The sequence below is a fragment of the Zhihengliuella halotolerans genome (assembly GCF_004217565.1).
GTDB lineage: Bacteria > Actinomycetota > Actinomycetes > Actinomycetales > Micrococcaceae > Zhihengliuella > Zhihengliuella halotolerans.
This window is the reverse complement of the sequence record NZ_SHLA01000001.1, coordinates 1,034,190-1,090,979: the sequence shown is the minus strand read 5'-3', so window position 1 is coordinate 1,090,979 and position 56,790 is coordinate 1,034,190. Positions and strand designations below refer to the sequence as shown.

Below are 56,790 nucleotides of genomic sequence, written 5' to 3'. Positions count from 1 at the left end.
AGCCAGCGTCAGGAGGGATGTGCGATGCAGAACGATTCACCAGCAGACGCGGACGATAACGCCCGCGCCGCGATCGCGAAGGCCGAACGCGAGGTGAACGTCCAGCGTGAAAAGGCCCGGTCCCTCGACCGGCAGCTCGCTACCGCGGCAGCCAACAACCGTAAGCTCGTCGATCTACTCGAACGTACCCGCGAGGAGATCACCACGCTGCGCGCCGGCCTCGACCGCGACGGCGAAACACCGTTCAACTTCGCGACGATCGTCGCGGTGCACCCGCGTTCCACTTTCTCATCCTCCACGGGCGCGGCTGGGGAGGGGCAGCCGCGCACGGCGATCTCGACCACACACGTGGCCAGCGTCGACATCCTGCACGGCGGGCGCAAGATGCGCGTCTCCGTCAGCCCGCTCATCGACATCGAGGCCCTGTGCGTCGGGCAGGAGGTGCTGCTCAACGAGGCCCTCGTGGTTGTGGCAGCACTCGGTTTCGAGGCGACAGGCGAGGTCGTCACGGTCAAGGAGATCCTCGACGTCGACCGCGTCGTCGCAATCGGCCGCGGCGACGATCAGCGCGTCGTCCGTATCGGCGCGCCCCTTCGCTCCGAGCACCTGCGCGTGGGCGATTCGCTGGTCCTCGACCCGCGCACCTCGTTCGCGATGGAACGCGTGCAGCTGACGGAAATGCAGTCGCTCGTGCTGGAGGAAGTCCCCGAGATCTCCTACGGCGACATCGGTGGGCTCGGGCCGCAGATCGAGCAGATCCGCGACGCCGTCGAGCTCCCGTTCCTGCATCAGGAGCTCTACGCGGAACACGGGTTGAGCGCACCCAAAGGCATCCTGCTCTACGGACCGCCCGGCTGCGGCAAGACCCTCATCGCCAAGGCCGTGGCGCGCTCGCTGGCCGACCGTGCAGTCGAGCTGACGGGCACCCCGTCCTCGCGCAGCTACTTCCTGAACATCAAGGGCCCCGAGCTGCTGGACAAGTATGTCGGCGAGACCGAGCGCCACATCCGACTCATCTTCGCCCGGGCCCGCGAAAAGGCGGCGACCGGGGACCCCGTCGTCGTCTTCTTCGACGAGATGGACGCGCTCTTCCGCACCCGCGGCTCCGGCGTCTCCTCCGACGTCGAGACCACGATCGTCCCGCAGTTGCTGACCGAGATCGACGGCGTCGAGAAGCTCGACAACGTGATCGTCATCGGCGCATCCAACCGCGAGGACATGATCGACCCGGCCATCCTGCGGCCGGGCCGGCTCGACGTGAAGATCAAGGTTCAGCGCCCGAACCGCACCGGGGCCGCCGAGATCTTCGCCAAGTACCTCACGACGGAGGTGCCGCTGCACGCGAGCGAAGTCGAGCTCGACGGCGGCGACGCAGCCGCGTGCGTGCGCCGGCTCATCGAGTCCACCGTCGAGCAGATGTACTCGTCCGAACCCGAGAACGAGTTCCTGGAGATCACCTTCGCCAACGGCGTGCAGCGGATGCTCTACTTCCGCGACTTCGCCTCCGGTGCGGTGATCCGCAACATCGTGGATCGCGCCAAGAAGTCGGCCATCAAGGACCTGCTCTCGAGCGGAGAGCGCGGCATCCGCGCGTCCCACCTGGCCGGCGCGGTGGTCGAGGAGTTCCACGAGCACGAGGACCTGCCGAACACCTCCAATCCCGACGACTGGGCCCGGATCACCGGCCAGCGCGGGGAGCGCGTGACCCACATCCGTCCCGTCGTGCACGAGCGGGCGGGGGAGCGGGCGTGAGCGTGCACCGGGTCATGGGGCTCGAGACGGAGTACGGCGTCCTCGCCCCGAACGCGCCCCGCGCCAACTCGACAGTGCTCTCCGCGCGCATCGTGAACGCGTACGCCGACGTCGTCCGCGCCGAAGGCGGCGAGCTCGCCGGCACGCCGTGGGACTACTCTGACGAAACGCCGCTCATCGATGCGCGCGGCTGGAAGGTGCGCCGCAGCGAGGCCGACCCGACCCAGCTCACCGACGCCCCGCGCGAGCTCACCGCCGAGGAGATCGCCCTCATCGACGCGGTCCCGCAGAACGCCCTGTACGACGTCGACGCGCGTTCGGCGCGCTCCTCCTCGCGAGCCGCGGACCATCTGGGCGACGCCATGTACCGCGAGGAGCCGGAGTCGACGAACGACGCCGGCGGCCGGCTCGGCAGCGACCACGTCGTCATGAACATGGTGCTCGGCAATGGCGCCCGGCTCTACGTCGACCACGCCCATCCCGAATACTCGTCGCCCGAGGTCTCCAACCCGCTCGACGCGGTCATCTGGGACCAGGCGGGGGACCGCGTGGTGCTGGCCGCGATGCAGCGTATCGCGGCCGAGAACGACGGCGAGGTGCTGCTCTACAAGAACAACACCGACAACAAGGGTGTCAGCTACGGCGCACACGAGAACTACCTCATGCCGCGCGCGACCGACTTCAACGCCATCGCGGCCGGGCTGCTCCCGTTCTTCGCGACCCGCCAGGTCGTCTGCGGCGCCGGCCGTGTCGGGCTCGGCATGACCGGGAACGAGACCGGCTTCCAGATCAGCCAGCGCGCGGACTTCTTCGAGGCCGAGGTCGGCCTCGAAACGACCATCCGCCGCCCCCTGGTCAACACCCGCGACGAGCCGCACGCCGTGTGGGAGAAGTACCGCCGCCTGCACGTCATCGCCGGCGACGCGAATCTTGGTCAAGTCTCCACCTACCTACGTGTCGGCACGACGGCCCTCGTGCTCTCGCTCATCGAAGCCGGCCGGGCACCGGCCATCGCCCTCGCCGACCCCGTTTCCGCCGTCGCCCGGATCAGCCACGACCCGGGGCTGCGCACCGTCGTCGAACTTGCCGATGGCCGCCGTCTGACCGCCCTCGAGGTTCAGGAGATCTATCTCGACGCGGCGACCGCCTGGTGCGCGGAGACCGGCAGCGGGAGCGCCGACCCGCAGACGCGCGACGTCCTGCACCGCTGGCGGGCGACCCTCGACGGGCTGCGCAGCGACGTCTCCTCGATGGCTTCGACCGTCGACTGGGTCGCCAAGCACCAGCTGATGAACCAGTACCGCGACCGGCACGGCATCGGCTGGTCCGACCCGCGGATCGCCGCGATGGACCTGCAGTGGGCCGACCTGCGCCCCGAGAAGGGTCTCTTCCGGCGGCTGGAGGCGCGCGGACGCGTGGAACGGTTGGTGAGCGAGGAGCGGATCGCGAGCGCCGTCGTCGTACCCCCCGAGGATACCCGCGCCTACGTGCGGGGGAGATCGCTCGAGCGCTACCGGCAGCACGTCGTGGGGGCCAACTGGGATTCAGTGGTCTTCGCCGTGCCCGGTCGGCGCGGGGTCAAACGGATCCCGCTGCTCGAGCCGGCCAGGGGCACCCGGCGGGACATCGGCGCGCTCTTCGACGCCCAGTTGGACATCGCCGAGTTCGTCGACCAGCTCGCGGCGCAGGACCGCCCGTCGGCGTAGAGTCGACTCCGAATCAGCAAGACTTTCAGCAGTCGCGAAGGAAAGCGAGGCGCCACCGATGGCACAGGAACAGCGACAGACGCAGCAGCAGCACGGCAAGCACCAGCAGGACGCCGGACAGGAAGAGCTGCAGGCCCAGGCGACCACCAGCGCCCAGCAGCAGGCGCAACTGAACGAGGTCGATGACCTGCTCGACGAGATCGACGGCGTGCTGGAGACCAATGCCGAGGAGTTCGTGCGCGGCTTCGTGCAAAAGGGCGGCCAGTAGCAGTGGATCGGCGCGTCTTCGGCATCGAAACGGAATACGGGCTGTCTTTCTCACCCGCCGGACACGGCCGGCTCACGCCGGAGGAGGTGGCCAAGTACCTCTTCCGCTACGTCATCGAGTTCGGGCGCAGCTCCAACATCTTTCTGACGAACGGATCCCGGCTCTATCTGGATGTCGGGTCGCACCCGGAGTACGCCACCGCCGAATGCGACGACGTCGCTCAGCTCATCGCGCACGATCGCGCCGGCGAGGTCATCATGCAGGACCTCGCCGAACGGGCTGAGCTCGCCCTGGCTGCAGACGGATACGAGGGCAGCGTCTACCTCTTCAAGAACAACTCGGACTCGGCCGGCAATTCCTACGGCTGCCACGAGAACTTCATGATCCCGCGCCGGGTGGAGTTCGCCCGCCTCGCCGAGATCCTCATCCCGTTCCTCGTCACCCGCCAGCTGTTCACTGGTGCCGGCCAGGTGCGGGAGGTCGACGGCGAAGCGCGCTACGTCTTCTCCCAGCGGGCCGCCCACATGTGGGAGGGCGTTTCCAGCGCGACGACGCGTTCGCGCCCCATCATCAATACCCGCGACGAGCCGCACGCTGACGCCCAGCACTACCGGCGCCTGCACGTGATCGTCGGGGATTCGTCGATGTCGGAGACCACGCAGCTCGCGAAGATCGGGTCCACCGACCTGTTGCTGCGCATGATCGAGGCCGGGATGCCGATGCGCGACTTCAGCATCGCCAATCCGACCGCGGCCATCCGCGACGTCTCTCACGATCTGACTGGACGCGCTCCGATCACGCTGGCCGACGGCCGGCGCATGACCGCGCTCGAGTTGCAGCAGGTCTTCTGGGAGAAGGCCAGCGCCTTCGTCGAACGGGAAGGCGCCCACCATCAGCACCTGCCGCGTGTGCTCGACCTCTGGAAGCGAAGCCTCGAAGCGATCGAGTCTCAGGACCACTCCGGCATCGACACCGAAGTCGACTGGGCGATCAAGCATCGATTGATCACCGGCTACGCCGAACGCGCGAATCTGACACTCGATCATCCTCGGATCGCCCAACTCGACCTGACCTACCATGACATCGCTCCAGGTCGCGGGCTCTTCGACCTGCTCAAGCGGCGGGGGCGCGCGGCCACCGTGGTCGACGACGCGGAAGTTGAAAAGGCGCGCACGATCGCGCCGCAGACAACACGGGCCAAGCTGCGCGGCGACTTCGTCCGGGCCGCCCGCGAGGCCAACCGGGACTTCAGCGTCGACTGGGTTCACATGAAACTCAACGACGACTCCGGACGAACCGTCTCGTGCAAAGACCCCTTCGCGACCCAGGACGACCAGGTCGAACAGATGCTTGCGACCATCGCGTCCTCCTGACACACACGAAGAAATCGGGCCAGCCTGCAGACAATTCACAGGCAGCCCCCATACGCTGGTCGGTGGCTTTTCGCTGCTCATCGGCGGTGAAGAGAACTATCACGCCGAAGAAAGTTGTATCTGTGCGCAAGCTTCTATCCACCGTGCTGGTGGCGTCCGTCGTGGCGCTGGCCGGTTGCGGCAGTACCGCCTCACACACTGCGGGCAACGCCGAACCACTCGCTTCCGTCACCGCGAAGGCAAGTTCTGAAGATCTGGCTCCTCCGGAGGTCAGCTTCGATACTCCGCTGACCGCGACCGAAGCGGGTGGCCGCGTCGTGGCGTCCGGCAAAGGTGAAGAGATCACCAAGGACCAGAACGTCTTCATCAACTTCGCCAGCTACAACACCGAGGACGGTGAACTGCTCGGGGACAACTTCGACCAGGATCCGCGCCCTTTCCAGACCACTGACGCAGCCGCAGAGGATCTAGAGGTCCTCTACGACGTCATGGTGGGAGCCCACGTAGGCGACCTGATCGCCTACGTGGAACCGGCCCAGCCGGCGACTCCGGAGTCCGAATCGGACTCCACCGAGCCCGCAGAGATCCAAGAGCTCTTCATCTTCGAGATCGTCAAGGCCGAAGACATCGCAGAGCCGTCGCCGACGCTCAGCGAAGACGAAGTCCAGAAGCTCGAGGACGATGGGAAGCTGCCGACTGTCGAGTTCGATGACAAGGGCGTCCCTGAAATCACGATCCCTCAGGACACCGAGGCCCCCGAGGGGCTGGCCGTCCAGGTGCTGGAGGAGGGCGACGGGCCCGAGGCGACCACCGCGGATACCGTCACCGTCCAGTACTTGGGCGTGCGCTGGGAAGACGGGGAAGCGTTCGATGGCTCCTACGAACGGGGTGAACCCGCCACCTTCGGTCTCACCCAGGTGATCCCAGGCTGGACCAAGGGACTCGAAGGCCAGAAGGCCGGCTCCACCCTCGTCTTGTCCATCCCCTCGGATTTGGCCTACGGCGATACGCCAGACGGCGGGAGGCCAGCGGGCCCGCTGGTCTTCGTGGTCGAGATCGAGGACCTCAAGAAGGCCGACGCCGCCGAGTAGGCCCTCCACAACTCACGGGCGGTAGGCTTGAGTCGAACGGCGCGCGGCGCCTGCGACGCCAGTCTGCCGCCCGTCTTCGTCTCCCACCAGCCGCATGAAAGATGAGGAAACGCATGTCTTTTGGTCAGCGTGACTACGACCGCACCAAGCCCGAAATCGACTTCCCGGGCGACACCCCTCCCGAGGAGCTCGTCATCGACGATCTGATCGAGGGCACCGGCACCGAGGTCGTTCCGGGCACCACCGTCTCGGCGCACTACGTCGGTGTCTCCTGGTCGACCGGCGAAGAATTCGACGCGTCGTGGAACCGCGGCACGCCGCTGGACTTCACCGTCGGGGTCGGACAGGTCATCAAGGGATGGGATCAGGGCCTGCTCGGCATGAAGGTCGGTGGCCGTCGTCGCCTCGAGATCCCCTCGGCCATGGCGTACGGCGAGCGTGGCGCCGGATCCGCGATCGCCCCGAACGAGTCCTTGATCTTCGTGATCGACTTGATGGGCGCCCGCTAGGAACTTCCTAGGTCAGATTCCCGTTCTGAACGGCCGCCCCGCGCGCTTCGGCGTATGGGGCGGCCGCTTTCGTCTCTCCGGCTTTCGCTGCCACCACGCGCGTGAAGACTGCCGAACGGCCGCGCGCCCGCACGCGACAGCGGACCGAGCGGGCCTTCTTCGTAGTACCGTGTGAAACGTGACCGCCCAAACCAAGGTTGATCAAACCGAACGCTTCGTCAGCCTCTTCGTGACGCTTCTTCAGGCGCCACGCAGAGGACTCACCAAGGCTCAGCTGCGTCATGCCATCGACGGATACCGGGGCCTCAACGACAAGAACTTCGACTCCAAGTTCGAACGAGACAAGGCGCACCTGCGTGAACTCGGCATCGAGATCACGACCGAGGAGAACGCCGGTGCCTCCAGCGACTCCTTCTTCGAATCGGGCGTGCTGTACCGCCTCGACCCCACGCGCTCCCAGATCCCAGCGATCCAGTTCACCTCTCAAGAGGCCATGGCCCTCGCTCTGGCCTCGAGCATCTGGTCGGACCCGAATTTCGGCGGCGCAGCCGGGCGCGCGCTAGCCCGCCTGACGAGCACCGGATCATTCGACGTCGACTCGAGCCGCTTCACCGCCCGCCTCACCGTGGGGGAGGCCGTCCTGACCCCGCTGACCCAGGCGGCGCTGCGCGGGGAGCCGGTCTCCTTCGCGTATCGCAACGTCACGGGCGAGGAGTCCCTGCGTCGCGTCGCCCCGTGGGGCCTCGGGTCCCGGTTCGGCCTCTGGTACCTGATCGCCTTCGATCTCGAGCGCCGCGAGGTCCGCATGTTCCGGCTCTCGAGGATCGTCAGCGCTATCGAAGCGACAGCAGCCGTCGGCGTCCCCCCGCGGCCGGAAGGGTTTTCCGCCCGCGAATACCTCTCGCGCCTCTCAGCAGACGAAGCGACGACGACGGCCCGGGTACGCCTCGCACATGGGCGTGGCCAAGACCTCCGCGCGACGGCCACGCGCGTGGGCGCCTCCGAGATTCCCGGATTCGACGACGCCGAGTTCGCGTTCCATGATGCAGAAGCGACCGCGGGCCGCTTGGCCGGTCTCGGGCCAGACGCCGAAGTGATCGGACCACCAGAGCTGCGCGACGCCGTCGTCCGCCGCCTGCATGGCGCCTTGGCTGCACAATCGGCCCCACTCCCTGACTACGCACTGAAGAAGACTGTTGCGACCGGCCGCAGTTCGGGTGTCGCCATGGCCGCGCGCGCACTGAGCATTGTCGCGTTCGTGCAGCATCGCGGATCGGCGTCGAGGGCGGAGATCCGCGAACATTTCGGCATCAGCGAATCGACGTTGACCACCGATTTGCAGCGGATCAGCATGCTCGGCCCTGACGACATCAGCCTCGGCACGCGCATCGATCTCGACTTCGAGGCGGACCCCGTGCAGATCAGCACGCCGCCCGAACTCGAGGCCCCGCTGGTGCTCAGCCTGACGGAGGCCTTCGTGATGGTCGTCGGGCTGCGAATGCTGGCCCAAGTCGAGGGGACCGTGACGAAAGCCGCCGTCGCCGCACTCACGAAGCTCGAAGAGGCAACCAAACACCTGCCGGTACTCGACGCCATCGACCTGCAGAGCCGCGCCGAGGACGACCTCGAACTCAGCGGGGCGATCAAGCGCGCCGTGGCGGAGCAGCGAACGCTGACCATCGACTACTTCAGCCCGGCCCGCGACGAGATCACCGGCCGCACCATCGAACCCATCCGATTCCTCGAGTCCGGGCCCGCAGCATACGTTCAGGCCTACTGCCGTGAGCGGCAGGGCATACGACTGTTCCGGCTCGACCGCATCTTCGGCCACGCGCTGACGGAGGAGACCTTCGAGCTCGGCGATCGACACAGCGTCGACACGCACGACCTGACGCGAAACCTCTACACACCGCAGGACGACGACGGCGCCGTCGTGTTGGCATTCGCGGCCCGCCTCGACGGGCTGTTGCGAGACTATGCACCCACGCGCGTGGCCGCCGGCCACGGCGAGCACCAGGACTTTAGGATGGGGGAGGTGCGCATCGCCGGCTCCGCCCACGCACACAGGCTGGTCGCCGAGCACGGCGGAGACGTCTTCGTCGCCGGACCGCAAACACTGGCCGCGGAGACCGCGGCATGGTTGCGGCGCGCGCTGTCGATATATTCGATCGATTCGGAAAGTGGGAATGCCCCGTGAGCGTTGGGTCCTGGATTCTGCTCTGGACCGTCTTGGTTCTCGCCGCACTGATCTTCCACGCGGTGGTCCTCTTCCGCGTCGGGTTGAAAGGCAAGCGAGTCTACGACGCCGCACTCGAAACCGGCGGAGAGTTCGCTCTCCTGCTCGACGAGAAGAATGCGGCCGTCGGCGAGCAAGCGAGCCAAGCCGGCGTCGCAACGCTGTTCGTTGACCCCCAGACGGCCCGCCAGATCTACACGCAAGCCAAAGACGAACGTCGAGACGCACGAAGGCGTCGCCGAATCGACAACAAACGTTTACGTGGCCGGCCCCAGCGTTACGGGGATCTCTACCGCCCGTGACGTAGACTTGTAAGCCGACGAAAGGAAATAACCACATGGGTATTCAGGGCTGGCAGTGGCTCATCATCATCGCGCTCGTGCTGTTGCTCTTCGGCGCACCGAAGCTCCCGGCTCTGGCACGCTCGATGGGGCAGTCGCTGCGCATCTTCAAGAGCGAGGTCCGCCACATGAAGGATGAGGGCGACGACAAGAACACCTCCGAATCAGCGGCCGAGGAGCCCGTCGAGGGCAAGGTCATCGACCCCAAGGACGAAGACCCGCAGAGCCGCGGCAACGCGTAACCGAGAAGAGACACCGTACTCAACGTGGCGCCGAAAGCAGGACGCAAAAATTCCGAAGGGCGGATGTCCCTCAAAGAACACCTGATCGAGCTTCGAAACAGGCTGTTCATCTCCCTCATCGCCCTCTTCGTGACGACAGTCGCCGGGTTCTTCCTTTACAACCCGGTCATGGAGATCATCATGGAACCGCTGGCGGATGCCGGCGGCCAGGCGAACTTCGCCTCCGCGGTCTCGCCGCTGGACATGCTGATCAAGGTCTCGGTCTTCCTGGGCCTGATCATGTCGGCACCGGTCTGGCTGTACCAGCTGTGGGCCTTCATCGTGCCCGGATTGCACAAGAAGGAGAAGTGGACCACCGTCGGGTTCATCAGCGCCGCGCTCCCGCTCTTCCTTGGCGGGATCGTCCTCGGTTTCTGGGCGCTGCCCTACGCCCTGATCTTCTTCGTCGGGCTAACCCCGGGCGGGGCGGTGAACTATGTCACCGCCCCCGAATACCTCGACTTCGTCCTGCGTCTGTTCCTGGCCTTCGGCATCGCGTTCCTCCTTCCAGTGCTAGTGGTCGGGCTGAACATGATCGGCATCCTGCCCGGCAAGCTGATCCTGAAGAACTGGCGCATCACCGTTTTCCTCATCTGCTTGGTCGCCGCGATGGCGGCCCCCGGAGGCGACGCCCTGACGATGTTCGTCCTCGCGGGCCCGCTGTTGCTTCTGTTCGTGGCTGCCACCGGCTTCTGCCTCTACAACGACAAGCGGCGAGCCAAGCGCGCCGCCGAGCGTGACAAGGAGAACGAGGAGAACGCCAACAACGCCAGTCCGCTCCCGGACTGACGAACCAACGTATAAGGAGACGGGCAGCAACTGATGTCTTCGCCCGCTGAACAGTACGCGGCCGCGAAAAAGCGCGCCGCAGACTCCAAGACGGAACTACACGGCTTCCGCCAGTCGCTCGAATTCGAACTGGACCCTTTCCAGATCGAAGCCTGCGAGGCCGTCGAAGCCGAGCGCGGCGTCCTGGTCGCTGCACCGACCGGAGCCGGTAAGACCGTGGTCGGCGAGTTCGCCGTCCACCTCGCGCTTTCGCGTCAGCAGAAGGCGTTCTACACGACGCCGATCAAAGCTCTGAGCAATCAGAAGTACGCGGAACTGGCCAAGCGCTACGGTCACGACCGTGTCGGCCTGCTGACCGGGGACACCAGCATCAACGGCGAGGCCGACGTCATCGTCATGACCACCGAAGTGCTGCGCAACATGCTCTACGCCGAGTCGGACACTCTGGTCGGCTTGGGCTTCGTGATCATGGACGAGGTCCACTACCTCGCCGACAAATTCCGCGGCGCCGTGTGGGAGGAGGTCATCATCCACCTTCCCCAGGCCGTCCAGGTCATCTCACTCAGCGCGACGGTCTCCAACGCGGAGGAGTTCGGCGGCTGGCTGGACACCGTCCGCGGCGACACCGCGATCGTCGTCTCCGAACACCGGCCGATCCCGCTCTGGCAACACGTGATGGCCAACGGCCGAATCGTGGATCTTTTCGCCGGGGATGTCTCCTTCGACGAAGCCGCCGCCGATGGGCCGGCGGACGAGGAAGACGTCAAGGTCAACCCCGAGCTCGTCAAATTCGCGCAACGCGACATGCGGTCCGGCTTCCGCTCCGGGGGACCGCGTCGCGGGCGAGGCAGGGGCGGCCACGGGCATGGCCACGAGCGCGGGCAGCGACCGCAGGTCAGCCACAAGGTCACCCGACCCGACATGATCCTCTCCCTGGACCGCGCCGCGCTTCTGCCGGCCATCGTCTTCATTTTTTCGCGCAAGGGCTGCGACGCCGCCGTCGATCAATGCGTGCGCAGCGGCCTGGCACTAACCACGCGTGAGGAATCGAAGGAGATCGGCGAGGCGGTCGAGCGCGTAGCGCACCAGATGCCCCAGGAAGATCTCGAAGTCCTCGGCTACTGGGGTTGGCGCGAGGGCCTCATGCGCGGCTTCGCCGCGCACCACGCCGGCATGCTGCCGATCTTCAAAGAAGTGGTCGAGCAGCTGTTCGCCCGCGGTCTCGTCAAGGCCGTGTTCGCGACGGAGACGCTGGCGCTCGGCGTCAATATGCCCGCCCGAAGCGTGGTGCTCGAGAAGCTCGAAAAGTTCAACGGCGAACAGCACGTCACGGTGACCGCGGGGGAGTACACCCAGCTGACGGGCCGCGCAGGGCGACGTGGGATCGACGTGGAGGGCCACGCCGTCGTGCAGTGGCAACCCGGCACTGACCCGGCCGCCGTCGCCGGCCTAGCCTCGCGGCGCACCTACCCCTTGAACTCGAGCTTCCGGCCGACCTACAACATGAGCCTGAACCTCTTCGCCCAGTTCGGTCGGGACCGGTCGCGTTCGATCCTCGAATCCTCATTCGCGCAGTTCCAGGCCGACCGCTCTGTCGTCGGCATGGCCCGGCAAGTACGTAGCCGCGAGGAGTCCCTGGCCGGGTATGAGAAGGCCATGCAGTGTCATCTGGGCGACTTCGCGGAGTACGCGCGACTGCGGCGAGACCTGACAAATGCGGAGAAGGAGGTTTCCCGGACCGCGACACGTGCACGCCGCAGCGCCGCCGAGGAATCCCTCCACCAGCTCGCCGTCGGTGACGTGCTCGACGTCGTCGGTCCGCGACGGTTGGGCCGCTGCGTGGTGATCGAACTCTCCGATTCGCACCGCGACCCCCGTCCGACGATCCTGACCGAGGATAAACAGGTCCGCCGACTGGGCAGCAACGACCTCGACGGACCCGTGCAGATCATCTCCCGCATCCGCGTTCCCAAGCACTTCACGGGCAAGTCCCCGAAGGAACGACGAGACTTGGCCTCCAGCGTCCGCAACGCCGTCCACGACGGCCGCCCTCCGCGACGTAACGCGGCCGGGTTCGAGTTCGGCGGCAACGCCAAGCAGGAACAGCGCATCGCCGACCTGCGTCGTCAACTCAAGCGGCACCCCTGCCACGGCTGCTCCGATCGGGAGGATCACGCCCGCTGGGGCGAGCGCTGGACCAAGCTGCGGGCCGAAACGGATCAGCTCAAGAGCCAGATCCGGGGCCGCACCAACACCATCGCCAAGACCTTCGACCGGGTCTGCACGGTCCTCGAGTCTTACGACTACCTGCACACCGAACCGGAGACCGGGCAGATCTACACGACGCCGGCGGGGGACCGCCTGCGCCGCATCTACGGGGAACGCGACCTGCTCTCCTCGCTCGTGCTCGAGTCCGGAGCCCTCTACGGTCTGGACGCCGCGGAACTCGCAGGGATCGTGACCGCACTCGTGTACCAGGCCAAACGGGAAGACAACACCGTCCACCCGCAACTGCCGACCAAAGCGATGTCCGAGGCTTGGGACGTCGCCGTGCGCCGGTGGAGCGAGCTGACCGACGCCGAGAACGAGCACCGGCTGCCCGAGACCGCCGAACCCGAGTCTGGCCTGATCTGGCCGATGTTCAAGTGGGCCCAAGGCCGCGACCTCAAGGACTGCCTGCGCGGGGCGGACTTCGCAGCCGGTGACTTCGTGCGGTGGGCCAAGCAGGTCATCGACTCGCTCGACCAACTGGCCAAGGTGCCGGACGTCCCAGCAAGTTTCACTTCGACTTGCCGCGACGCCGTCGAACTCGTCCGCCGCGGCGTCGTCGCCTACTCCAGCGTCTCCGACTAAGCGTCGCGCTCCCACCCGTCACGAAAGAGGATTTCTGTGTCTTCGCTGGTCATGTACCGCAACGGTTCCGTCTACTCGCCGGCGGATCCGCTCGCAACCGCCATGCTGATCGACGGCGACACCGTCGCCTGGATCGGCCAGGAGGCCGCTGCCGCGGCCCTGATCGACGAGCGGATGACCGTAGTGAATCTCGACGGCGCCCTGGTTGCCCCGGCTTTCTTCGACTCCCACGTGCACCTGACCGAGCTGGGCGCCTCGCTCGAGCAGGTGGATCTCCGGGATGCCCGTTCCATGTCGGAGCTGCTCAGTGCCGTCCGTGCGGCCGGCGTGCGCGCCCCGGGGCAACCGATCGTGGGCTTCGGGTGGGACGAGACCGAATGGGACACCCCCGTCTTGCCATCCGTTGACGAGCTCGCCGACGCCGCGGCGGGCGCGGACGTCTACCTGGCCCGCGTGGACGTGCACTCCGCCCTCGTGGCCGGGACCTCGGCCCCCGTCCGCCCGGGAAATTCGTCCGCACACGTCACCGGAGACCTTCACCGCGCAATCCGCCAACGCGCGACCGACTACGACGACACCACGCGGCGGCGATACCTCCGGGCGGCGCTCGAGCACTACGCCCAGCACGGCTACGCCGGTGTCGCCGAGATGGCCGCGCCGCAGATCAGCGGTCGTCGTGACGCCGAGCTGCTCGAGGAACTCGTCGCCACCGACCCCGCATCGTATCCGTTGGTCCGCCTCTACTGGGCCGAGCTGGCCACCAGCGTCGCCGAGGCCGAGGCGCTGGCTCGCAGTTTCGGGCCCACCTTCGCCGGTCTCGGCGGAGACCTGAATATCGACGGTTCACTCGGTTCGCGGACAGCCGCGCTGCGGGCGGAATACTCGGACGCGCCGGGGAACACCGGCACCCTGACGCTCACGGCCGAACAGATCTCAGCGCACGTCGTCGCCTGCACCAAGGCCGGTGTGCAGGCCGGTTTCCACGTCATCGGCGACGCCGGCGCCGACGCTGCGGCCGCGGGCTTCCGGCGCGCAGCCGACGAGGTCGGAGCCGAGGCGCTGCAGCGGCTCGGCCACCGCCTCGAACACGTGGAGATGGTCGACGACGATGTCATCGCCACCCTGCTAGAGGCCGGAGTCACCGTCTCACTGCAGCCGGCCTTCGACGCGAAGTGGGGCGGCCCCGAAGGGTTGTACGCGTCCCGCCTCGGCCCCGAGCGGACCCAGCGCATGAACGAGGTCGGACGTTTCCTCGCCGCTGGCATTCCGGTGTGTCTCGGCTCGGACGCACCGGTGACCGAGGTCGACCCGTGGGGGAGCGTCAAGGCCTGCCTGAACCTGTCTACGGAGTCTGCCCGTATTTCAGCGCGCGCGGCCTTCCTGGCGCACACCCGCTCCGGGTACCGCGCCGCCGGCGTCGATATCCCCTTCGGCGGGCAGCTCGTGCCCGGCGGAGAAGCAACGTTCGCCGTGTGGAGTGCCTCGGAACTGATGGTGCAGACGCCCGACTCCCGCGTGGCCTCGTGGAGTACGGATGCGCGCGCCGGAACCCCGCTGCTGCCGGTTATGGAGAATGAGTTTCCCCGTTGCCTCCGCACGGTACGCGCCGGGCGCGTACTTTTCGCGGAGGACGCCTCAGTCGTTGCATGATGCCTTTTGAGCCTCACCGGGTCGTTTCGGTACTGACTAGGTTCGATCCTGAACGGCACTGGTCACGCAGCGGTTGACAGTGTGGGATGAACCACTAGGCTGGTGAATCACCGGCAGCTTCCGACGGGTTTCCCGCTCCACACGATCCCTCGTCTGCCGTGCCGGGAGATCCGGCAAGCACGACAGGGGAAAACCCCGATGGCATTAGAAAACAATGGGGGACACGCGCGCCGCCATTGGTCCGAAGCCATCGGGGTTTTCCCTCGTTCACGCCTACGGCGTCCGCGATTCTCGCCGGATGCACCCCGCGTTTCCAGCGACCTGACAGGAACGCGGCCGTATACTGGGGCACTGGCATCCACCCCCGTTCAGAAGGGCACCACTGCTCCGTGCGCGTACTGACCATCATTCCCACATTCAACGAGCTCGAGGCGCTTCCCGTTACCGTGGACCGCCTGCGTGCGGCCGTCCCTGACAGCGATGTTCTCATCGCCGACGACAACAGTCCTGACGGCACCGGGGAACTGGCCGACCGTATGGCCGCCGAGGACTCGAACATCCACGTCATGCACCGTCGCGGCAAGGAGGGGCTCGGAGCGGCCTACATCGCCGGTTTCCGCTGGGCCCTCGAGCGCGACTACGACGTGATCGTCGAGCTCGACGCGGACGGCTCGCACCGCCCCGAGGACCTGCCCAGCCTGCTCGCGAAGGTTCCCGACGCGCATCTGGTCATCGGCTCACGCTGGGTCCCGGGCGGCAGCGTTGTGAACTGGCCGCTGCACCGCAAACTCATCTCCCGTGCCGGGTCGCTGTACTCCCGGACGATGCTGGGGCTGCCCGTGCGAGACATCACCGCCGGCTTCCGCGCCTTCCGGCGCGAGACCCTCGAGGCCATCGACTTCGACGCCATCGAGTCGGTCGGCTACGGCTTCCAGGTCGACATGACCTTCCGCGTGGCCCAGCTGGGGTTCACGATCACCGAGGTCCCGATCACCTTCGTCGAACGCGAGCTCGGCGTTTCGAAGATGAGCGGGAACATCGTCGTCGAGGCCATGCTCAACGTCACCCGCTGGGGCCTTTCGGCCCGGTGGAAGAAGCTGACCTCGGCAACCCGATAGGCGCCTCGGCACCCGCCACCCGGACATGACAAAGGCCGGACCACCCCTCGGGGTGGTCCGGCCTTTTCGTCAGTTGCCGAGGCGTCCGGTCAGGCCTTGTCGCCGCGTGCCGAACGGATCTTCTTCAGGCGATCCTCCAGGATTTCCTCGAGCTCCTCCTCGGAGCGACGCTCGAGCAGCATGTCCCAGTGGGTGCGCACCGGCTTGGAGTTGTCCTCCTCCGGCTTGTGGCCGTTGACGAGGAGTGCTTCCTTGCCACTCTTGGAAACCCACGTCGCCGGGATCTCGGCCTCGGAGGCGAACGTCACGAACACCTGTTCGCCGTCCTCCGTCCGGTACTCGACGCGCTGACGCGGCGCCGGCTCGACACCGGCTTCGGACTCCATGCTCTGTGCGCCCAGGCGCATTCCGCGCAGACTGCGATCGCTCATTACTCTCCCTACTGCGTCAGTAACGCTTCACGACATTCGGCTTAACGCCAGAGCGGCCGGAACCATTCCCGACCGCCACTGACTACGACCCGACTAACCAGTATACGCAGAACCTACTGATTCGCGGGTTTCTCGCCCGCTGCGGCCTCGTCGTCGGCCGCGTTGATGTTGCCGAGCGCGCCGCCGATCCCCTTGAGCGCCTCGCCGACCTCGCTCGGAATGATCCACAGCTTGTTGGAGTCGCCCTGCGCGAGCTTGGGCAGCGTCTGCAGGTACTGGTAGGCCAGCAGCTTCTGATCCGGGTTTCCCGCGTGGATCGCGTCGAAGACCTTCTGGATAGCCTGTGCCTCGCCGTCGGCGCGGAGGATCGACGCTTTGGCGTCGCCTTCAGCGGCGAGGATGGAGGCCTGGCGCTGACCTTCGGCGGTCAGGATTGCGGACTGCTTGGTTCCTTCCGCCGTGAGGATGGCGGCACGCCGATCGCGCTCGGCACGCATCTGCTTCTCCATGGAGTCCTGGATGGACAGGGGCGGATCGATGGCCTTGAGCTCGACGCGCGAGACGCGGATGCCCCACTTGCCGGTCGCCTCGTCGAGCACGCCGCGAAGCTGACCGTTGATCTGGTCGCGGCTCGTCAGTGCCTCTTCGAGGTTCAGTCCGCCGACGACGTTACGCAGCGTCGTCGTCGTGAGCTGCTCGACCGCCTGGATGTAGTTCGCGATCTCGTACGTCGCCGCGCGCGGCTCGGTGATCTGGAAGTAGACGACCGTATCGATCGAAACGACGAGGTTGTCCTCGGTGATGACCGGCTGGGGCGGGAAGCTGACAACCTGTTCACGCAGATCCAGCAGCGGCAGCAGTCGGTCGATGAACGGGATCAGCAGCGTCAGACCGGGACCGAGGGTCCGCTGGTACTTGCCGAGGCGCTCGACGATGCCGGCCCGCGCCTGCGGGACGATCCGTATCGAGCGCAACAGCACGACGATGACAAAGACCGCCAGAACTATCAGAACGATTGCCGCACCGATATTCGATGAATCGGACATGAGTTTCCCCTCTGGGGTGAGTTGGGGTTATGAACTTGTTGGGTCGGATTTCCCTGGGTCCTACGCCTCGGTAGCCGCGCGCTCCGTGATGTACGCGATCGCTCCGTCGATCCGCGTGACCCGACCGTAGCTGCCGGGTTCTAGCGTCGTGTCGCCGTCGATACGCGCCGACCAGGTCTCGCCGCCGATCTTCGCGCGTCCGCTGAGCCGCGTGGTCGGCTCGAGAACCAGCGCGTCGAGCCCCACGAGGCGGTCCACGTTGGTCAACCGGTCGGCCGGACTCCGCCTGAGATGCCGCAGCGCGATCGGTCTCAGGAAGAGAATCATCGCCAGCGCGATGACGCAGAATACGAGCGTCTGCAGCCAGAACGGACCACCGGCCAGTGCCGTGAACACCGCAGCCAGAGCGCCGGTCGCGAGCATGATGAAGTAGAGGTCCAGGGACATCACTTCGATGATCGCCAGGACGAGGAACAGGGCCAGCCAGAACACCCAGCCGTTGGCGACGATCCATTCGATCATTCGCAAGTCACCACACGTTCGCTCGGGAGGGCTCTCGCCGCCCTCGGTACCTTCCTATCCTGCCTGATCGCACGCCGGATCGGCGTCCCCCTGAAGGAGGATCTTCAACCGCGGCGCAGCACCTGGACGCGGAAGGCCGCCGTCGTACGCAGGACGTCGGGGCCCTCAGCAAGCCGGGAACGCAGCGCCTCCGCGTCGAGGTGGTGCCCTGCCGGGCCCATGACCGCGAGTGCGAGGGCATCGGCCCGGGTCAGCTCGAGCGCGCTGCGCACCTCCTCGCTGGCGACGGGCACGAAGGCCTGTCCGAGGCGCTCGGCGACGGCGGCCTCCTTGCCGTCCGCGATGCCGAGCAGGCCGAGAGTTTCGGCGACCTCCCTCAGGTGGTCCGGCTGCGGCGTGACGACGACGGAGATGCCGCCCGGGCGCACCACTCGCGCGAACTCGGTCCCGTTGCGCGGGGCGAAGACGTTGAGCACGACGTCGATGCTCGCTTCGGCGAGGGGCAGTGGTTTCCAGACGTCCCAGACGAGCGCAATCGTGTGCTCGATCTTCGCGGCACGCCGCATGGCGTAGCGCGAGATGTCGGTGGCGACGGCCTCAGCCGGTGAATGCGTCACCGCTGTGAGCACTCGCCGCAGGTAGTAGCCGGTGCCGGCGCCGACGTCGACCAGGCGCAAGGGAGCGGGGCCAGGCCGGTCGGGCAGGTGCGCGCGAACGGCGGCGGCGATCGCGGCGGCGAGCGGCTCGTAGTGACCAGCGGTCTGGAATTCGGCGCGGGCGGCGACCATCTCGGCCGTGTCTTCGCGGAAGGCGGTACCGTGGCCGGTGAGGAGATTGAAGTACCCCTGCTTCGCCGCGTCGAATCGGTGCCCGTCGGGGCAGACCAGCAGCCTGCGCTGGGCCCATTGGAGCCGCTGCGAGCATATCGGGCAGCGCAAGTGGTCCCAGCCGAGTTGCGACGCAGACGCGCCGCTCGCCGGCCTCGGTGCAGCAGGCACGGGCTCACCCCTCGTGGTTGTCCAACGGTGGCCGCGTACTCGTCACGCCGCGGCCGTACTCGACAACTTTACCGGCGGGATCAGAAGCCGAGTGCCGCCCGTGCCTCGCCGACGCTCTGCTGCGCGTAGCGGGCGGCATACTCGTCCGCGCATGTCAGGCTTCGGATCTCGGCCTTGTCGATATAGACAGTGCCGGCCAGGTGATCGGTCTCGTGCTGGTAGATCCGCGCCGGCCAACCCCTGAATTCTCGACTGACTTGTTCGCCGTCAATGGTGAAGTACGTGGCGGCGATCTCTCGCGGACGTTCGACGACGCCCTGATAGCCGGCCATCGAGAGACACCCCTCGAAGAAGGCCGTCGTCGTCTCACCCATGGGGGAGTAGCTGGGGTTCACTATGGGGAAGTAGGGCATCGGCGTCCGTTCGCGCTCGGCCGCAACCTGCTCGGGCACGTCCGCGGCATCTTCGAGCACGGCCAGCTGCCAGCCGAGGCCGATCTGCGGGGCGGCGAGCCCCACACCGGGCGCCGCCTGCAGCGTCCGGCGCATGATCCCGAGCAAGGCGAGCAGTTCGTGGTCGGTGAGTTCGCCGTCGTAAGGAAGCGCCGGCGTGCGCAGCACCGGGTGGCCCAGCTGCACGATTGCCGGCGGTGGCGCATCGGGTCCGGCGTCGAGCAGACTGCGGGCGGTATCGATCGGACGCTGCATGGCGGGACTCCTAGTTGTAGTACGTGTGACCGGGCGGTGCGACGGGTCCTGGGGACTCCTAAGCGCTTCCCACGTAGTCGAAGATCTGTTTCTGCACCCCGTTGCCGTAACTCTCGTGTTCGATGAGCCGCAGCCGCTGCGCCGCCTTGTCCGCGTCGCTGAAGAGACGAGCGCCCCTGCCGAGAAGCACTGGGAACACGAGCAGGTGGAACCGGTCCACCATTCCTGCGTCAGTCAACGACCGCACGAGCTCGCCGCTGCCATGGATTGAAATCGGTCCGCCTTCGCCCTTCTTGAGTTCGGCGATGTCGTCGACACCTCGCAGGATCCGGGTCTCACCCCAGCCCGTCACGAGATCGTCTTCGCTCAGCGTCGTCGAGACGACGAACTTGGGCATGGAGTTGTACTGCGGGAACTCGTCGGTCATGGACGGCCAGACCGCGGAGAACGCCTCGTAGCTGCGCCGGCCCAGCATCATCGCGGCAGCTTCATCCTGTTCGCGACCCTTGAGCTCGTAGGCCGCGGGATCGAAATCGACACTGGTCTGCGTCCATCCGGAGTTGCGGTAGCCGGGTTCGCCGCCGGGGCCCTCCATGACGCCGTCGAGGGAGACGAACGCCGTCGCGATAAGTTGACGCATCGCAGATCCTTTCCTGTTGCCCTGCGGCCGAGTCTAGAGGGCCACGCCCACCTTGACGAGGGGTGGGCCCAAGGGCCCGGCTTCATGGGGGAGCAGCCACCAACAACAATTTCATCCCCGAGGGAACGAACCTTTTTAAGTCCTTGATACCAACTGCTCAGGGCTTCCGCCGACGCATGACCTCCTGAACGACTTGGAGAGGCTCCGTCCAGCCGCAACCCAGGAGGAACGCCGAGAATCTCCGACGGCGATCCGTCTCGACCCCGAAACCTCGCCGCGTCCGTTCAACTGGATGCGCCTCAAAGGGTGCCAGCCACTACATTGCATAGGCGACGTCGCTGACCCGGTCGCCGGTTCGCGCGGCGTCCCCGCCGAATATGCCGACAGCTTCAGCATCGTATCCAAGGGCTACGCAACAGGCAGACCCGAACAGTGCAGGTGCGTGAGCAACGGCTGCAATCCCCGTCGTATCCATAACGCCGATAATGTACATTATGTCAACTTAGCTTCTGGTGACCCCTTCTCGCGCTTAGAGAGCACCCCCCTCCGGAACAGCGACCGCGATGAGTCTTGCCGGCCTAAGCGCCGCGGAGGAACATGAATTCCATGGCTACCGCTGAAAGCAAGCCGACAACGCGCACGAGTGTCGTTTTCGCCACGTTCGCAGCATGCCTGCTGGCCGGATGCGCGAACGGCGCCGAGGGTCTGCCACCGGCGATGTGGCGCATCGACGACGCATCGCCGCCGCGCGCTGATTCGACGAGCGTCGATGTCCTCGTCACGCGCCTCGAATGCAGCAGCGGCGTCACCGGCGAGGTCAACGAACCCGACGTGATGGAGACTCCGGACGAGATCGTCGTGACGTTCACCGTCGAGGATCTCGAACTCGGCGCGGCGACCTGTCAGGGCAACCCCGAGGTACCGGCGTCTTTCTCGCTGAACAAACCGCTCGGCGAACGACGCCTGCTCGACGGGCAGTGCGCCGACGGGGATGCCGCAACGACGTCCTTCTGCGATTCGAACGTGCGCTGGGAACCGTAGGCCGCTCCCCCACGATCCACTGGTCTTCTCAGCCGGCGACCAGCCGCCCGACGCCGTATGCGGCGCAGGCCCAGAGGACACTAGCGAAGGTTCCGAGAATGAACTGCTCGGCGGCGGCGTGCTGCTTCAGCTCAGTGAACCGGCCCAGGCCCTTGACGGCGAGCACGATCGCAAGCCCCTCAGGCCAGCCGGCCCAGAGGGCCGAGGCGATGGCCCCGCGCTCGAGCAGGCCGATCCAGAGGCCGCCGCGGAGCACCGCGCCGCCGTCCTCCGGCTCACTCCCCCGGGCCGGAAGCACCCGCGGCTCGCCCACGGACAGCAACGCACCACCGTCGTGCTTGAACGACGCCCACCGGAACATCGCCTCGGCGACCGGGCCGCCACCCAACGTCGCCGCGGCGACGGAGACGACAACGGCCAGAGCCAGAGGCACCGCGGCCGCCGCTAGGGCATCGCCGAGCACGCCGACACCGGCAGCAAGGGCCAGCAGGGCCGCGAGCGCGATGGCCAACGGCGTGCGCCGCGTCTTGGTGCTGGGGCGCCACGTGCGCAGCACGGTGAACAGGGCCAGGCCGGCCACGAGGATCAGGATCGACCATGCCGCCCACATCATGCGTTCACTCCTTCGTTTTCGGCGCGACCATCCGCGCTAATAGTCGCCGCATCCAGCCGCTCGAGGGCGACGACCGCGACCTCGGTCAGGCGCTGCGTCTCGTACCAGAGGCCGGACGACAGCCGACTCGAGACCGCCTGCTGGCTGATACCCAGCCGCTCGGCGACCTGGCGCTGCGTCAGCCCGGACAGGAGCAGCTGCCCCGCCTCCTCGGAGGTGTCAGTCCGGCGGAGATTGACCGAAGCGATCATCTGCAGCTCCGCCTCGAGTCGCTCGGCGCCGCTGCCCGCACCTGTCACGGCCAGTCGGCCGCTCGAGGTCTTCGCCCGCTCGACGGCGTCGCGCGCCCGCTCGAACGCCAGGCCGCGCCCGGCGCGGGTCTGCGCCGGCAGCGGCTCCTCGGCGGCACCGACACCGATACCCACACTCCACTCCCCGGTTTTCACGACCTGGAGCGCCAGGTGCACGGCGGACTCGGCGCTCAGCAATACGCCCTGGACCTCGTCGCCGGCAGTACGCTCGAAGGAACGGTGCGTGGCGTAGGCCGCATCGATCCTCGCGATGAGGTCGCCCACCAGGTCGGGGCTCGAGCGCGAATGGCGCTGATCTATCGTCAACACGAACATAAAACAAGACTAGAAGCTTGTAGCATCACTTACAAGAGCTAAGCCTTGTCGATTGTCTCCGCGTCGAATCGTGCGCGGTGGATCCCTAGGATTGAGTGCATGCGCACTTCTTGGATCATCGGCCTCAGCGCCGACGCCGCCCTGATCGTCGTGTTCGCGGTTCTCGGGCGCCAGAGCCACGAGCACGGCCTCACGCTCACCGGAATCGCCGGCACAGCCGCTCCGTTCCTCCTGGCACTCCTTGCGATGGCGTCGATGACGCGCTACCCCGAGACGTACAACCGCTTCTGGCCGCAGGGTGTCATGACATGGCTGGGCGTCGTCGCCTTCGGACTCGCGCTGCGCGTCATCTTCGGCGCCACCGCGGCCACTCCGTTCGTCGTCGTCACCGTCATCACGCTCGGCGCCTTCCTGCTCGGACGGCGCGCAATCACGCGTTTGATCGCCCGCAAGCGCGGAGGCGACAGCGAACCGTCGTCGCATAAGCTGTAGCCAAACAGACGAAGCGCGGTCCTGGCCGCGCTCCCCCACTGGTCCCTCATCGCCGAGGACCTTCGACATCAGGAGTCACCATGGTCACCGCATTCGTCATGATCCAGGCGCAGACGGACAGCATTCCGGAATGCGCACAGAAGCTCTCCGAGCTCGAGGGCATCAGCGAGGTGTACTCGGTCGCAGGAGACTGGGACCTCATCGCGATTGTGCGGATCAAACGCTACGAGGACCTCGCCGAGGTCATCTCGAATCGCGTCAACAAGGTGGAAGGCGTCGTCGAGACCACCACCCACCTCGCCTTCCGCGCCTTCTCCCAGCACGACCTGGACGCGGCCTTCTCGCTGGGTCTCGAGTAGCTAGCGGCGCAGCGCGCCACTGAGTACGACGGCGGCCGGGGACGCCCGCTGGGGCGTCCCCGACCGCCGTCGTGATTTTCGGCTCGCAGCGTCAGGCCCGCGTCGCAGCCGCCCAGCGCTCGAGCGCCGAGGCTGCGCGACCTTCATCAATCGCCGCGGCCGCCCGTTCGAGCGCGCGCTCCAGGCGCGCATCGAGCGCTCCAGTCGCGTCCGTGTCGTAGGCGACGAGGCCCGCCGCTGCGTTGAGCACCACGGCGTCGCGGGCTGGACCCTTCTCCCCCGCCAGGACGTCCCGCACCACGCCCGCGTTGTAGGACGCGTCGCCGCCGCGCAGCTGCTCGATCGTGACGCGCGCCAGCCCGAAGTCGGTCGGATCCACCGTGTACTCGGAGATCTCCCCTCTGCGGACCTCCCAGACCCGGTTGGTCGCCGTCGTCGTCATCTCATCGAGTCCGTCGTCCCCGCGGAACACCAGTCCTCGGCGCCCGCGACCTGCGAGGGCTCCGGCCATGAGCGGGGCCATACGGGCATCCGCGCAGCCGATGGCCGACGCCGTGGGATTGCCCGGGTTGGTCAGCGGGCCGAGGAAATTGAAGACCGTCGCCGTGCCCAGACCGCGCCGTGCGACGGCGGCGTAGCGCATCGACGGGTGGAAGACCTGCGCGAAGCAGAAGACGATGCCGGCCGCGTCGACCATCGCAGGCAGCGATTCGACGGCAGCCTCCAGGTTGACGCCGAGGGCCTCGAGCACATCGGCCGACCCGGAGGACGAGGAGGCCGCGCGGTTGCCGTGTTTGACGATGCGCGCGCCGGCTCCGGCGCACACGAGTGCGGCCATCGTCGAGATGTTCACGGTGTTCTGCCGGTCGCCGCCGGTACCGACGATGTCCAGCTTCTCGCCGCCGATCTCCAGTGGCCGGGCGGCGGCGACCATCGAGTCGACGAGGCCGGTCAGTTCGTCGACGGTTTCGCCCTTGGAGCGCAGCGCGACGAGGAATCCGGCGATCTGCACGTCGGTGGCATTTCCGGACATGATCTCACTCATCGCCCACGCTGCAGCGTCGCGCGGAAGGCTCTCCCCCGCGATGAGCGAGGAGAGGATCGTGGGCCAATTCTGGAACTCTGGGGTGGCGCTGAACGTTGACACGCCTACAGGTTATCTACGAATTGTAGAAAGCGCGGAATTGTTTCTCCCCCGTCATTCCGGGGCTCCCGGGCTCCTTCGGCACGAAATCGGGCCAGATCACGGTCTGTCCATTGGTGTAGAGGGCCCTCTCTTAGACATAATGGGGCTGTGACAACTGCGACTCATGCCCTCAATGCCCCGGTGCACGCTGCACCGAACCGTCCCAACATGGTGTCGGTGGGAACTGTCGTCTGGCTTGCCAGCGAGCTGATGTTCTTCGCCGCGCTCTTCGCCATGTACTTCACACTCCGCGCGGCGTCGCCGGAGATGTGGGCGACGGAGACCGACAAGCTGAACGTCCCGTTTGCGCTGATCAACACGATCATCCTCGTTTCGAGTTCCTTCACCTGCCAGTTCGGCGTCTTCGCTGCTGAAAACCTTCAGCCGCGCCGGACCGGCGGACTCTGGAACATGAAGAAGTGGGGCATGATCGAGTGGTTCATCCTGACGTTCCTCCTTGGCGCGATCTTCGTCTCCGTCCAGGCGTACGAGTACGTCGAACTCGTCCACCACGGTGTTGCCCTGAACTCGAACGCTTACGGTTCCGCCTTCTACATGACGACGGGCTTCCACGGCCTGCACGTCACGGGCGGCCTCATCGCGTTCCTGCTGATCATCGGCCGCGCCTACATCGCCAAGAAGTTCGGCCACTTTGAGGCCACTTCCGCCATCGTCACGTCGTACTACTGGCACTTCGTCGACGTCGTGTGGATTGCCCTCTTCGCGATCATCTACTTCCTGAAGTAGTCCGACGCCGGTCATCACAGGCCAACACCGCATCACCAACTTCCGAGATAACTAGTGAGGAACCAGCAAGTGAAGGCACTTTCGCAAAAGCGCCGGCATCCGCTCGCCGCTGTAGCGCTGCTCCTAATGGGTCTGCTCGTCACAGGCGGCCTGTACGCAGCCGCGAGCAGCGTGAACGAAGCGCAGGCCGCCAGCGCCTATAGCGCCAGCGACGTCGAAGAGGGCGACAAGCTCTTCTTGGCGAACTGCGCTACCTGCCACGGCATGAACGCCGAAGGCACTGAAGCCGGACCTTCCCTCATTGGTGTCGGAGCCGCTTCCGTTGATTTCCAGGTCGGCACGGGACGCATGCCCATGCAGATGCAGGGCCCGCAGGCTCAGGTGAAGCCGGTTCAGTTCGACGACGATCAGATCCGACAGCTCTCCGCCTACGTAGCGTCCTTGGGCGCCGGCCCCGCAGTGCCGGAAGCCGAGTACCTGGACACCACGCTCGGCAACTCCGGCAAGGGTGGCGAAATCTTCCGTGTGAACTGCGCGATGTGCCACAACGCCGCCGCTGCCGGTGGTGCGCTGACGCGAGGCAAGTTCGCCCCGTCGCTGGAGGGCGTCGACGAGAAGCACATCTACGAGGCCATGGTGATCGGCCCGCAGAACATGCCCGTTTTCAACGACTCCAACATCAGCCCGGAGGACAAGCGCGACGTGATCACCTTCCTCAAGGAGATCGAAGCGCAGGGCTCCCCCGGTGGAGCCAAGCTCGGTTCGCTCGGACCCGTCTCCGAAGGCCTCTTCGTCTGGACCGCCGGACTGGGCATCATCATCGCCTTCACCATCTGGCTGACCTCGCGTCCCTCTTGAGCCTTGTGCGGTGGGCTCAAGCACCGCATCACTACGTACCGAGAACACTTAGATAAAGGATGAGAGACAACATGGGCGACCATAGTCACGGCAGTCCGCAGGAGTCGGGCACCGTTGCTAAGGCTCAGGATGGCTCCTTGGACAAGATCCAGGATCCGGGCCTTCCGCCGCATCGGGCTCGATTGACCGATACGGATCCGCGGGCAGCTAAGCGCGCCGAGCGTCAGGTAGCGATTCTCTTCGCTATCTCGATGATCGGCACCGTGCTCTTCTTTGTCGGCTACTTCGCGGTGGGCCACCCCGAATCGATTGCGGAAATCCGCCTCCAGAACATGCTGCTCGGCGTCGGCACCGCCTTCGCCATGCTCGGCATCGGCGTCGGCATCGTTCACTGGGCACGCACGCTGATGCCCGACCACGAGATCGCGGAGTCCCGTCACGAGGTCCGCACCGAGGAAGACCGCCAGGACGCTGAAGCGATCATCAACACGATCGTCGACGAGTCCGGAATCAACCGTCGTCCGCTGATCCGGAACACCCTCATCGGCGCGCTGGCCCTGGCCCCGCTGCCGGGTGTCTTCATCCTGCGAGATCTGGACCTCACCAAGGAGAGCGCCGGCCAGATCGTTGACCGCCTGCGCCACACCATGTGGGACAAGGGTGTGCGACTCACTCGCGACCCGTCGGGCACGCCGATCAAGGCATCCGACGTCCAGATCGGTTCGGCGTTCCACGTGATCCCTGACGGCCTGAACGATACCGAGGATCCGCTGAACGAGAAGGCCAAGGCCGTCGTCCTGCTGATGCGCCTGGACCCGGAAGATCTCAGCGTCTCTCCGGAACGTGAAGACTGGCACTACAACGGCATCGTCGCCTACTCGAAGATCTGCACGCACGTCGGTTGCCCCGTCGCTCTCTACGAGCAGCACACGCACCACCTGCTGTGCCCGTGCCACCAGTCGACCTTCGACCTGACCCAGGAGTGCAAGGTCATCTTCGGTCCGGCCGCACACGCCTTGCCGCAGCTGCCGATCACGGTGGACGACGAGGGCTTCCTCGTCGCTCAGAGCGACTTCCATGAACCTGTCGGACCCGGATACTGGGAGCGTGGCTAGAACCTATGAGCACTAACACCGTGTACCAGCCCAAGACCAAGACAGGCCGCATCGCGGACTTCGTGGATCAGCGAACGGGCGCCTCGGGGATGGTCAAAGAATTCGGCCGCAAGATCTTCCCGGACCACTGGTCATTCATGTTCGGCGAGGTAGCGCTCTACACGTTCGTCATCCTGCTGATCTCGGGCACGTTCCTGACGCTGTTCTTCGATCCCTCGATGGCGCACACCACCTACAACGGGTCGTACAACCCGCTTAAGGGCATCGGCATGTCCGTCGCCTACCACACCTCGTTGGACATCAGCTTCGACATCCGTGGTGGCCTGTTCATGCGCCAGGTCCACCACTGGTCGGCACTGCTCTTCGTGGCGTCCGTCTCCGTGCACATGCTGCGTGTCTTCTTCACCGGCGCGTTCCGCAAGCCGCGCGAACTCAACTGGGTCGTTGGCAGCACCCTCCTCGTGCTCGCCATGGGCGCTGGCTTCACCGGCTACTCCCTGCCGGACGACCTGCTCTCCGGCAACGGCCTGCGCATCATCGACGGCATCATCAAGGCGATTCCGGTCGTCGGCACGTACGTCTCGGCGTTCCTCTTCGGAGGCGAGTTCCCGGGTACGGCGATCATCGCCCGCCTCTACATGCTGCACATCATGCTGGTTCCGGCACTCATCTTGCTGATGGTCGCCGTCCACCTCTTCATGGTCGTCGTGCACAAGCACACCCAGTGGGCGGGTCCGGGCCGCACTGAGGACAACGTCGTCGGGTTCCCGGTCGGCCCCGTCTACGCCGCCAAGGCCGGTGGCTTCTTCTTCATCGTCTTCGGTGTTGTCGCCGCAATCTCGGCGTTCTTCACAATCAACCCGATCTGGAACTACGGCCCCTACGACCCGTCGCCCGTCTCCGCCGGTACCCAGCCCGACTGGTACATCGGCTGGGCCGACGGCGCGCTCCGACTCATGCCGGGCCAGCTCTGGGACTTCAGCTTCGACTGGATCATCCCGTTCCCGTGGGGTGACAACCTCCTGGCCATGGGCGTGCTCGTCCCGGCCGTGGTACTCGTCGCGCTGCTCGGCGGCATGTTCGTCTGGCCGTGGATCGAGCGTTGGGTCACCAAGGACGACCGCGAACACCACCTGCTGGACCGTCCGCGCAACGCGCCGTTCCGCACCGCCGTCGGCGTCGCGGGCGTCATCTTCTACTGTGTCCTGTGGGCCGCCGCCTCGTCCGACCTCATCGCAACGCACTTCGGTGTCGCGCTCAACGATGTCACCTACTGGCTTCGCGCGCTGTTCTTCCTGGGTCCGATCTTCGGCTTCATCATCGCCCGCCGCATCGCCCTTGCACTGCAGCGCAAGGACCGCGACATCGTGCTGCACGGTCGCGAAGCGGGCATCATCGAGATGTCGCCGGAGGGCGCGTTCACGGAACGCCACGAGCAGGTCGATGACTACAAGCTCTACAAGCTCATGACCTTCGAATCCCACGAAGTCCTGCCGGCCCAGGCTGATCGCGCGGGACACGTCACGCGCTCGGAGAAGCTGCGCGGATCCATCTCCAAGTTCTTCTTCGAGGACCGCGTAGCCCCGGTCACGAAGGCTGAACTCGAGGAGGCCCGCTCTCACCACGGACACCACGCCGTCGAGGGCAAGGACGACAAGGAACTCGAGCAGTAATCAGCTAGCGAGTACCCGCACGCACACGAGGGCCCCGGCACCGATTGATTCGGTGCCGGGGCCCTCGTGTGCGTGCGGCGCAATACGCCGGCGCCTGCTCCCCCAGACCCCCTACGCCCGAATCAGGACACTGTCGCGCCGCACCAGCTCCAGTAGAAACGGAAAGAACGTGGCGAGCGTCCTCATATTCGCTGCTGAGTCGCTTTCAGCGGTTGTAGGAGTGCGAGCTCGTCCGTCGCGTCCCGGGCCGCTGCAGCGGCACCCAGAGCTTGTAGCGATCGGCCCGATAGTAGGAGACCGAGTAGTCCACGAGCTCACGACGCACGTAAGCGTGACGCTGAATCTTCAACAGCGGTGCCCCGGCATCGACGGCCAGCAGCTGGGCGTACTCCGGTTTCGCAGCCGTGGCCTCGATCTGGTCTTCTCCCCATTGCATGACGAGCCCATAGCGTTCCTCGAGGCTGCTGTAGAGGCTGCTCGGGGCCGGCTCGTCGAGGAACCCAGGCACCATGTGAGCCGGCAGGAAATTCTCGTCCAGGCTCATCGGCATACCGTCGGCCAGGAGGAGCCGACGGAATCGAACGACCGGCGTTCCATCGGCGAGTTCCATCTCCCGCGCCAGATTGCCAACGGCGGGCACTTCATCGAAGCGGAGCACACGCGCCGCAGGCACCATGCCGCGGCGCTGCATCTCTTCGCTGTACGAGGTGAGCTTGACCTGCAGGTCCATCTTGGGCCGGGCGACGAACGTGCCCAGGCCGACTACCCGCTCGAGTGTTCCGTCCTCGACGAGCGCGTCGATGGCTTGGCGCAGTGTCATTCTGGCCACCCCGAACGCTTTCGTCAGCACACGCTCGGACGGTAGTCCCTCGCCCGGCTTGCAGGCTGTCCGGGCGTGGCGCCGGAGGATCTCCCGGAGCTGGGCGTGCTTGGGCACCGTCGAGGCATCGTCGAGCCGACCCTCGATGTGCTGCGCATTCTTCGTGGCCACGAGGCTCCTTTGCCGGCGGGCGTCGACGCTACTTGTTCTGTGTTCAATCATAGAGGCTGCACCTGATCCGGGCCTGACGGGGCCAGAGATGCAGAAAGGCGGGTGGTTCCGTACACGAATTGTGTACGGAACCACCCGCCTTCGGTGGCTTGGTCCCCCGAAGGGGCTACGGCCTAGTGCGCGTGGTCGCCGCGGCTGTACTCGTAGGTCCAGCCGATGATGGCGATGACGGAGAGCCCCGCACCGATGTACAGGATCCACCAGCCGATCGCCATGCCCAGGAAACCAATGGCCGCTGCACCGGCGACAAAGATCGGCCACCAGCTCCACGGGGAGAAGGCGCCGACGACGCCGGCGTTCTCCTGGATCTCACCGTCGTTGCGGTCCTCCGGCCGGGGACCGATGCGCTTGGCGGTGAACATCAGGTAGCCGCCGAGCATCAGGGAGAGCGCGACCAGCATGAACAGGCCAGGGATACCGACCCATTCACCCCACTCGGTCATGAAGCCGTAGACGAGGGCGATCGGCAGGAAGAAGAAGGTCCCACCAAGGAACAGCCAGGATTCGATCTTCATGGTTACTTGTCCTTCTGATCAGCCGGGCCGAAGATCTTACCGGCGGCGTTCTGAGGGGTGGTACGACCGCTGAGCTCCGGGTGGTGTAGATCGAGGGCCGGACGCTCCGAACGGATGCGCGGGATCGAGTGGAAGTTGTGACGCGGCGGCGGGCAGGACGTTGCCCACTCAAGCGAACCGCCGAAGCCCCACGGGTCGTCGACCTCGACCTTGCGGCCGTGACGGTTGGTGACCCAGACGTTCCAGAAGAACGGGATCATCGACAGTCCGAGGATGAAGGCGAAGATCGTGGAGAACTGGTTCATCGTGGTGAACCCGTCCTCGACCATGTAGTCGGCGTAGCGGCGCGGCATGCCCATGACGCCCAGCCAGTGCTGGATGAGGAACGTGCCGTGGAAACCGACGAACAGCATCCAGAAGTGGATCTTGCCCAGACGCTCGTTGAGCATCTTGCCGGTCCACTTCGGCCACCAGAAGTAGAAGCCTGCGAACATCGCGAAGACCACGGTGCCGAAGACGACGTAGTGGAAGTGCGCGACGACGAAGTACGTGTCCGAGAGGTGGAAGTCCAGCGGCGGTGCCGACAGGATGATGCCCGTCAGGCCACCGAAGAGGAACGTCGCCAGGAATCCGATGCTCCAGAGCATGGGGGTCTCGAACGTGATGGACCCTCGCCAGAGGGTGCCGATCCAGTTGAAGAACTTCACGCCCGTCGGGACGGCGATCAACATCGTCATGAAGCCGAAGAACGGCAGCAGGACCGAGCCCGTCACGTACATGTGGTGAGCCCACACGGCAACGGACAGCGCTGCAATACCAATCGTCGCGTAGACGAGGCCCTTGTAGCCGAAAATGGGCTTTCGGCTGAAGACCGGGAAGATCTCCGAGACGATGCCGAAGAACGGCAGCGCGATGATGTAGACCTCAGGGTGGCCGAAGAACCAGAAGAGGTGCTGCCACAGGATCGGTCCGCCGGACTCGGGATCGAAGATGTGGGCGCCGAAACGGCGATCGGCGCCGAGCGCGAACAGTGCGGCTGCCAGCGGCGGGAACGCCATCAGGACCAGGATGGCCGTGATGAGGACGTTCCAGGTGAAGATCGGCATACGCCACATCGTCATGCCCGGTGCACGGAGGCAGATGATCGTCGTGATGAAGTTGACGGCACCGAGGATCGTACCGAAGCCCGATAGAGCCAGACCGAAGACCCAGAGGTCCCCGCCGACGCCGGGGCTGAAGGTGGTGTTCGACAGCGGCGCGTAGGCGAACCAGCCGAAGGAGGCTGCACCCTGCGGGGTGAGGTAGCCGGCAACGGCGATCGACGAGCCGAAGATGAACAGCCAGAGTGCCAGCGCGTTCAGGCGCGGGAACACCACATCGGGAGAACCGATCTGCAGTGGCATGATCACGTTCGCGAAACCGGCGAAGAGCGGCGTTGCGAACATCAGCAGCATCACGGTGCCGTGCATCGTGAACAGCTGGTTGTACTGCTCCTTGGACTGCAGGATGTTCATACCGGGCTCGAAGAGCTCGGCGCGAATCAGCAGCGCCATGACGCCACCGATGCAGAAGAAGAAGAATGACGCGATCAGGTACATGTACCCGATGGTCTTGTGGTCGGTAGAAGTGATCCAGTTGACGACGATGCGTCCCTTGGACACTGGTACCACGCGCGGCGCGAGAGTCTTCGCCTCATCCGTGGCGTACTCGTAGGTAGTCATGCGTCCTACTCTCCTTCGCCGTGGCTTGACAGCTGGGCGACCTCGCCCGGCTTGCGGTCGTATTCCTCACCGAGCTGGCCCTCGGGCAGCGAGTCCAGGTGCTTGACGAACTCCTCTTCGGAGACGACCTCGACGTTGAAGAGCATCTCGGAGTGGTACTCGCCGCAGAGCTCGGTGCACTTGCCCTGGAACGTGCCCTCGACCTGGGGGGTGAGGTAGATGTAGTTGGTCTTGCCGGGAATGGCGTCGATCTTCTGCAGGAACGCGGGAACCCAGAAGCCGTGGATGACATCGCGGCTGTTGATCTCGAAGGTCACGGGGACGTCGACCGGCAGGTACAGGGTCGGGAGCTTCTCCTCGACGCCCTCCTCGCCGGTGAGGTGTCCCTGCATGCCTGCGTAGTAGGCCTGTTGGCCCTTGTAGTCGTAGTTGAAGTCCCACGCCCACTGCTTCGCGCGGACGTCGACGACGAGCGGCGAATCCACCGGCTCATCGACTGTGCGCTGCGTGGTGTCCGAGAAGATGAACAACGTGACGACCAGCATCAGAGGAACGGCCGTGTAGAAGATCTCTAGCGGCAGGTTGTAGCTGAGCTGGCGCGGGTAACCGGTGTCGTTCTTGCGACGCCGGTAGGCCACGAGGCACCAGATGAGCAAGCCCCACGTCAGGATCCCGATGGCGAGAGCGGCAATCCACGAGTTGACCCATAGGTCCTGCAGCATTCCCGTGTGATTAGTGGTGTCTCGAACTTCATTCGGGAGCCAGCCACGCTGAACTTGCTCCGAACAACCCGTCAACAACAACGCGCCCGCAGCGCCAAGAGCAACGACTCTGGCCCTTGTCCCGCGGCGGCTGCTGGTTCGGTCTTGCGAACTCACAGACGGCCCTTCCTCTTCTTTTAGTGCTGAATGACTCTTCAGTCCGACCCTGCACCGTCCGGCTCATTTGCCGTCCGGACACACCTCCGGCCTCGCTGAAGCAAGCATAGTTTTACTACCCGCTGTAGAGCTTACCTTGTGACGGCGCTCTTTGCCGACTGAAACTCCGGTGGGCCCACTTTGTTGAGCGTGGGGCCACCGGAGTCTCGTGCAACGTGTTTCGGCTTAGTGGAACGAGTCGCCGCAGGCGCAGGAACCGCCGGCATTCGGGTTGTCGATCGTGAAGCCCTGCTTCGAGATGGTGTCTTCGAAATCGATGGAGGCGCCGCCCAGGTAGGGGACGCTCATCTTGTCGACGACGACCTCCACACCCTCGAAATCGCGGACAGCGTCGCCGTCGAGGATACGCTCATCGAAGTACAGCTGGTAGATCAGGCCCGAACAGCCACCCGGCTGGACGGCGACGCGCAGGCGGAGGTCCGTGCGGCCCTCCTGCTCGAGCAGGCTGCGCACCTTCTCAGCGGCCACCTCGGACAGCTGGACCTCGTGGGACGGAAGCTCCGTGGCGTCCGCGATGGACTCATTGGTCGTAGCGGTCATCGTTTTCCTCCAATAACTGGTGTCGGGATCTGCGGGTACAACTGCAGGCCCCTCTGTTGTCCATTCTACGTGCGCAGGCGCGCATTACATCCCGTGTGAATTCAGCCGCGCCAGCAGCAGCGCCTCGGCGGTAATGGCCCGCTCGAAATCGCCGATGTGCAGCGACTCATTGGCGCTGTGAGCCCGCGAATCCGGGTCTTCGACTCCGGTAACCAGGATCTGAACGCCCTCGAAGACCTCCATGAGGTCGGCGATGAACGGAATCGAACCGCCGATGCCGGTCTCCACGGGGGCGACTCCCCACGCTTGTTCCATCGCCCAGAGGCTCGCCTGGGCGGCCGGTCGGCTCGTGTCGGCGGCAAACGGGCTGCCGGATTCCGTGATCGCCACTTCTACCTCCGCTCCGAAGACGTCCTGCCGCAGGACGTGTGCCCGCAGGGCCTCACCGGCGGAGGCGGCGTCCTGCCCCGGAGCCAGCCGCACGCTCACCTTGAAGCGAGTCGCCGGCACCAGAGTGTTCGACGACATGGCCACCGTCGGGACATCCATGCCAATGATGGAGAGCGCGGGTTTATTCCAGAGCCGGTCCGCCAAGGCCCCGGACCCGGCGAGGCGATAGCCGTCGACGACGGAGGCATCGCGGCGGAAGTCCTGCTCCGGGTAGTCGACCTCCGCGATCTCCTGCGCGACAAGCCCGGGCACGGCTACGGCGCCGTCGTCGTCATGGAAAGTCGAGATCAGGCGGGCGGCGATCGTCGGGGCGTCCAGCACGGGCCCGCCGAACATGCCGGAGTGCACGGCGTGCTCGAGCACGCGGACGCTGACTTCGGCAGCGCAGACCCCGCGCAGACTCGTGGTCAGGGCTGGAACGCCGACCTTCCAGTTGCTGGAATCGGCGATGACGATGACATCGGCCGCGAGCAGGTCGCGGTACTCCTCCAGGAAGTTGCGGAAGCTCGGGGACCCGGCCTCCTCCTCACCCTCGAAGAAGAACGTGACGCCGACCCCGAAGTCCTCGACGGCGTCGAGGACGGCGCGCAGTGCGGCGATGTGCACCATGATGCCGGCTTTGTCGTCGGCCGCGCCTCTCCCGTAGAGACGCTCCCCTACTTCCGTCGCGACGAACGGCGGCGTGTTCCACAGCGCCTCATCGCCGGGCGGCTGCACGTCGTGGTGGGCGTACAGCAGGATCGTCGGCTTGCCGTCGGCGGCCGGGCGGCGGGCGACGACGGCAGGGCTCCCCGGTGCCCCTGAGTCCGTGGCGGCGCTCAGAATCCGCACGTCGTCGATCCCGGTGCTGCGCACGAGCTCGCTCACGGCCTCGGCGCTGCGGGTCAACTCGGCCGGGTCGAACGCCTCCCATGCGACGCTGGGGATCGTCACGAGGTGCTTGAGCTCGTCCAGGGTGCGGGAGAACTCTTGTCGGACGCGGGCCGCGATGGCGTCCACGTCGATGTGGTCAGCTGGTGTAGTCATACACCCAGCCTAGCGCCGGTTGCCGCAGGCAAGCATGAACCGAAGTGGAGCGAACGTGTCCTTCCCCACGCCGCGCATTCGGTCCTGCGGTCCGGGCCGGATAGACTTCTCGGGTGTTTGGACGCAAGAAGGATGAAGCCGCCGCCGATGACGCGGCCGTAGAGAACCCATACGAATCGACCGACGTGGACGAAGCCGGCAAGAAGGGCCCCACGCCGAAGCGCAGCGAGCAGGAGGCGCTGAACAGGCGACCCCTCGTCTCCTCGGACAAAAAGGCCCGCAAAGAGGCGGAGCGCAAGCGCCGCATCGAGTCGCAGGAGCGGCTGCGCCTGGCGAATGAGACCGGCGACGAGCGGTACATGATGCCTCGCGACCGCGGCCCGCAGAAGCGCTTCGCCCGGGACTTCGTGGATTCGCGCTGGATGCTCGGCGAGTTCCTGATGATCATCATCTTCTTGTTCCTGATCGTCTCCTTCTCCTTCTCGAGCAATCTCGTCATTCAGGCGAACATCACGCTCGCCCTCTGGCTGGTCCTGCTGGTCACCATCATGGACGCGTTCATCATGACGCGGATGCTCAAGAAGCGCCTCATCGCGAAGTTCGGCGAGTCCGAGCGCGGCGTCCTCTGGTACGCAGCCATGCGCGGACTGCAGTTCCGCAAGATGCGCCTGCCGAAGCCGCAGGTCAAGCGCGGCGAAGGCCCCCGGGACTGATCCAGCCCGCTCCCTCGGGCAACGCACCCGGGACGACGGCGGCCCCTCACCTTTTCGGTGAGGGGCCGCCGTCGTACCGGGCCCGGATGCTAGGCGAGATGCTTGGCCAGGTACCGGTTGATGCGCCAGGCCCACAGCGGGCCCTCGTACAGGAACGCGGTGTAGCCCTGAACCAGGTCCGCGCCGGCGCGCAGGCGGGCGTGCACTTCCTGCCCGGTCTCGACGCCACCGACGGAGATGATCGCGGTGCCCTCCCCCAGTGCGGCCCGCAGTTGGCGCAGCACCTGAAGCGAGCGCGTCTTCAGCGGTGCGCCGGAGAGACCGCCGGCGCCGATCGCCTCGACCTTCGCGGCCTCCGACCTCAGTCCGTCGCGCCCGATGGTGGTGTTGGTGGCGATGACGCCGTCGAGCCCGAGATCCTTGACCAGGCCGGCAACGTCGCGCACATCGTCGTCGCTGAGATCGGGGGCGATCTTGACGAGTAGCGGCACGCGGCGGCTCGTCGCAGCATCGGCCTCTGCTCGCACGGCCTCGAGCAGCGGGCGGAGGGTCTCGACGCTCTGCAGCAGGCGCAGGCCGGGCGTGTTGGGCGAGCTCACGTTGACGACGAGATAGTCCGCGTGCGGGGCCAGCAGACGCGCGCTGGCGCGGTAGTCGTCGACGGCGTCATCGAGCTCGACGGCCTTGGTCTTGCCGATGTTAATGCCGACGACCGGACGAGTCTCCTCGAAGCGCCGCTCGAGCACGGGCCGTACGGCCGCGATGCGGGGCGCCACGGCGGCGGCCCCGTCGTTGTTGAAGCCCATCCGATTGATGACGGCCCGGTCCTCGATCAAGCGGAAGAGACGCGGCTGAGGGTTCCCTGGCTGCGCCTGACCAGTGATCGTGCCGACCTCCACATGCCCGAAGCCGAGGTCGGCCAGGGCGGCGATGCCGTGGCCCTGCTTGTCGAAGCCGGCCGCCAGGCCGAAGGGCGAGGGGAAATCGATTCCCATCACCGTGCGAGCGAGCTTCGGCTCGGGTCGAGTCACACGTCGCAGCGCGGCGGATACTCCGGTGCGCTCGGCGAAGCGGATCGCCCCGAACGCCAGGTGGTGTGCCTTTTCTGGATCCATGCGGGAGAAGACGAGGCGAAAGACGGCAGGATAGATGCGCATGGAGACAAGTTTCCCCCGGAGGGGTGCCGGCAACCAACTTTGACGCCTGCCGGGTTCGCCACCGGGGAACGTCCTCGGCTTTGGGACAATGAGTCGCTATGCTCGCATCATGCCGACCCGCGAGCCCGACGACACCATCCCCGGACACGCGGACTACGCGGAAACCGTCCCTGAAGGAATCTGGGCACCCGATATTCTCGGCCGCGGTTTCGCCTACACGAACCTCCACCACGGCCGCGACCCCGAGGCGGACGACGCCGGTGTCGACGGCGACGCGGATCTGGTCTCGACGCTGCTGCGCTACCGCCCGGAGCACGACTTCTTCGAGTTCCCGCGCTGGCCCTTCGCTCGTCGCCGCCCGCGCACCGCAGTGCTGTACCTGCACGGGTGGAGCGACTATTTCTACAACGTCGAAGTCGCCGAGTTCTGGGAGGGCCTGGGGGCGCGCTTCTACGCGCTGGATCTACGTCGCTACGGCCGCAGCCTTCGGCCCTGGCAGACGCCCGGGTTCACCTCGGACCTCGCGGAGTACGACGACGATTTGGAGTCGGCCCTGCGCGTCATCCGCGCCGACCTCGGCGACGTCGAACGGATCATCCTCGCCGGCCACTCCACCGGCGGGCTCATCGCCAGCCTCTGGGTAGATCGCAACCCCAGCCGGGTCGACGCGCTCGTACTCAACTCGCCTTGGCTCGAGACGCAGGGCAGTTGGGTTGTCCGTCTGGCGGCCGCCGGAATCGTCGACCGCGTCGCCCGCAGGCGGCCCAAGGCGCTCGTCCCGCTGCCGGACGTCGACTACTACTGGCAGTCCCTGAGCAACCAGGCCTACGGACAGTGGGACCTGCACCCGCTGTGGCGCCCCCGCTTCGCCTTCCCAATCCGGGCCGGCTGGATGGCGGCCGTCCTCGAGGGGCACGCGCGTGTCGCTGCGGGACTGGATATCCGGGTCCCCGTCCTCGTACTGACCAGCGATCACACGGTGATCACAACGCGTTTCACCCCCGAGCATCTGGAAGGCGACGCGGTCATCGAGGTCGACGTCACGCGCCAGCGCGCCTTGCGGCTCGGGCTCGAAGTGACCGTCGTGGCCGTGCCCGACGCGACACACGACCTCTTCGCGTCGAAGCCCGTTCCGCGGGCGGCGGCCTATGCCGCGATCCGGCGCTGGGCGACCGGCTACGCGAGCGGGCTCTCCGCCCCCGACTGACCGGCCGACGCCGCCTCGTCCGCGGGCCGATCGACCGCGCCCCCGTAGCGGCGATCGCGCTGGGCGTAGATCTCGACGGCCTCCCACAGGGTGCGTCGGTCGACGTCGGGCCAGAGCACGTCCATGAAGACCATCTCGGCGTACGCCGCCTGCCAGAGCATGAAGTTCGAGGTGCGCTGCTCCCCGGAGCTGCGCAGGAAGAGGTCGACGTCGGGCAGTTCAGGTGCGTAGAGGTACTTGCCCAGCGTCCGATCCGTGATGCCCTTCGGTTTGAGCCGGCCCGCGGAGACGTCCGCCGCCATCGCCTGCATGGCGTCGACGATCTCGGCGCGCCCGCCGTAGTTCACGCACATCGTCAGCTGGCACGTCCGATTCTCGCGCGTGAGCTCTTCGGCGGACTTGAGTTCGTTCACGACGGATTTCCAGAGCCGCGGTTCGCGTCCGGCCCAGCGCACGCGCACGCCCCACTCGTTGAGCTGGTCCCGGCGGGAGCGCAGCACGTCGCGGGAGAAACCCATGAGGAAGCGCACCTCGTCGGGGCTGCGCCGCCAGTTCTCCGTGGAGAACGCGTACACCGAGACGTACTCGACGCCGATCTCGATGGCACCGGCGACGACGTCGAGCAGCGCCGCCTCACCGGCGCGGTGCCCTTCGGTGCGGGGCAGGCCCCGCTGATTGGCCCAGCGGCCGTTTCCGTCCATGACGATCGCGACGTGCCGCGGCACGAACTGCGCGGGGATCTTCGGCGGCCGCGCGCCGCTCGGATGCGGGGCGGGCGGCGCCGGGTGCGCGCCGCCCTGAGGTCCTCGGGTGCTGCGCGTCGGTCCTGCCATCATGCCCTTTCCACGTGTTCGAGTGACTTAACTACTCGCTCTAGGTGCCACTGCAGGTACCCCGAGACGATGTTGGCTGCCTCGCGCCGCGCGGGCGCCTGCGCGGTCGCGGCCCGCGGCCAGTCGCCCGTGAGCAGGGCGTCCAGCAGGCCGATCGTTTCCGCCGCCGGCGACAGGGAACCGGCCGGCCGGCAGTCAGCACAGACCACGCCGCCGAGGGGCACGTTCACGGCAGCGTGCGGCCCCGGTGAACCGCAGCGCACACACCGCGAGAAACTCGGCGTCCAACCGGCCGTCGCGACCGAGCGCAGCAGGAACGAGTCCAGAACGAGCGACGGGTCGTGATCTCCGCGGGCCAGCGCGGCGAACGCCCCGTGCAGGAGTCGATACTGCGCCGCAGCGTCGTGGTCCTCCTCGGTCAGCCGCTCGGTCGTCTCCGCCATGGCGTGGGCGGCCGTGTACGACCGGTAGTCCGCGGCCAGCCGCTGACCGTAGGGCGAACGAATCTGCGCCTGGGTGACGACGTGCAGGCTGCGCCCGGTCGAGATCTGCGCGTCCACCAGCATGAACGGCTCCAGCGTGGCGCCGAGTTTCGAACTCGTGCGCCGGACGCCCTTCGCGACCGCGCGCACCTGCCCGTGGCTCGGTGTGAGCAGCACGACGATCCGGTCCGCCTCGCCGAGCTTGTGCGTGCGCAGCACGATCGCGGGCGTGCGATACGACTTGGACGCGAAACTGGACCTGGACATCTGCCGATTATCCCAAACTTCGCTCGTCCGCGGTGCCGACACGGCACGACGGCGACGCCTAGTCCGCGGAAAGGGCGCCGCCGTCGTTGTTCAGTCGCGGTCGCGGATCGCGCGGTTGACCGCGGAGATCACGGCCCGCATGGCCGCCGTCGACGTGTTGGCGTCGATGCCGACACCCCAGAGGACTCGTTCGCCAATGGCGCACTCGACGTACGCGGCGGCCGTCGCGGTGCCGCCCTCGGACAGGGCGTGCTCCGAGTAGTCGAGCACCCGCACGTCGACGCCCTCCGCGGCGAGCATGGTCACGAGCGCGTCGATCGGGCCGGTGCCGCCGGCGGACCGGTCCGTGCTCTGGCCGTCGATGCTCAGCTTGGCTTCGAGCGAGAAGCTGCCGTCCTCGCGGCTCGTCGCCGTTGCGGAGGCCAGCTTGAAGTGGCCCCATGCCTCGCGGCCGGCACCGTCGGTTGTCGGCAGGTACTCGTCCTGGAACGCGTCCCAGATCTGGGCGGCGGTCATCTCGCCGCCCTGGCCGTCCGTCTTGCGCTGGATCACGCCGGAGAATTCGATCTGGGCGCGGCGGGGCAGATCCAGCGAGTAGTCGTGCTTGAGCAGGTACGCGACGCCGCCCTTCCCGGACTGCGAGTTCACGCGGATGACCGCTTCGTAGGAACGGCCGATGTCGCGCGGGTCGACGGGCAGGTAGGGCACGCCCCAGACGATGTCGTCGACGGTCTTGCCGGCCTCGGCGGCCCGGCGGTCCATGTCCTCGAACCCCTTCTTGATGGCGTCCTGGTGGGAGCCGGAGAAGGCCGTGAACACGAGGTCGCCGGCCCACGGGGAACGCTCGGGCACGTTGAGCTGGTTGCAGTACTCCGCGGTGCGGCGGATGTTGTCCATGTCGGAGAAGTCGATCTCCGGGTCGATGCCCTGAGTGAAGAGGTTCATGCCCAGCACGACCAGATCGACGTTGCCCGTGCGTTCGCCGTTGCCGAAGAGGCAGCCCTCGATGCGGTCCGCGCCGGCCATGTAGCCGAGCTCGGCGGCCGCGACGCCGGTGCCGCGGTCGTTGTGCGGGTGCAGAGAGAGGACGATCGAATCGCGGTTGGCCAGATTGCGGTGCATCCACTCGATCGAGTCCGCGTAGACGTTCGGCGAGGCCATCTCGACGGTCGCCGGCAGATTCAGGATCATGGGGTTCTCGGGGGTCGCCTCGAGGACCTCGGCGACGGCCTCGCTGATGCGCTTGGCGAACTCCAGCTCGGTGCCGGTGAACGATTCCGGTGAGTACTCGTACGTCAGGTTCATGTCCGGAGAGAGCATCTCTTCGAACTTCTTGCACAGCCGCGCACCGTTCGTAGCGATGTCGACGATGCCGTCCTGATCCTGGTTGAACACTACGCGGCGCTGGAGCACCGACGTCGAGTTGTAGAGGTGCACGATCACGTTCTTGGCGCCGTTGACGGCCTCGTACGTGCGCTCGATGAGGTGCTCGCGGGCCTGCGTCAGCACCTGGATCGTCACGTCATCGGGGATCTTGCCATTGTCGATGAGCTGGCGGACGAAGTCGAAGTCGGTCTGCGACGCTGCAGGGAAGCCGACCTCGATCTCCTTGTAGCCCATGGAGACGAGCAGATCGAACATCTTCTGCTTGCGCTCCGCGCTCATCGGGTCGATCAGAGCCTGGTTGCCATCGCGCAGGTCGACCGCGCACCAGCGCGGGGCCTTGTCGATGACCTTGTCCGGCCATGTGCGGTCCGGCAGGGAGACGGCGATCTGTTCCTGGAAGGGAACGTATTTGTGGATCGGCAGTCCCGAGGGTTTCTGAGCGTTCTGCATGATGATGTCGCCTTGTCTTTAGTGCGGTTGAGTCTGGCTCTCATGAGCACGGCCGGCAGCACGAAACTCCGCAGTGAGGGGGTCGGCCTCGAGGCTAGTGTGCCTGTGGGCCCTCACCGCGGCGACTTAGAAGTAGCGACATGCAACGCATGGTTGAAACCATAACACCGTCCTCCTCGTTGGTTCGCCCTCACTGTCATTGTTGCGCATCCGGGCCGCGCGGCCGAACTGGCTCAGAAACCGAGCCGGCCGAGCTGCTTCGGGTCCCGCTGCCACTCTTTCGCGACCTTGACGTGCAGATCCAGGTAGATCTTGGTTCCCAGCAGCCCTTCGATGCTCTTACGGGCACGCGATCCGACCTCCCGCAGCCGGGCGCCGCCCTTGCCGATGATGATCGCCTTCTGGCTCGAACGTTCGACGAAGAGGTTCACGTGCACGTCCAGCAGTGGGTTGTCCTCCGGGCGCCCCTCCCGCGGGATCATCTCCTCGACGACCACGGCCAGCGAGTGCGGGAGCTCGTCGCGCACGCCCTCGAGGGCCGCCTCGCGAATCAGCTCGGAGACCATTTTGATCTCCGGTTCGTCGGTGAGCTCGCCGTCCGGATAGAGCGGCGGCGAGAGCGGCAGCTGCGCGACGAGCACGTCGGACACCGCCTCGATCTGGTAGTCCCCCGTCGCCGACACGGGTACGACGGCGGCCCATCCGCCGTCGCCCAGGATCTCTTCGCCGAGCCGGGCCACGGCCAGGAGCTGTTCTCCCAACGCGTCCTTGGACACGAGATCGGCCTTCGTCACCACCGCGACGACGGGCTTTCGGCCCAGGCCCGAGAGCTGCTGGGCGATGTAGCGATCTCCGGGGCCAATCTTCTCGTTCGCCGGCAGGCAGAAACCGATGGCGTCGACCTCGGCCAGCGTCTGCTCTACAAGGTCGTTGAGCCGTTGGCCCAGCAGCGTCCGCGGCCGGTGCAGCCCCGGCGTGTCGACGAGCACAAGCTGCGCGTCCGGGCGGTGCACGATGCCGCGAATCGTGTGGCGCGTCGTCTGCGGCTTGTTGGAGGTGATGGCGACCTTGCGCCCGACGAGCGCGTTGGTCAGGGTCGACTTTCCGGCGTTCGGGCGCCCGACGAATGAGGCGAACCCCGCGCGGTACCCCTCGGGCACCTCCGTGATGAACGCGCCGGTCGATTGTCCTGCGCTGACTGGACGGCTGGTGTCGTGCTTTCGGTGTCCGCTCATTCTGCCTCCTCGGCGATTTCGTCTGCGGTCCGGCGGCCGGTGGAGCCGTCGTGTCGTTTGCTGGAATCCTGCTCGCTGGCCGGCTCCCAGGCCAGCACGTTCCTGATCCGGTTGCGGCGGCCTTCGAGGTCCTCCGCGTGCAGCCGGAGTCCGTCGATCGTTACCTCGGAGCCGACGATCGGCACGCGGCCGAGGGTCTTGGCGAGCAGCCCGCCGACGGTGTCGACTTCTTCGTCGTCGAGTTGACGGCCGAAGATCTCGCCGAAGTCGTCGATCGACATCCGCGAATCCACCCGGTAGACGCCCGGTTCGATCTCCTCGCTCTCGTGCCGGCCGGCGTCGTACTCGTCGTCGATCTCGCCGACGATCTCCTCGATGAGGTCCTCGAGTGTCACGAGGCCCGCGGTGCCGCCATACTCGTCGATGACGATCGCCACGTGCGTCGATTCACGCTGGAGCTCCTGGAGCAGCTCGGCCACGCCCTTGGATTCGGGCACGTAGCGCACGTCCCGCGAGAGCTCGTCCACGGGGCGGGGGTCAGCGGGGTCGGCGTGCAGCGCCGCAGCGAGATCCTTGAGGTACACGACACCGACGATCTGGTCGGCACTGCCCTCGATCACCGGGATGCGCGAGTATCCCGAGCGAAGGAACACGCTCATCGCCGACGGCAGTCTCGTCCCCGCGTCGAGTGTGACCATGTCGGTGCGCGGAACCATGACGGCGCGGACACGGGTGTCGCCGAGCTCGAAGACCGAGTGGATGAGGTCCGCCTCGACGTCCTCGAGGACATCGGCCTCATTGGCGCGGTCGACGAAGTCGCGGAACTGTTCCTCGGTGAAGAAGGCCTCCTCGTCCACCGCATCGCGGGGGCTGAGCTTGGAGCCCAACCCGACGAGCCATGTCGGGATCGGACCGAGCACAAGACGCAGAAACCGCACCATCGGCGAGGCCAGGAGGACGACTTTGGAGGCGTGCACGCGACCGAGCCGGCGCGGGGAAATTCCGACGAGCACAAACCCGATCGCCGCCATGCTAGCCGTCGCGAGCAGTCCGGCGAAGAAGAGATGGTCGAGAAGATCGTGGTAGAGGATGCCGAGCGCGACGGCCGAGGCCATCTCGAACCAGATACGCCAGAACCGGACCGCGTGCGTATGCGCGGCGGGATCGGCGAGGATCGCACGAAGCCGCGGTCGGCGGCGACCGGCGAGCATCTGCTCGGCCTCCTGCCGAGGCAGGAAGAAGAACGCGGATTCGGCGGCCGTCAGCAGGGCGGCGCACGCGATGCTGACCACTGCCAGGGCGGCCAGGCCAGCGATGATCATTCGATGGTCTCCCGCGGGGCCGGGCGGCCCAGGTACTCGGTCAGCAGCTCACGCTGCAGGCCGAACATCTCCTCGCGCTCGGCGGGCTCGCCGTGGTCGAAACCGAGGAGGTGCAGCATCCCGTGGGTGGTCAACAGCAGGATCTCGTCAGCAGTGGAGTGGCCACCGCGTTTGGCCTGTTCCTGCGCGACCTGCGGGCAGATCACGATGTCGCCGAGCGTCCCGGCCGGCGTCAACGAGCCCGGACGTCCGGGGCTGAGCTCGTCCATGGGGAACGACATGACGTCCGTCGGACCGGCCAGGTCCATCCATTCCAGATGCAGCCGCTCCATCGCGTCCTCGTCGACGAGGATGATGGAGACCTCGGCCTCCGGGTGCACGTAGAGCCGGTCGAGGATGTGCCGACCGAGGCCGGAGAGCGCTTCCAGGTCCGCCTCGACGGCGGACTCGTTGTTGACGTCGACGGCCATGTTCACTCCTCCGACTTCTGCGGCGCACGACGACGGTCGGGCGCCTTTGCCGTGCGGGCCGGCCGGTGCTGCCGGTCGCTGCGCTCCGGGCGGAGCCCGTCGCGGTTGGACCACGTCTCGTAGGCGGTCACGATGTCCGACACGAGACGGTGGCGGACGACGTCCTCGGCACCGAGTTGGCAGAAATCGATGTCGTCCACACCGGCGAGGATCTCCGTCACGACGCGAAGGCCCGACTTCGTCCCCCCGGGCAGGTCGACCTGGGTCACGTCACCGGTGACCACCATCTTCGAGCCGAAGCCGAGCCTGGTCAGGAACATCTTCATCTGCTCGGGCGTCGTGTTCTGCGCCTCGTCGAGGATGATGAACGCGTCGTTGAGTGTGCGCCCGCGCATGTAGGCCAGGGGGGCGACCTCGATGGTCCCGGCCGCGATGAGCCTCGGGATCGTCTCAGGGTCGATCATGTCGTGCAGGGCGTCGTAGAGGGGGCGGAGATACGGGTCGATCTTGTCCGTGAGCGTGCCGGGCAGGAATCCGAGCTTCTCGCCGGCCTCGACCGCGGGGCGCGTCAAGATGATCCGGCTGACCTCCTTCGCCTGAAGGGCCTGGACGGCCTTGGCCATCGCCAGGAAGGTCTTGCCGGTGCCGGCGGGACCGATGCCGAAGATGATCGTGTGGTCGTCGATCGCGTCCACGTAGGACTTCTGGTTCACTGTCTTCGGCCGGATGCTCTTGCCGCGGCCGGAGAGGATGTTCAGCCCGAAGACGTCCGCCGCGGCACCAGCGGCGGGTCGCTGGTCGTTGACCATGCGCACCAGCTGTTCGACGAGCTGCGGATTGACGCGGGTGCCCTTGGCGGCCAGGCCGCGCGCCTCGTGCACGACCCGGAGGGCCTTGCCCGCATGCTCGGCCTCGCCCGCCACGGTCAGCTCGTTGCCACGGACATGCAGCAGAGCCTTCGGATAGACCTTCTGCAGGATTCGCACGACCTCGTCGTTGGCGCCCAGCGAGGCGACCATCTCGTCGGTCGATGCGAAGGTGATCAGTGCGGGCTCGGCCACTCGGGTCGGCCGCGCTCCAGTGCGGGATTCCGCGGGGAGCGCGTTCAGCGCCTCCCCCAGCTCGTCCGCGATCGGCGGGTCAGCGTCGTGGGTCATCGGTGCGGCAGAGCCTCCTTGATTCGTGTCCCGCCCCGCATCTCCGGGGCTCCTCCATCCTACGCGACGGCATCGGCGCCCCGACGCCCTGCAACCACTGGCGCCGGCGCGACCATCGCCTTTCGAGACGGTGCATAACTACCAGACATCGAATATCAGTACGGCAACAGTTCGCCCATTTGCCCCTTTCGGCGCGACCTACCGCGGAACGGTATGCCAAGCTGGAGGCTTGCCGGAGAAGTTCCCCCGCTTCATCCCACCCCGGCCCTCGCGCACGCCGCGTCGTGCGCGTCCCCCGCCCCCGCCGAGAAAGCACGACACGAGTGACCACGAAGCCCCCTGCACGGACGCGCTGGATCGCCCTGCCCGCGATCGCCGCCGTCGCACTGATTTCGGGGTGCACCGCCGCGGAGACCGAAGCGGACGTATCCGCCAGCCTGTCCAGCATGCAGGCCTCCGTCCCGGAGGCACTGAGCCTGAGCGAAAGCGGCCGTCAGGAGAACCTCTCCAGCCGCCGCCTGGCACCCGTGTACTGGTCGGGGCGGATCGACGGCGAGGACCGCCTGTACCGCGAATTCGTCCAGGCCGAAGATCAGGGCGACCCGATCACCACGAGCCTGTACTACATGATGGCCAACGAACCCTTCGACCCCGATTTCACGTCGGTATGGAACGCCGAGGCCTCGATCGGCACGTCGATCTCCGACGACAACACGATCACGGTCGACGTCGGCCCGGGTGCCTTCGCGGCCGATGTCACGCCGGAGCAAGCCGAGCTGGCAGTGCAGCAACTGGTCTACACGGCGACGGCCGCCGCGTGGACCTCCGGCCTGCTCTCCGAGGGCGCCGCGCCGGGCGTGAGGCTGCTGATCGGCGGGCGGACCGGCCAGAGCGCGTTCGATCACGTCGACCTCGACCGCAGGCTTGTGCGCGACGCCCAGTTGCGTGCCCCCGTCTGGATCATCGATCCGCAGTACGGGGCGAAACAGAAGGCGGACTCCGCCACGCTCAACGGCGTCGCCGAAGAATACCCGGGCGGCCTCCACTGGAAGGTCGCGGAGGCTGAGAACCCGGAGCAGGTCGTCGCGGACGGCACGTTCGAGCGCGATCAGCTCGACGGCGAGGCCTTCAGCGCCTCGATCCCCCTGCCCCCCGGAATCTACGAGGTCACAGTGTGGGGCATCGGCTCGGACGGCGCCGAACACGGCGCCGACACGAAGCACTTCACCATCGGCGAGGGTTAGAGCTGACCGGTCAGGTGCCGGGCCAGAACGATTCCGGCCGGACCAGCCGTGCCCGAGCGCAGCACGTGATTCCCCAGCACGACGGGGCGCGCGCCGGCTGCGCGCAGCCTGGCGATCTCGTCCTCCGAGATCCCGCCCTCCGGGCCCACGATCAGCATGATCTCCGCAGGGCCCGGCCCCTCGGCGACGGCGGAGTGGACGCGTTCGCCCAGGGGCTCGGCCGCTTCCTCGTGCATCACCAGGACGAGCCGGCCGTCGTCGTGCCGAATGAAATCCGCCAGCTCACGCGTCGAGACCGGGGCCAGCACCTCGGGAAGCCAGGCACGCCGTGACTGTTTGACGGCCGCGCGCACGGTCGATTCCCATTTCTGACGTCCCTTGGCGGCCTTCTCGCCCTGCCAGCGCACGACACTGCGGTCGGCCTGCCAGGGAACGACGCCGGCGGCGCCGAGCTCGACGGCGGCCTCGACGGCCTGGAGGTCGCGGTCGCCCTTGGCGAGGGCCTGCACGAGGATGATGCGGCAGCCGGAGGCGGGTTCATCGACGACACGGTCGATGCGCGCTTCGAGGCTGCGCTTGGCGGTGGACGCCACGGTCGCCGACGCCCGACGGCCGCGGCCGTCGACGAGGTCGATCGACTCGCCGGTTCGGATCCGTTTGACGGTCACCGCATGGTGCCCCTCGTCGCCGTCCAGCACGACGACAGCGCCTTCAGACGCCTCCGCAAGAGCCTCCGGGACGACGAGGAACGCCTGGTTGCTCATCAGGCGCGGTTCCCGAACTTGTCACGTAGGCGGGTGAAGACGTTGCCGCGGTCGGCCAACCGGCCCTCCGCGGTCTCTTCGCCGCGCAGGGCGGCCAGCTTCTCGATGAGTTCGCGCTGCTCCTCGGTCACCTTGGTCGGCGTCTCGACCTGCAGGTGGATGACCATGTCGCCGCGTCCGGCGCCGCGCAGGCGCGGGACGCCGAGGTCCTTGAGACGCACGGTCTGGCCCGACTGCGTGCCCGGGTCGATCGTGATGTCCTGCTCGCCGTCGAAGGTGTCGAACTTCAGGTCGGTGCCGAGCGTCGCCGCCGTCATCTGGACGGTCATCGTGGCGTGCAGATCGTTGCCTTCGCGTTCGAAGACGTTATGGCGGCGCACCTCGATCTCGACGTAGAGATCGCCGTTCGGACCGCCGCCCAGGCCGGCCTCGCCCTGCCCACCGAGGTGGATGCGGTTACCGGAGGCGACGCCGGCCGGAACCTTGAGCTGCTTGGTCACGCGCTCGCGCACGCGCCCCTGCCCGTTGCACTCGTGGCACGGGTTCGGGATGGTGTTGCCGTAGCCGCGGCAGATATGGCAGGTTTCGACGCTCATCATCTGGCCGAGCATCGAACGCACCGGACGCTGGACCTGACCGCGGCCCTGGCACGTGGAACAAGTCTCCGGGTGGGTTCCTGGCTGGCAGCAGGAACCGTCGCACGCGCTGCACGTCACAGCCGTCTCGATGTCCAACGGGTAGACGACGCCTTGGACGGCGTCCTGCAACGTGATGGTGGCCGTGATCAATGCGTCGCGGCCGGGCTGCGTGCGGGAGATCGGCCCCTGCTGGGCGCCGCCACCGAAGAACTGCTCGAAGATGTCGCCGAAACCGCCGAAGCCGCCGCCGCCGAAACCGCCCTGAGGGGCGCCCTTCTCGTCGCCGGTCGTGTCGTAGTTCTGACGCTTCTGCGGATCGGAGAGCACCTCGTAGGCACGCGTAACCTGCTTGAACTGCTCGGCCGCGTCTTCGCCCGGGTTGACGTCCGGGTGCAGCTTACGGGCCATCTTGCGGTAGGCCTTCTTGATCTCCTCTGCGGAGGCCTCGCGGGCCACGCCGAGGACGTCGTAGTAGTTGCTCACAGTGTTCGCGATGTCCTTTCAAACTGTTCTGCTGCGGTGCTGCGCGTCGGGCGCACCTGAATATCGTGACGTGTCTAGCTGGAGAGGATGCGGGAGAGGTAGCGGGCTATCGCCCGGACGGCGGCCATCGAAGAACTGTAGTCCATGCGGGTCGGCCCGAGCACACCGACCTTGGCCAGCTTGTCCGGACCGTACCCGGTGGCCACCACGGAGGTCTCCTCGAGCCCGTCGTACATGTTCTCGCGTCCGATGCGGACGGCGACCCCGCGCGTGTCGACCTCGAGCTCAGAAAGCAGCCTGAGCAGAACGACCTGCTCTTCGAGCGCTTCGAGCACTGGCGTGATCGTCAGCGAGAAGTCGCCGGTCGAACGCGCAAGGTTCGCCGTCCCGGCCATCACGATCTTGTCGACGATGCCGTGATCGGAGAGGGCGTGGAGGGCTGCGGCGACGCTCGCACCTGCTGCGCGCAGGTTCCGGGGCAGGAGCGCCAGCGCCGAGGTGATACGGGCCGGGATCTCGTCGAGCCGGGAATCGGCCAGAGTGCCGAGAAGTGCCGCTTTCACGACCCCGAGGTCTTCCTCGCTGACATCGCCCTCGAGCTGAGCCACCCGCTGCTCAACCTTGCCGTTCGATCCGATGAGGACGACGAGGGTGCGCCCCTCGCCGAGACCGACCAACTCGATATGCCGGACGACGGTATTGCTGAACTGCGGGACCTGGAGGACGGCAACCTGGTTGGTCAGCTGGGCCAGCAGCCTCACCGTGCGCTCGAGCACCTCGTCGACGTCGCTGGCGCCGTCGATCAACGCCTGGATGGCCCGGCGTTCCGCAGTGGAGAGGGGGCGGATATCCTCGATGCGGTCCACGAACCGGCGGTACCCCTGCTCGGTCGGGACGCGCCCGGAGGAGGTGTGGGGGGCGACGATTAGCCCTTCCTCCTCGAGGAGCGCCATATCGTTGCGGATCGTCGCCGCGGACACACCGAGCTGGTGTCGGTCCAGCAGCATCCTCGACCCGACGGGCTCGCGCGAATGCACGAAGTCCTCGACGATTGCTCGCAGAACTTCGAGACGGCGTGCTTCCGACATCGATTCCCTCCGCTCACTTAGCACTCGACACGTTCAAGTGCTAAGTCTAATACGAATGACCCGTTGTTAGCATGGTGCACGCCCCGTCGCTGGCGTGAGAACCCACACGAGCCGTCCCGGCCGTGTCCCCTCAGCGCGGCCCGCCCGGTCCACCGCCAGCCGCCGATCAGCGGGGTTCGCAACGAGAAGGAGTCGCGTGTTCGATTATTCGTGGGGCGCACAGGAGATTTCCAAGCCGAAACCCAAGAAGCTCCGCCAAGTCTCGATCGAGCGCGGCATGGTCCTCGAAGACGTCCAGACAGGGTGGGTCGGCGAGGCCGTGCGCGTCGAGAAATCCGGCGGCATGCTCGTCGTCGCCCTCGAAGACCGACGGGGCCGGACCAAGTCCTTCCCCGTCGGCTTCGGGTTCCTCCTGGAAGGCGAACCCGTCGAGCTCACGGCGCCGCAGCGCAAAGCGCCCCCGGCCGCCCCCCAGCGCTCGGCCTCGGGGTCCGTGCGCGTCGAGAATCTCCGCGCCCGCACGGCGCGCGCCAGCCGTGTCTGGGTCGAAGGCAAGCACGACGCCGAACTGGTCGAGAAGGTCTGGGGACACGACCTCCGCGTGGAGGGGATCGTCGTCGAACCCCTGCACGGGGTGGACGATCTGGCCGGCCTCATCCGCGATTTCGGTCCGGGGCCGGAGCGCCGGCTCGGCATCCTCGTCGACCACCTCGTCGCGGGCTCCAAGGAGTCCCGGATTGCGGCCGAGGCCATGCGCACACCGGGCGCAGCCGGCAACGTCCTGATCGTCGGTCACCCGTATGTCGATGTCTGGCAGGCGATCAAGCCCCACGTCATCGGCATCGAGCAATGGCCCCAGGTTCCCCGGGGCCTGGACTGGAAGACCGGCATCCTGCGCGGCATCGGCTGGCCGCACGTGACCCCCACCGACGTCGCGCTCGGTTGGAAGCGGCTACTCGGCTCCGTCTCGACCTACGCTGACCTCGAGCCCAGCCTACTCGGGCGAGTCGAAGAGGTCATCGATTTCCTCACCGCTGGCGACGCGCGATAATTCGCCCCGGTGGAGCTTCCGCGGTTCACCCGTAGACTGCGGCTAGACTTTGACAGCAAACCGGTCGCATACGACCGGTGATGAATCCCGCCCAGTGAAGGAAACCTTGTGAACGAGAGGATGAAGGACCCCGGTCAGCGCCCGGATGCGCATTTCGAGGGCTCCTCCCCCGCGGCTGAGCCTCTGACGCCCAGTCAGGACAGGCAGTGGGCCACGATGGCGCATTTCGGCGCGATCCTCGGATGCGTGCCGTCCGCCATCATCTACTACGTCTACCGGGACCGCGGCGCGTTTACGAGCCAAGAGGCCAAGGAGGCCTTCAACTTCACCCTGCCGATGACCGTGGCCGCGATCATCTGCAACATCCTGACACTCTTGCCGGCCATCGGCGGCTTCTTCGCGATCATCGCCGTCGGCATCTGGGTTTTCGTCAGTGTCAACGGCATCATTGCCGGTCTTGAAGCCAACCGTGGCCGTCCCTACCGCTACCGGATCAACCTCCGCCTCATCGCCTGAGCGAAACCCGGCTCAGAAGCCGAGCAGCCGACGCACGACGGCGTCCGCTAACAGGCGCCCGCGGAGTGTAAGCCGGATGGCGCCGCGGATTGCGGCGGGGCCATCGACGAGCTCGTCGGCGATGAGCCCTGCCACCTCGCGCCGGGCTGAGGCCGGGAGTTCGCTGGTCTGCAGCCCGTCGCTGATCCGGGACATCAACATGACCCGCTCGAGCAGGCGCGCCTCGTCGTCGGGCTCCTCGCGACCTGCCGCTGGCGATTCCCGAGCGTCGATGCGCTGCTGGTATGCGGACGGGTGCTTCACGTTCCACCAGCGCAGTCCGCCCACGTGCGAGTGCGCGCCCGGCCCAACGCCCCACCAATCGCCGCCGCGCCAGTAGGCGAGGTTGTGACGGCAGCGGCCTGAAGCATCGCGGGACCAGTTCGACACCTCATACCAGTCGAAGCCGGCGTCTTTGAGCACTCGATCCGCCAGCAGATACTTGTCGGCGTGGTCGTCGTCGTCGATGTCGGGCACCTGCCCACGCCGGATCTGCGCGGCCAGTTTGGTGCCCTCTTCGATGATGAGCGCATAGGCCGAGACGTGGTCGGGTTCGTAGGAGACGGCCTCGCGCAGGCTCGTCTCCCAGTCCGCCAGGCTCTCCCCCGGCGTGCCGTAGATCAGGTCGACGCTGACGCTCAGCCCGGCTTCGCGCGCCCACTGCACCGCAAGGGGGACGCGCGAGGGCCGGTGGGTGCGGTCGAGGATCTTGAGCACGTGCGGGACAGCCGACTGCATACCGATGGAGACGCGAGTGAATCCGCCGGCGGCGAGCACCCGGAACGTCTCCGGAGTCACAGACTCCGGATTCGCCTCGGTGGTGACCTCCGCCCCGTCGGCCAGCCCCCATGCCTCGCGAATCCCGGCCAGGATGCGCACGAGGTCCTCGGCGGGCAGCAGTGTCGGCGTCCCGCCGCCGAAGAACACGGTGTCCACCGGCCGACCCGGGATGCCGGAGGCCCGCAAGGCGCCGGCCGCGAACTCGACCTCGCGCGCGGCAGCATCTGCGTAGGAGTCCTGGCTGGCCCCGGAGCCGAGCTCCGACGCGGTGTAGGTGTTGAAATCGCAGTAGCCGCAGCGAACCGCGCAGAACGGAATGTGCACGTAGACGGAGAAAGTCCGGTCGGCGGCGCCGGCGGCCGCCCTGTCGGGCAGCCGGCCATCGGCCGGGGCCGGGTCCCCCAGCGGGAGAGTCGAGGGCACGCCTACTTCTTCTTTTCTCCGGCTGCAGACTGCGACGACAGCGCAGCGATGAAGGCCTCCTGGGGCACCTCGACGCGGCCGACCGTCTTCATGCGCTTCTTGCCTTCCTTCTGCTTTTCGAGCAGCTTGCGCTTGCGGCTGATGTCGCCGCCGTAGCACTTGGCGAGCACGTCCTTGCGGATGGCCCGGATGTTCTCGCGGGCGATGATGCGCGACCCGATGGCCGCCTGGATCGGCACCTCGAACTGCTGGCGCGGGATGAGCTCGCGCAGCTTCTTGGTCATCATGAGGCCGTACGCGTACGCCTTGTCCTTGTGCGTGATGGCGCTGAACGCGTCGACATGGTCGCCCTGCAGGAGCACGTCGACCTTGACGAGGTCGGCGACCTGCTCACCGTCGGCCTTCCAATCCAGCGACGCGTAGCCCCGCGTACGGGACTTGAGGTGGTCGAAGAAGTCGAAGACGATCTCGGCCAGCGGCAAGCGGTAGTGCATCTCGACGCGGTCCTCGGAGAGGTAATCCATGCCGCCCATCTGCCCGCGGCGCGCCTGGCAGAGCTCCATGATGGTACCGACGAACTCACTCGGGGCCAGCACTGTGGCCGAGACCATCGGCTCGCGTACCTCGAGGATCTTGCCCTCGGGGAACTCGCTCGGGTTGGTGACGGTGACCGTCGCCTTATCCTCGGTCATGACCTGATAGACCACGTTCGGGGCCGTCGAGATGAGGTCGAGGCCGAACTCGCGCTCGAGGCGCTCGCGGACGATCTCGAGGTGGAGCAGGCCGAGGAAGCCGACGCGGAATCCGAACCCGAGGGCCACGGAGGTCTCCGGCTCGTAGATCAGCGCCGCATCGTTGAGCTGCAACTTCTCGAGGGCGTCGCGCAGGGCCGGGTAGTCGGACCCGTCGAGCGGGTACAGGCCGGAGAAGACCATCGGTTTCGGCTCGTCGTAGCCGGCCAGCTGTTCGCTCGCCGGCTTGTTCAAGTTGGTGACCGTGTCGCCGACCTTGGACTGGCGGACGTCCTTCACGCCGGTGATCAGGTAGCCGACTTCGCCGACGCCGAGACCCTTGGTCGGCTGCGGCTCGGGCGAACTCACACCGATCTCGAGCAGCTCGTGACTGGCGCGGGTGGACATCATCTGGATGCGTTCACGCGGCTTCAGGTTGCCGTCGACCACGCGGACGTACGTGACGACACCGCGGTAGCTGTCATACACCGAATCGAAGATCATGGCGCGAGCAGGAGCGTCCGCGTCCCCGACGGGGGCGGGCAGGTCGCGCACGATCTTGTCGAGGAGCGCCTCCACGCCCTCGCCTGTTTTTCCGGAGACGCGGAGGACGTCGTCGGGCTCGCCGCCGATGAGGTTGGCGAGTTCCTCCGCGTACTTCTCGGGCTGCGCGGCCGGCAGGTCGATCTTGTTGAGTACGGGGATGATCGTCAGATCGTTCTCCATGGCCATGTAGAGGTTCGCCAGCGTCTGCGCCTCGATGCCCTGCGCAGCGTCGACGAGGAGAATCGCGCCCTCGCACGCGGCGAGAGAGCGCGAGACCTCGTACGTGAAGTCGACGTGTCCGGGCGTGTCGATCATGTTCAGCGCGTGGGCCTTGCCCTCGAGCTCCCACGGCATACGAACGGCCTGCGACTTGATGGTGATGCCGCGCTCACGCTCGATATCCATGCGGTCCAGGTACTGGGCCTTCATCTCGCGCGGCTGGACGACCCCTGTCGCCTGCAGCATCCGGTCGGCCAGGGTCGACTTGCCATGATCGATGTGGGCGATGATGCAGAAATTCCTGATGATCGCCGGATCGGTGGCGGCGGGCACCGGCGCGGTGCGGGCCAATGGAGACACGTTGAAGACCTCGATGCTATGCGGACACAGAAGGATCGCGGCCGCACGCGGCCACGGGAAATTTCATTCTCCCATGAAATGGCACCGAACCGGCACCCGACGCGGTCCCTACGTCAGCACACGCCGCCGCCATGCCGGGACGCGACTCCGTGTCCGCCGGACGGACGGCTGATAACTTGCTGTCATGCAGATCAACGCGGGAACAGTTCGACGCTGGGTCGGTATCGTCCGCCGTGTCATCCGAGACGTCAACAAGACCAAGGGCGCCACCAGCGGACCCCGGAACCGGCACGGCGGCCAACGCCCCGATGCCGCCCCGGCAAGTCTGGGCGGCGGCAGCTGGGAGGAGGGCGGGTATCCGGGCGACTTCACGGGAGCCGTTCGCCCGGTCTACACGCCGTCCCCCGACGGCATCCCGGATCCAGGAGAGATCGTCTGGGCATGGATCCCCTACGAGGAGGACTACTCCCGAGGCAAGGACCGCCCGGTGCTCCTGATCGGCCGCGACGGCTCCTATCTGCTGGCCCTCATGCTGACGAGCAGGGACCACAACAACGAGCACGAGTCGGATCCGGACTATGTCGACATCGGATCGGGAGACTGGGACGGCCGAGGCCGCGAGAGCGAGGTCAAAGTCGACCGCGTGATCCGCTTGTTGCCGGCGGGCGTTCGCCGCGAGGGCGCCGTTCTCCCCCGGCAGAAATTCGATCTTGTCGCGCGCCGCGTGGCGGGGCGATTCGACGGCTGAACCGCGCCCCCAGCGCCCTTTGCGCAGGGGGCGATCTACGGATAGACTGGGTGACAATGTGCCCGTGCAGGTCGACGGGCGCGTCTTACGGAGTCGCCAAAGGCATCCCCACGCCGCTCAGTCAATGGCTCCAGTAGATAACCCTCAGACCTTATCCACAACAGCAAGAGAGTTTACCTAAGTGGCAAACATCAAGTCCCAGAAGAAGCGCATTCTCACCAACGAGAAGGCGCGTGCGCGCAATGCCGCGTACAAGTCCGAGCTGAAGACGCTGATCCGTAAGGTTCACGCGGCTGTTGCAGCTGGCAACAAGGAAGCCGCCACCGCGGCTCTCGCCGCTGCCAGCCGCAAGCTGGACAAGGCTGTCAGCAAGGGTGTTGTTCACAAGAACCAGGCTGCCAACCGCAAGTCTGGTATTGCACAGAAGGTTGCTTCCCTCTAAAGCAACCAACTGACGAAGAGCGGGTCGCCCCTGGTGGGCGACCCGCTCTTTTCATATGCTGGCGAGGGGTGGCCGCGCCATCAGCGGCGGGCTGACATCGCAATCCGCGACACAGCACGCTCGACGGCGTATTCGGGGTCTCGCCCAGCGCCTTTGACCATCTGGTCGGTCTCGGCAATCAGTTCGAGGCACCTGGCCAGATCGTCCTGCGACCAGTAGCGAGCCTGTTCCTGTGCCTGCTGCACCTGCCATGGAGGCATCCCCAACTCCTGCGCCAGTTGACCGGAGGACTGCCGCACCCCGGCGACTTTGGCGACCTGACGCAGCTTCATCGCGAGTGCGGCGACGATCGGCACGGGATCGGTGCCCGTGGCGATAGCGTGCCGCAACGTCGAGAGCGCGACGGCGCCACGACCAGTGAGAGCGGCGTCAGCGACTTTGAAACCGGTGGCTTCGACGCGACCGCCGAAGTACTCGTCAACTTTCTCCTGTGAGATCTCCCCGGTGGCGTCCTGCACCAGCTGCGAACACGCGGAGGCAAGCTCAGCCAGGTCGGAACCGACGGCGGCGACAAGGGCGCGGGCCGCCTCCGGCTGGATCCGGCGACGGTGTTGCCGGAACTCCTGGGCGACGAACTCGAGCTTGTCGGCATCCTTCTTCAGCGGCTGGCAAGCGACGGTGGGCACCGACGCCTTCTTCAGCGCGTCGAGCAGCTTCTTACCCCGGTTCCCACCCGAATGGTGCATGACCATGGTGACGTCTGCCGCGCCGTCCTTA

The 56,790-nt window shown here is 66.5% G+C and carries 56 protein-coding genes (1 of these 56 cut by a window edge); 27 read left to right on the top strand and 29 right to left on the bottom strand.

The window, feature by feature from the left end:
* The first annotated feature begins 24 nt into the window (after positions 1 to 24).
* The 13 genes from arc (at position 25) to EV380_RS04805 (ending at position 15,967) form a co-directional block, all read left to right on the top strand.
* Positions 25 to 1,752, top strand: coding sequence for a proteasome ATPase (gene arc, locus EV380_RS04865; protein ID WP_130449723.1), 1,728 nt, complete (start codon positions 25 to 27; stop codon positions 1,750 to 1,752).
* Between the two features lie 14 nt (positions 1,753 to 1,766).
* Positions 1,767 to 3,458: a depupylase/deamidase Dop gene (dop, locus tag EV380_RS04860; RefSeq protein WP_130452090.1), complete on the top strand. Its 1,692-nt coding sequence runs from the start codon at positions 1,767 to 1,769 to the stop codon at positions 3,456 to 3,458.
* Positions 3,459 to 3,516: 58 nt separating this feature from the next.
* Positions 3,517 to 3,726 (top strand): ubiquitin-like protein Pup, encoded by a 210-nt coding sequence (locus EV380_RS04855; RefSeq protein WP_130449721.1) that lies wholly within the window; start codon positions 3,517 to 3,519, stop codon positions 3,724 to 3,726.
* 2 nt (positions 3,727 to 3,728) lie between these two features.
* Positions 3,729 to 5,099, top strand: coding sequence for a Pup--protein ligase (pafA, locus tag EV380_RS04850; protein ID WP_130449719.1), 1,371 nt, complete (start codon positions 3,729 to 3,731; stop codon positions 5,097 to 5,099).
* A gap of 122 nt (positions 5,100 to 5,221) precedes the next feature.
* Entirely contained in the window at positions 5,222 to 6,190 is a 969-nt protein-coding gene (locus EV380_RS04845) for an FKBP-type peptidyl-prolyl cis-trans isomerase (protein ID WP_130449717.1), read from the top strand.
* 113 nt (positions 6,191 to 6,303) lie between these two features.
* A complete protein-coding gene (locus tag EV380_RS04840; RefSeq protein ID WP_102159932.1) occupies positions 6,304 to 6,699 on the top strand; it encodes an FKBP-type peptidyl-prolyl cis-trans isomerase in 396 nt (131 codons plus the stop codon).
* Positions 6,700 to 6,877: 178 nt separating this feature from the next.
* A complete protein-coding gene (locus tag EV380_RS04835; RefSeq protein WP_130449715.1) occupies positions 6,878 to 8,896 on the top strand; it encodes a helix-turn-helix transcriptional regulator in 2,019 nt (672 codons plus the stop codon).
* Positions 8,893 to 9,237, top strand: coding sequence for a hypothetical protein (locus tag EV380_RS04830; RefSeq protein ID WP_130449713.1), 345 nt, complete (start codon positions 8,893 to 8,895; stop codon positions 9,235 to 9,237). The genes EV380_RS04835 and EV380_RS04830 overlap by 4 nt, the downstream gene beginning before the upstream one ends.
* A gap of 35 nt (positions 9,238 to 9,272) precedes the next feature.
* The gene (gene tatA / locus EV380_RS04825; RefSeq protein ID WP_130449711.1) at positions 9,273 to 9,518 is read left to right on the top strand and encodes a Sec-independent protein translocase subunit TatA; all 246 of its coding nucleotides are present in this window, start codon (positions 9,273 to 9,275) and stop codon (positions 9,516 to 9,518) included.
* 63 nt (positions 9,519 to 9,581) lie between these two features.
* Complete coding sequence (gene tatC / locus EV380_RS04820; protein WP_130449709.1) at positions 9,582 to 10,346, top strand: twin-arginine translocase subunit TatC; 765 nt, start codon at positions 9,582 to 9,584, stop codon at positions 10,344 to 10,346.
* Positions 10,347 to 10,379: 33 nt separating this feature from the next.
* A complete protein-coding gene (locus EV380_RS04815; RefSeq protein WP_130449707.1) occupies positions 10,380 to 13,199 on the top strand; it encodes a DEAD/DEAH box helicase in 2,820 nt (939 codons plus the stop codon).
* Positions 13,200 to 13,235: 36 nt separating this feature from the next.
* Positions 13,236 to 14,849, top strand: a complete 1,614-nt coding sequence (locus EV380_RS04810; protein ID WP_341272757.1) for an amidohydrolase — start codon at positions 13,236 to 13,238, stop codon at positions 14,847 to 14,849.
* A gap of 389 nt (positions 14,850 to 15,238) precedes the next feature.
* Positions 15,239 to 15,967 (top strand): polyprenol monophosphomannose synthase, encoded by a 729-nt coding sequence (locus EV380_RS04805; protein ID WP_102159918.1) that lies wholly within the window; start codon positions 15,239 to 15,241, stop codon positions 15,965 to 15,967.
* Positions 15,968 to 16,056: 89 nt separating this feature from the next.
* On the opposite strand, the gene EV380_RS04800 is transcribed toward EV380_RS04805, so the two are convergent.
* The 6 genes from EV380_RS04800 to EV380_RS04775 all read right to left on the bottom strand — a co-directional run bounded on the left by EV380_RS04800 (position 16,057) and on the right by EV380_RS04775 (position 20,311).
* Positions 16,057 to 16,398: an RNA polymerase-binding protein RbpA gene (locus EV380_RS04800; protein ID WP_102159915.1), complete on the bottom strand. Its 342-nt coding sequence runs from the start codon at positions 16,396 to 16,398 to the stop codon at positions 16,057 to 16,059.
* A 113-nt stretch (positions 16,399 to 16,511) separates the two neighbouring features.
* A complete protein-coding gene (locus EV380_RS04795; protein ID WP_102159912.1) occupies positions 16,512 to 17,444 on the bottom strand; it encodes an SPFH domain-containing protein in 933 nt (310 codons plus the stop codon).
* Positions 17,445 to 17,504: 60 nt separating this feature from the next.
* Positions 17,505 to 17,966, bottom strand: a complete 462-nt coding sequence (locus EV380_RS04790) for an NfeD family protein (protein ID WP_102159909.1) — start codon at positions 17,964 to 17,966, stop codon at positions 17,505 to 17,507.
* Between the two features lie 104 nt (positions 17,967 to 18,070).
* Positions 18,071 to 18,964 (bottom strand): putative RNA methyltransferase, encoded by an 894-nt coding sequence (locus tag EV380_RS04785; RefSeq protein WP_242607507.1) that lies wholly within the window; start codon positions 18,962 to 18,964, stop codon positions 18,071 to 18,073.
* 80 nt (positions 18,965 to 19,044) lie between these two features.
* The gene (locus tag EV380_RS04780) at positions 19,045 to 19,671 is read right to left on the bottom strand and encodes a peptide deformylase (RefSeq protein ID WP_130449705.1); all 627 of its coding nucleotides are present in this window, start codon (positions 19,669 to 19,671) and stop codon (positions 19,045 to 19,047) included.
* 58 nt (positions 19,672 to 19,729) lie between these two features.
* Positions 19,730 to 20,311, bottom strand: coding sequence for a dihydrofolate reductase family protein (locus tag EV380_RS04775; RefSeq protein WP_130449703.1), 582 nt, complete (start codon positions 20,309 to 20,311; stop codon positions 19,730 to 19,732).
* A 606-nt stretch (positions 20,312 to 20,917) separates the two neighbouring features.
* Between EV380_RS04775 and EV380_RS04770 the strand changes: the two genes are divergently transcribed.
* Complete coding sequence (locus tag EV380_RS04770; protein WP_130449701.1) at positions 20,918 to 21,352, top strand: hypothetical protein; 435 nt, start codon at positions 20,918 to 20,920, stop codon at positions 21,350 to 21,352.
* 28 nt (positions 21,353 to 21,380) lie between these two features.
* Here the strand turns inward: EV380_RS04770 and EV380_RS04765 are convergent, their stop codons facing one another.
* Together EV380_RS04765 and EV380_RS04760 are read right to left on the bottom strand one after the other, a co-directional pair.
* The gene (locus EV380_RS04765) at positions 21,381 to 21,965 is read right to left on the bottom strand and encodes a hypothetical protein (protein ID WP_130449699.1); all 585 of its coding nucleotides are present in this window, start codon (positions 21,963 to 21,965) and stop codon (positions 21,381 to 21,383) included.
* The gene (locus EV380_RS04760; protein ID WP_130449697.1) at positions 21,962 to 22,591 is read right to left on the bottom strand and encodes a winged helix-turn-helix transcriptional regulator; all 630 of its coding nucleotides are present in this window, start codon (positions 22,589 to 22,591) and stop codon (positions 21,962 to 21,964) included. Before EV380_RS04760 ends, EV380_RS04765 begins: the two co-directional genes overlap by 4 nt.
* A 99-nt stretch (positions 22,592 to 22,690) precedes the next feature.
* On the opposite strand from EV380_RS04760, the gene EV380_RS04755 reads away from it, so the two are divergent.
* Both EV380_RS04755 and EV380_RS04750 read left to right on the top strand, forming a co-directional pair.
* Positions 22,691 to 23,083, top strand: a complete 393-nt coding sequence (locus EV380_RS04755; RefSeq protein ID WP_130449695.1) for a DUF3054 domain-containing protein — start codon at positions 22,691 to 22,693, stop codon at positions 23,081 to 23,083.
* Between the two features lie 80 nt (positions 23,084 to 23,163).
* Positions 23,164 to 23,442: an Lrp/AsnC family transcriptional regulator gene (locus tag EV380_RS04750; protein WP_102159889.1), complete on the top strand. Its 279-nt coding sequence runs from the start codon at positions 23,164 to 23,166 to the stop codon at positions 23,440 to 23,442.
* Positions 23,443 to 23,533: 91 nt separating this feature from the next.
* Here the strand turns inward: EV380_RS04750 and trpD are convergent, their stop codons facing one another.
* Positions 23,534 to 24,589, bottom strand: coding sequence for an anthranilate phosphoribosyltransferase (gene trpD, locus EV380_RS04745; RefSeq protein ID WP_130449693.1), 1,056 nt, complete (start codon positions 24,587 to 24,589; stop codon positions 23,534 to 23,536).
* Between the two features lie 147 nt (positions 24,590 to 24,736).
* On the opposite strand from trpD, the gene ctaE reads away from it, so the two are divergent.
* The 4 genes from ctaE to qcrB all read left to right on the top strand — a co-directional run bounded on the left by ctaE (position 24,737) and on the right by qcrB (position 29,021).
* Positions 24,737 to 25,375 carry an aa3-type cytochrome oxidase subunit III gene (gene ctaE, locus EV380_RS04740; protein WP_102159887.1) on the top strand — a complete coding sequence of 213 codons (639 nt, stop codon included), beginning with the start codon at positions 24,737 to 24,739 and terminating at the stop codon, positions 25,373 to 25,375.
* Positions 25,376 to 25,444: 69 nt separating this feature from the next.
* Complete coding sequence (gene qcrC / locus EV380_RS04735; RefSeq protein WP_130449691.1) at positions 25,445 to 26,233, top strand: cytochrome bc1 complex diheme cytochrome c subunit; 789 nt, start codon at positions 25,445 to 25,447, stop codon at positions 26,231 to 26,233.
* A 71-nt stretch (positions 26,234 to 26,304) separates the two neighbouring features.
* Complete coding sequence (gene qcrA, locus EV380_RS04730; RefSeq protein WP_130449689.1) at positions 26,305 to 27,348, top strand: cytochrome bc1 complex Rieske iron-sulfur subunit; 1,044 nt, start codon at positions 26,305 to 26,307, stop codon at positions 27,346 to 27,348.
* 5 nt (positions 27,349 to 27,353) lie between these two features.
* Complete coding sequence (qcrB, locus tag EV380_RS04725) at positions 27,354 to 29,021, top strand: cytochrome bc1 complex cytochrome b subunit (protein ID WP_130449687.1); 1,668 nt, start codon at positions 27,354 to 27,356, stop codon at positions 29,019 to 29,021.
* A gap of 205 nt (positions 29,022 to 29,226) precedes the next feature.
* On the opposite strand, the gene EV380_RS04720 is transcribed toward qcrB, so the two are convergent.
* The 6 genes from EV380_RS04720 to EV380_RS04695 form a co-directional block, all read right to left on the bottom strand.
* Entirely contained in the window at positions 29,227 to 30,012 is a 786-nt protein-coding gene (locus EV380_RS04720; RefSeq protein WP_242607506.1) for a GntR family transcriptional regulator, read from the bottom strand.
* A gap of 173 nt (positions 30,013 to 30,185) precedes the next feature.
* Positions 30,186 to 30,587 carry a cytochrome c oxidase subunit 4 gene (locus tag EV380_RS04715; RefSeq protein ID WP_130449682.1) on the bottom strand — a complete coding sequence of 134 codons (402 nt, stop codon included), beginning with the start codon at positions 30,585 to 30,587 and terminating at the stop codon, positions 30,186 to 30,188.
* A 2-nt stretch (positions 30,588 to 30,589) separates the two neighbouring features.
* Complete coding sequence (ctaD, locus tag EV380_RS04710; RefSeq protein WP_102160491.1) at positions 30,590 to 32,308, bottom strand: aa3-type cytochrome oxidase subunit I; 1,719 nt, start codon at positions 32,306 to 32,308, stop codon at positions 30,590 to 30,592.
* Positions 32,309 to 32,313: 5 nt separating this feature from the next.
* Positions 32,314 to 33,186, bottom strand: a complete 873-nt coding sequence (ctaC, locus tag EV380_RS04705; RefSeq protein WP_130449680.1) for an aa3-type cytochrome oxidase subunit II — start codon at positions 33,184 to 33,186, stop codon at positions 32,314 to 32,316.
* Positions 33,187 to 33,411: 225 nt separating this feature from the next.
* Positions 33,412 to 33,786: a HesB/IscA family protein gene (locus tag EV380_RS04700; RefSeq protein WP_102160495.1), complete on the bottom strand. Its 375-nt coding sequence runs from the start codon at positions 33,784 to 33,786 to the stop codon at positions 33,412 to 33,414.
* Positions 33,787 to 33,870: 84 nt separating this feature from the next.
* Positions 33,871 to 35,262: a dipeptidase gene (locus EV380_RS04695; RefSeq protein WP_130449678.1), complete on the bottom strand. Its 1,392-nt coding sequence runs from the start codon at positions 35,260 to 35,262 to the stop codon at positions 33,871 to 33,873.
* Positions 35,263 to 35,375: 113 nt separating this feature from the next.
* On the opposite strand from EV380_RS04695, the gene EV380_RS04690 reads away from it, so the two are divergent.
* Entirely contained in the window at positions 35,376 to 35,975 is a 600-nt protein-coding gene (locus EV380_RS04690) for a DUF3043 domain-containing protein (RefSeq protein WP_102160499.1), read from the top strand.
* A gap of 89 nt (positions 35,976 to 36,064) precedes the next feature.
* Here the strand turns inward: EV380_RS04690 and EV380_RS04685 are convergent, their stop codons facing one another.
* Positions 36,065 to 37,132, bottom strand: a complete 1,068-nt coding sequence (locus tag EV380_RS04685; protein ID WP_130449676.1) for a quinone-dependent dihydroorotate dehydrogenase — start codon at positions 37,130 to 37,132, stop codon at positions 36,065 to 36,067.
* Positions 37,133 to 37,241: 109 nt separating this feature from the next.
* Between EV380_RS04685 and EV380_RS04680 the strand changes: the two genes are divergently transcribed.
* Positions 37,242 to 38,339 carry an alpha/beta hydrolase gene (locus tag EV380_RS04680; RefSeq protein WP_130449674.1) on the top strand — a complete coding sequence of 366 codons (1,098 nt, stop codon included), beginning with the start codon at positions 37,242 to 37,244 and terminating at the stop codon, positions 38,337 to 38,339.
* Here EV380_RS04680 and EV380_RS04675 read toward each other — a convergent pair.
* The 7 genes from EV380_RS04675 to EV380_RS04645 form a co-directional block, all read right to left on the bottom strand.
* The gene (locus EV380_RS04675) at positions 38,309 to 39,172 is read right to left on the bottom strand and encodes an isoprenyl transferase (RefSeq protein ID WP_130452087.1); all 864 of its coding nucleotides are present in this window, start codon (positions 39,170 to 39,172) and stop codon (positions 38,309 to 38,311) included. The genes EV380_RS04680 and EV380_RS04675 overlap by 31 nt on opposite strands.
* Positions 39,172 to 39,921, bottom strand: coding sequence for a DNA repair protein RecO (gene recO, locus EV380_RS04670; protein ID WP_130449672.1), 750 nt, complete (start codon positions 39,919 to 39,921; stop codon positions 39,172 to 39,174). The genes EV380_RS04675 and recO overlap by 1 nt, the downstream gene beginning before the upstream one ends.
* A 90-nt stretch (positions 39,922 to 40,011) precedes the next feature.
* Positions 40,012 to 41,757 (bottom strand): 2-isopropylmalate synthase, encoded by a 1,746-nt coding sequence (leuA, locus tag EV380_RS04665; protein WP_102158326.1) that lies wholly within the window; start codon positions 41,755 to 41,757, stop codon positions 40,012 to 40,014.
* Positions 41,758 to 41,990: 233 nt separating this feature from the next.
* A complete protein-coding gene (era, locus tag EV380_RS04660) occupies positions 41,991 to 42,992 on the bottom strand; it encodes a GTPase Era (RefSeq protein WP_102158325.1) in 1,002 nt (333 codons plus the stop codon).
* Positions 42,989 to 44,314, bottom strand: coding sequence for a hemolysin family protein (locus EV380_RS04655; RefSeq protein ID WP_130449670.1), 1,326 nt, complete (start codon positions 44,312 to 44,314; stop codon positions 42,989 to 42,991). The genes era and EV380_RS04655 overlap by 4 nt, the downstream gene beginning before the upstream one ends.
* Entirely contained in the window at positions 44,311 to 44,784 is a 474-nt protein-coding gene (ybeY, locus tag EV380_RS04650; RefSeq protein ID WP_102158323.1) for an rRNA maturation RNase YbeY, read from the bottom strand. The genes EV380_RS04655 and ybeY overlap by 4 nt, the downstream gene beginning before the upstream one ends.
* Positions 44,785 to 44,786: 2 nt before the next feature.
* A complete protein-coding gene (locus EV380_RS04645) occupies positions 44,787 to 45,941 on the bottom strand; it encodes a PhoH family protein (protein ID WP_130449668.1) in 1,155 nt (384 codons plus the stop codon).
* Between the two features lie 323 nt (positions 45,942 to 46,264).
* On the opposite strand from EV380_RS04645, the gene EV380_RS04640 reads away from it, so the two are divergent.
* Positions 46,265 to 47,185: a GerMN domain-containing protein gene (locus EV380_RS04640; protein ID WP_130449666.1), complete on the top strand. Its 921-nt coding sequence runs from the start codon at positions 46,265 to 46,267 to the stop codon at positions 47,183 to 47,185.
* Here EV380_RS04640 and EV380_RS04635 read toward each other — a convergent pair.
* The 3 genes from EV380_RS04635 to hrcA form a co-directional block, all read right to left on the bottom strand.
* A complete protein-coding gene (locus EV380_RS04635) occupies positions 47,182 to 47,949 on the bottom strand; it encodes a 16S rRNA (uracil(1498)-N(3))-methyltransferase (RefSeq protein ID WP_130449664.1) in 768 nt (255 codons plus the stop codon). The two genes, EV380_RS04640 and EV380_RS04635, sit on opposite strands and share 4 nt — an antisense overlap.
* Positions 47,949 to 49,070 carry a molecular chaperone DnaJ gene (gene dnaJ / locus EV380_RS04630; RefSeq protein ID WP_130449662.1) on the bottom strand — a complete coding sequence of 374 codons (1,122 nt, stop codon included), beginning with the start codon at positions 49,068 to 49,070 and terminating at the stop codon, positions 47,949 to 47,951. Before dnaJ ends, EV380_RS04635 begins: the two co-directional genes overlap by 1 nt.
* A gap of 74 nt (positions 49,071 to 49,144) precedes the next feature.
* Positions 49,145 to 50,158, bottom strand: coding sequence for a heat-inducible transcriptional repressor HrcA (gene hrcA, locus EV380_RS04625; protein ID WP_130449660.1), 1,014 nt, complete (start codon positions 50,156 to 50,158; stop codon positions 49,145 to 49,147).
* 196 nt (positions 50,159 to 50,354) lie between these two features.
* Between hrcA and EV380_RS04620 the strand changes: the two genes are divergently transcribed.
* A complete protein-coding gene (locus EV380_RS04620) occupies positions 50,355 to 51,209 on the top strand; it encodes a DUF3097 domain-containing protein (protein WP_130449658.1) in 855 nt (284 codons plus the stop codon).
* A gap of 108 nt (positions 51,210 to 51,317) precedes the next feature.
* A complete protein-coding gene (locus EV380_RS04615; RefSeq protein WP_242607504.1) occupies positions 51,318 to 51,725 on the top strand; it encodes a DUF4870 domain-containing protein in 408 nt (135 codons plus the stop codon).
* A gap of 12 nt (positions 51,726 to 51,737) precedes the next feature.
* Here the strand turns inward: EV380_RS04615 and hemW are convergent, their stop codons facing one another.
* A complete protein-coding gene (gene hemW, locus EV380_RS04610) occupies positions 51,738 to 52,967 on the bottom strand; it encodes a radical SAM family heme chaperone HemW (protein WP_130449656.1) in 1,230 nt (409 codons plus the stop codon).
* A gap of 2 nt (positions 52,968 to 52,969) precedes the next feature.
* A complete protein-coding gene (gene lepA, locus EV380_RS04605; RefSeq protein ID WP_102158316.1) occupies positions 52,970 to 54,823 on the bottom strand; it encodes a translation elongation factor 4 in 1,854 nt (617 codons plus the stop codon).
* Positions 54,824 to 55,007: 184 nt separating this feature from the next.
* Here lepA and EV380_RS04600 point away from each other — a divergent pair, with 184 nt between their 5' ends.
* Both EV380_RS04600 and rpsT read left to right on the top strand, forming a co-directional pair.
* Positions 55,008 to 55,571: a type II toxin-antitoxin system PemK/MazF family toxin gene (locus EV380_RS04600; RefSeq protein WP_130449654.1), complete on the top strand. Its 564-nt coding sequence runs from the start codon at positions 55,008 to 55,010 to the stop codon at positions 55,569 to 55,571.
* 181 nt (positions 55,572 to 55,752) lie between these two features.
* The gene (gene rpsT / locus EV380_RS04595) at positions 55,753 to 56,013 is read left to right on the top strand and encodes a 30S ribosomal protein S20 (protein ID WP_102158314.1); all 261 of its coding nucleotides are present in this window, start codon (positions 55,753 to 55,755) and stop codon (positions 56,011 to 56,013) included.
* Between the two features lie 80 nt (positions 56,014 to 56,093).
* Here rpsT and holA read toward each other — a convergent pair whose 3' ends face one another.
* Positions 56,094 to 56,790 carry the 3' portion of a DNA polymerase III subunit delta gene (holA, locus tag EV380_RS04590; RefSeq protein WP_130449652.1) on the bottom strand. Its footprint extends 320 nt past the window's final position, so only the last 697 of its 1,017 coding nucleotides appear in the window; the start codon falls outside the window, past its right edge; its stop codon occupies positions 56,094 to 56,096.

Coding starts and splice junctions, on each gene's coding strand:
- arc (WP_130449723.1), top strand. CDS start 25: ATGCAGAACGATTCACCAGCAGACGCGGACGATAACGCCCGCGCCGCG.
- dop (WP_130452090.1), top strand. CDS start 1,767: ATGGGGCTCGAGACGGAGTACGGCGTCCTCGCCCCGAACGCGCCCCGC.
- EV380_RS04855 (WP_130449721.1), top strand. CDS start 3,517: ATGGCACAGGAACAGCGACAGACGCAGCAGCAGCACGGCAAGCACCAG.
- EV380_RS04840 (WP_102159932.1), top strand. CDS start 6,304: ATGTCTTTTGGTCAGCGTGACTACGACCGCACCAAGCCCGAAATCGAC.
- tatA (WP_130449711.1), top strand. CDS start 9,273: ATGGGTATTCAGGGCTGGCAGTGGCTCATCATCATCGCGCTCGTGCTG.
- tatC (WP_130449709.1), top strand. CDS start 9,582: ATGTCCCTCAAAGAACACCTGATCGAGCTTCGAAACAGGCTGTTCATC.
- EV380_RS04815 (WP_130449707.1), top strand. CDS start 10,380: ATGTCTTCGCCCGCTGAACAGTACGCGGCCGCGAAAAAGCGCGCCGCA.
- EV380_RS04800 (WP_102159915.1), bottom strand. CDS start 16,398: ATGAGCGATCGCAGTCTGCGCGGAATGCGCCTGGGCGCACAGAGCATG.
- EV380_RS04795 (WP_102159912.1), bottom strand. CDS start 17,444: ATGTCCGATTCATCGAATATCGGTGCGGCAATCGTTCTGATAGTTCTG.
- EV380_RS04790 (WP_102159909.1), bottom strand. CDS start 17,966: ATGATCGAATGGATCGTCGCCAACGGCTGGGTGTTCTGGCTGGCCCTG.
- EV380_RS04780 (WP_130449705.1), bottom strand. CDS start 19,671: ATGCAGCGTCCGATCGATACCGCCCGCAGTCTGCTCGACGCCGGACCC.
- EV380_RS04775 (WP_130449703.1), bottom strand. CDS start 20,311: ATGCGTCAACTTATCGCGACGGCGTTCGTCTCCCTCGACGGCGTCATG.
- EV380_RS04770 (WP_130449701.1), top strand. CDS start 20,918: ATGGCTACCGCTGAAAGCAAGCCGACAACGCGCACGAGTGTCGTTTTC.
- EV380_RS04765 (WP_130449699.1), bottom strand. CDS start 21,965: ATGATGTGGGCGGCATGGTCGATCCTGATCCTCGTGGCCGGCCTGGCC.
- EV380_RS04760 (WP_130449697.1), bottom strand. CDS start 22,591: ATGTTCGTGTTGACGATAGATCAGCGCCATTCGCGCTCGAGCCCCGAC.
- EV380_RS04755 (WP_130449695.1), top strand. CDS start 22,691: ATGCGCACTTCTTGGATCATCGGCCTCAGCGCCGACGCCGCCCTGATC.
- EV380_RS04750 (WP_102159889.1), top strand. CDS start 23,164: ATGGTCACCGCATTCGTCATGATCCAGGCGCAGACGGACAGCATTCCG.
- qcrA (WP_130449689.1), top strand. CDS start 26,305: ATGGGCGACCATAGTCACGGCAGTCCGCAGGAGTCGGGCACCGTTGCT.
- qcrB (WP_130449687.1), top strand. CDS start 27,354: ATGAGCACTAACACCGTGTACCAGCCCAAGACCAAGACAGGCCGCATC.
- EV380_RS04715 (WP_130449682.1), bottom strand. CDS start 30,587: ATGAAGATCGAATCCTGGCTGTTCCTTGGTGGGACCTTCTTCTTCCTG.
- ctaD (WP_102160491.1), bottom strand. CDS start 32,308: ATGACTACCTACGAGTACGCCACGGATGAGGCGAAGACTCTCGCGCCG.
- EV380_RS04700 (WP_102160495.1), bottom strand. CDS start 33,786: ATGACCGCTACGACCAATGAGTCCATCGCGGACGCCACGGAGCTTCCG.
- EV380_RS04695 (WP_130449678.1), bottom strand. CDS start 35,262: ATGACTACACCAGCTGACCACATCGACGTGGACGCCATCGCGGCCCGC.
- EV380_RS04685 (WP_130449676.1), bottom strand. CDS start 37,132: ATGCGCATCTATCCTGCCGTCTTTCGCCTCGTCTTCTCCCGCATGGAT.
- EV380_RS04680 (WP_130449674.1), top strand. CDS start 37,242: ATGCCGACCCGCGAGCCCGACGACACCATCCCCGGACACGCGGACTAC.
- EV380_RS04675 (WP_130452087.1), bottom strand. CDS start 39,172: ATGGCAGGACCGACGCGCAGCACCCGAGGACCTCAGGGCGGCGCGCAC.
- recO (WP_130449672.1), bottom strand. CDS start 39,921: ATGTCCAGGTCCAGTTTCGCGTCCAAGTCGTATCGCACGCCCGCGATC.
- leuA (WP_102158326.1), bottom strand. CDS start 41,757: ATGCAGAACGCTCAGAAACCCTCGGGACTGCCGATCCACAAATACGTT.
- era (WP_102158325.1), bottom strand. CDS start 42,992: ATGAGCGGACACCGAAAGCACGACACCAGCCGTCCAGTCAGCGCAGGA.
- EV380_RS04655 (WP_130449670.1), bottom strand. CDS start 44,314: ATGATCATCGCTGGCCTGGCCGCCCTGGCAGTGGTCAGCATCGCGTGC.
- ybeY (WP_102158323.1), bottom strand. CDS start 44,784: ATGGCCGTCGACGTCAACAACGAGTCCGCCGTCGAGGCGGACCTGGAA.
- EV380_RS04645 (WP_130449668.1), bottom strand. CDS start 45,941: ATGACCCACGACGCTGACCCGCCGATCGCGGACGAGCTGGGGGAGGCG.
- EV380_RS04635 (WP_130449664.1), bottom strand. CDS start 47,949: ATGAGCAACCAGGCGTTCCTCGTCGTCCCGGAGGCTCTTGCGGAGGCG.
- hrcA (WP_130449660.1), bottom strand. CDS start 50,158: ATGTCGGAAGCACGCCGTCTCGAAGTTCTGCGAGCAATCGTCGAGGAC.
- EV380_RS04600 (WP_130449654.1), top strand. CDS start 55,008: ATGCAGATCAACGCGGGAACAGTTCGACGCTGGGTCGGTATCGTCCGC.